The organism is Streptomyces sp. NPDC054883 (assembly GCF_053610645.1).
Window position 1 is genome coordinate 1 of sequence record NZ_JBSGYT010000031.1, and the last position, 55,806, is coordinate 55,806.

Sequence of the window (55,806 nt, forward strand, 5' to 3'; positions counted from 1 at the left end):
GCCCGGCCCCGTCCGTTCGGGGCCGGGCGGCCGTCTCGGATAGCCTGGGGCCAATATGAACCGTCTGACCACGCCTTTCGGCTCCTACGAGCTCACCCGCTTCCCCCAGGACCCGCGCGACCGGCTGCGCGCCTGGGACGCCGCCGACGAGTACCTCCTGCAGCACCTCGCCTCCGGGACCGGGGACCGCGGCCCGGTGGACCTCGGCGGCGGCCGGCAGATCACCGTGCTCGGCGACCGGTGGGGGGCGCTGACGACGGCCCTGGCCGCCCACCACCCGACGCAGATCACCGACTCCTCCCTGACCCGCTCGGCCACCATGGCCAACCTGGACCGGGCCGGTATCGGCACCGCCAAGGACACCGTGGCCCTGCTGACCACGCAGGACGAGCCGCCCGCGCGGATCGACGTCCTCCTGGTCCGGGTGCCCAAGAGCCTGGCGCTGCTGGAGGACCAGCTGCACCGGCTGGCGCCGCGGCTGCACGCGGACAGCGTCGTGGTGGGCGCCGGCATGGTCAAGGAGATCCACACCTCCACGCTGCGCCTCTTCGAGCGGATCCTGGGACCGACGAAGACCTCGCTGGCCGAGAAGAAGGCCCGGCTGATCTTCTGCACGCCCGGCGCCGCGACCGCACCCCCGGCGGCGAGCGCCCACGGCGCGTCCGGCGACCCCTGGCCGGTGACCTACACCGTCGACGCGGACGGCGGGTCGGGTGCCGGGCTGACCGTGGTCAACCATGCGGGCATCTTCTGCGCGGACCGGCTCGACGTCGGCACCCGCTTCTTCCTGCAGTCCATCCCGACCAATACGGACGGCGCCCGCGTCGTGGACCTGGGCTGCGGCAACGGCGTCGTCGGCACCGCCGTCGCGGTCGCCGACCCCCGGGCGGAGGTCGTCTTCACCGACGAGTCGTACCAGGCGATCGCCTCGGCGAAGGCCACCTTCCGCGCCAACGTCACCCGCGACCGCGACCGGGCCGACTTCCTCGTCGGCGACGGCGTCGCGATGCTGGACCCCGGCTCGGTGGATCTCGTCCTGTGCAATCCGCCGTTCCACTCCCACCAGGCCACCACGGACGCGACCGCGCTGCGGATGTTCGCCCAGTCCCGCAAGGTGCTGCGGCCGGGCGGCGAGCTGTGGGTCGTCGCCAACCGCCACATGGGCTACCACACCCACCTCAAGCGGCTCTTCGGCAACAGCGAAGTCACCGCGAGCGAACCCAAGTTCGTGGTGCTGCGGGCGGTCAAGCGGATGGAGCCGGAAGGGCGCCCGTAGGGCCCATGTGACCTGCCGGTACGTCCTACACTCGGCCGCGTGGGCAGCCAGGGGGAACATGACGGCCGGAGCGACGGCGGCGGGCGCTACCGCCGGGAGGACGTGGCGCGGGCGGCGGGCGTCAAGGTGCGCAACCTGCGCTACTACCAGGAGCGCGGGCTGCTGCCCCCGCCCCGCCGGGAGGGCCGGGTCGCCTGGTACTCCGACGACCACCTGACGCGGCTGCGGCTGATCAGCGACCTGCTGGGGCGCGGCTACTCCGTCAACGGCATCGCCGAACTGCTGAACGCGTGGGAGCAGGGCGGGGGCCTGTCTCAACTGCTGGGCCTGGAGCGGGCGATGACCGGCGACTGGGAGCAGGAGGAGCCGGTCACGATGACGACGGCCGAACTGCGCGACCTGTTCGGCCCGGCGGCGACCGCCGAGGACACCCGGCGGGCGGCGGAACTGGGTTACGTACGGGTCGAGGGCGACCGGGTCACGCACCGCAGCCGGCGGCTGCTGGAGGCGACGCTGGCGCTGGTGCGCCAGGGCGTGCCGCTCGCGGAGATCCTGGACGCGGGTGACTTCGTACAGGATCAGGCGACCGCGCTCGCCGACCGGTTCGTGGGGCTGTTCCGGCGGCACGTGATCGGTCCCGACGGGCTCGTCGGCCGGGACGGGGCCGAGCGGCTTTCGGCCACCCAGCTGGATCACATCTCCGAGGCGGCCGCGGCGCTGCGGCCGGTGGCGGGCGAGGTCGTGGCCGCGGAGTTCGCCCGCGCGATGGCCCGTCGGGTCGAGGCGGAGGTCGCGGAACTGCTGCGTACGGAGGCCGCGGAGCGGCGTACGGGGCAGTAGGACTCGGCCTAAAAGGTACGTTCGAGCAACCTTGCCAACCTCCATTGGCACTCTTACATTCAACTCGTCGGTAACAAAGGTGCACAGCCGAGATACAGGGACGATCTCATGGCAAGCTCACCGAACCCACCCGAACCACCCGGCACCGAAGACACCGCCGTCGAGGACGGCCGAAGGGGCAGCGGACGGGTCCGCTGGCGCCGGTTCGCCCTGCTGACCGTGCCCGCCGTGGCCGTGACCGCCGGCCTCGGAATCGCCCTCGCCCAGGGCGCGCTCGCCGCCTCCTTCGCCGTCTCCGGACAGCAGTTCAAGGTGTCGGCGAAGAGCCTGGAGGGCGAGGGCTTCGCCCAGTACGGCAGCGTCGACGTCAACGCCCGCCAAGACCTCATACCCGTGGCGGTGACCGCCATCAAGGAGGCCAGGCTCCACAGCCTCTGCCAGTCGGTGGTGACCACCCTCCCGCTCATCGGCGACATCTCGCTCAACCTCACCGCGGGCGGAAAGGACCCCGTCGAGGCCAGCAACCTGTTCGTCGACGCCACCCAGCTCTCCGGCGACGCGATGTTCAGCAACATCGAGATCGGCCGCGACGCCTCCACCCTCGACAAGGGACCGGCGGAAGCGGTGGGCATGCAGGACCTGTTCGCCCAGCAGGCCGACACGGTCGCCATCTCCGACCTGCACCAGACCGCCTGGGCCACCAACGCGGGCACCTTCAAACTCTCCGGGCTGAGCATGAACATCAGCAAGGGGAAGAAGGAATGCTTCTGAGCCGTCGCCGGCCGCCTTGGCGGTGGCGGCGCTGGCGGCGCGGCAGACCCTTCTGGGGCGGCCTGGCCGCCGTTGCAGCGGGAGCCTGGATCTGCGTCCTGCCGCTGGCACCGTTGAAGATCATGCTCCAGCAGGGGGTGGCGGGCATCCCGTCCGTACTGATGGGGATCGTCATGATCGTCCTCGGGCTCACTGCGTGGTTCGCCCCGCAGCAGCGCACCCTCGCCGGCGTCCTCACCACCCTGATCGCCACCGCCGCCCTGGTGCTGTCGAACCTCGGCGGCTTCCTGATCGGCACCCTGCTCGGCATCCTCGGCGGCGGCCTGATCTTCGCCTGGCAGCCGTACGCCGCCCCGCGCGCCCCGGACGCCACCGAGGCCGCGGACCCCACCGCTTCCCGGGACCCCATCCCCCTCCGGGACGCGGCAGCGGACCCCACCCGCTCCCCCACCCCGCACCACGATTCCCAAGGAGTACAGCCATGAGCCGTACGCGCACCGCGCTCGCCCTCGGGATGGCCGCCACCGCGGCCCTGACGGTGGCCTCCACCTCCGCGACCGCCGCGCCGTTACCGCTGGCCGGGTCGACCACCGTCACCCCGGCCGGGCACGCCTTCAAGGCCACCCTCAGCGGCAAGGCCACCCTCAAGGCCGGATCGGTCACCGTGACCTGTACGGTCTCCGTCTCCACCGGTACGGTGCCGGCCGCCCCCGGCAACCACAACGCGGCCGGACCGGTCTCCTCGCCGATCTCCGCCCCGACGTACAGCTCCTGCACGTCGAGCATGCCCGGCGTGACCCCGACCGTCACCACCAGCGGGGCCTGGTCGGTGTCCATGCAGAACGGCTCGCCGATCACGGCGACCATGACCGTGCCGACCGGCGGCCTGGTCGTCCACACCACCGGCCTGGCCACCTGTACGGTCACGGCCGCCCCGACGGGCGCGGCGAACGTCGCCGGCACCTGGGCCAACGGCGCCCCGTCCAGCCTGACCTTCACCAACGCCTCGGTGCCGGTCACGGTCACCGGCGGGTTCGGCTGCCCGACGAGCGCCACGTCGTCCACCTTCAACGCCGTCTACAAGATCGCCGACACCACCGACCCCGCGCAGCAGATCACCGTCGCACCCTGAACCCCCCGAACACCTTGAACCACTGAGCCCCGCGCACCAGGGGCCCGCCGGTCCCGGAGGACGTCCGGGACCGGCGGGCCTCCCGCTCGTCAGCCGGCCCGCGCCGGGGCGAACCGCCCGCGCCGGCAAATGCGTTGCGCGGCCGGCGCCGCCCGGGCGAAGCTGCTTGGCATGTCACAGAACCCCCCGACGTCACCGCACACCGCACCGCAGGACTGCAGCGCCGAGCCGCGCCCCCCGCGGGGCGTCGACGACCTCTTCTCGCACGGCCGCCTCACCGCCATTCCGCGCAAGGCGGCCCGGCGCGAGCAACTGCTCGCCCACCTCGCCGAAACCCTCTTCGCCCCCGGGCGGGAGTACACCGAACCCGAGGTGAACGACGCACTGCGCACCGTCCACGAGGACTGCTCGGCACTGCGGCGGTACCTGGTCACCTCGGGCCGTCTCACCCGTACCCGCGACGGCAGCAGCTACCGGCGGTCCACGACCACCCGGTAATGGGTCGTCAGCCGCCCGTCCTCGCCCAGCACGTGGAACGCGACGACCGGCGGCTCGTCGAGGTGGACGTGCTCGTCGGGGCCGCTCTGCGCCTCCCACGGGAGCCGCGTCGTGGACACCACACCCGGCGCCACCAGCAGCGGCCGGCCCGCGAACGTCGTCACGGCCCCGGTGTGCGCGTGGCCGCAGAGGAACGCCTTGAGGTGCGGGTGCCGCTGGGCGAGCGCCGCGAGGCGCTCCTCGCCGAACTGCCGGATGCCGTCCACGTACGGGATGTGCAGGGTGACGGGCGGGTGGTGGAAGGCGACCAGGACCGGCACCTCGCGCGGGGTGCCGGCCAGTACGCCCTCCAGCCACTCCAGCGTCGGCTCCGCCAGGAAGCCCTGGTGTTCGCCGGGCACGGAGGAGTCGCACACGGCCAGTACGAAGCCCTCCCCCCGCACCACCTGGTCCACCGGCTCCGCGGTGGGCTCCGGCTCTCCCAGCAGGCCCTGCCGGAAGGCGGCCCGCTCGTCGTGGTTGCCGGGGCAGATCACCACCGGGTGGCGCGAGCGCAGCACCTTGCGGGCCTCGTCGTACTCCTCGGGGGTGCCGTGATCGGCGATGTCACCGCTCACGAGCACCGCGTCGAGGTCGTACGGCAGGCCGTCGAGGTACTCCATCACGAGGCGGGCGCGGTCGGCGGCCCGCGCGTCGCCGTCGAAGTGGACATCGCTGAGGTGGGCGATCACTATCACGGACGGTGGCTCCTTCGGTCGTCGGTACGGCCATTCAACCGGCCCTCGCCGACTGCCTTCCAGGGCCAATCGATCACCGGCGGCCCCGGACCGCGCAGCCGTCAGCCGCGGTACGTCTCCAGCAGCCGCAACCAGACCTCGCTGACGGTCGGGAACGCCGGGACCGCGTGCCACAGCCTGCTGATCGGCACCTCCCCGGCGACGGCGATGGTGGCCGCGTGCAGGAGTTCCGCCGCCCCCGGACCGACGAAGGTGGCGCCGAGCAGCACCTCGCGGTCCAGGTCGACGACCATCCGGGCCCGGCCCGGGTACGGGTCGGCGTACAGGCCCGCACCCGAGACCTTGCCGAGGTCGTAGTCGACCGCGCGGACGCGGTGGCCCGCCCGCTGCGCCTCGGCCAGGGTCAGCCCGACGGCCGCGGCCTCGGGGTCGGTGAACACCGCCTGCGGGAGGGCGGCGGTATCGGCGGTCGCGGTGTGCGCGCCCCAGGGGCCGGTGTCGGCCGCCTCCCCGCCCGCCGCGCGGGCGGCGATGACGGCGCCGGCGATCCGGGCCTGGTACTTGCCCTGGTGGGTGAGCAGCGCCCGGTGGTTGACGTCACCGACGGCGTAGAGCCAGTCGTGGCCGGGGACCCGGCAGCTGTCGTCCACACCGATCCAGTCGCCCGGAACCAGGCCCAATGTGTCCAGGCCGATGTCGTCCGTGCGCGGGGCGCGGCCGGTCGCCATCAGCAGTTCGTCGCCCTCGACGGTCTCGCCGCCTTCCAGCACGACGGTGACGGGCCCGGTCGCCCCGTCCCGGACGACCGCCTCCACCGCGACGTCCGTACGGATCTCCGCGCCCGCCTCGCGCAGCGCCTCGGCGACCAGTTCCCCGGCGAACGGCTCCATGCGCGGCAGCAGCCCCGAGCCCCGTACGAGGACGGTGACGCGGGAGCCGAGGGCCTGCCAGGCGGTGGCCATCTCGGCGGCGACCACCGAGCCGCCGACGATCAGCAGCCGCCCCGGCGCCTGACGGGCCGATGTCGCCTCCCGACTGGTCCACGGGCGGGCCCCGGCGATCCCGGGGAGCTTCGGGATCACGGCCCGGGTGCCCGTCGCGATCACCACGGCATGGCGGGCGGTGAGGACGTGGTGTTCGCCCTCGGGGCTGGTGACGGCGACCTTGCGGACCCCGTAGAGCCGGCCGTGGCCCCGGTACACGTGGGCGCCGATGGAGTCCAGCCAGTCGATCTGGCCGTCGTCCTTCCAGTTCCCGGTCCAGTAGTCGCGGTGCGCGTACACCGCCTCCGCGTCGAGGGGGCCCCCGACGGCTCCCGCCAGACCGGGCACCCGGCGCGCGTCGGCCCGGGCCAGCACCGGGCGCAGCAGCGCCTTGCTCGGGATGCAGGCCCAGTACGAGCACTCCCCGCCCACCAGCTCGCTCTCCACCAAGGCCGTGGTGAGCCCGGCAGCCCGGGTCCGGTCCACGATGTTCTCGCCGGCCGGTCCCCCGCCGAGCACCACTACGTCGTACTCCACCGCTTCAGTCATGCGGCCAGTGTCGCCGTCCGGGGGCGGCGGCGGGTGACAGGCGGCCCTCGGCGTGCCGGAAGTGCCCTGGTCCGGGGCCGCGGGTCTATTCGCCGCCCGTTGCCTCGGGCCGGTCCGTCGGGGCGATCTTCGCCCGGACCTCGTCCATGTCCAGGGCGCGGGCCTGCGCGATGAGGTCGGTCAGCGCCGGCTCGGGGAGCGCGCCGGGCTGCGCGAAGATCGCCACCTGGTCCCGCACGATCATCAGCGTCGGGATCGAGGTGATCTCGAAGGCCGCGGCCAGTTCCTGCTGGGCCTCGGTGTCCACCTTCGCGAAGAGCAGATCCGGATTGGCCTCGGAAACCTTCTCGTAGACCGGCGCGAACTGCAGGCAGGGCCGGCACCAGCCGGCCCAGAAGTCGATCAGCACGAACGGGTTCTCGCTGACCGTCTGGTCGAAGTTCTCCTTGGTGAGCTCGACTGTCGCCACGGTGTCCAGACCTCCTGATAGCCGGTTGTCCTGCGTGAACGAACAATCCGCCCCGCGCATTCCGCACACACGGAGCTTCGCTAGAACGGGTGAGCGGGCGCCGTCGAGCGGACCGTGGTCCAGCGCAGTTCGGTGAAGGCGTCCAGGTTCGCTTCGCCACCGAAGCGGGCCCCCGTGCCCGACGCGCCGACCCCGCCGAAGGGGGCCACGGCCTCGTCGTTGACGGTCTGGTCGTTCACGTGGGCGATACCGGTCGGGATGCGGCCGGCCAGGTCGAGCCCGTGCGCCGCGTCGCGCGTGACGATCCCGAGGGAGAGCCCGTACGGGCCCGCCGAGGCCAGCGCCACCGCCTCGTCCTCCGTCGCGAAGGACCGTACGGGCGCCACCGGGCCGAAGACCTCTTCCGCGTAGGCCGGGCAGTCGTCCGATACCCCCGCCAGCACCGTCGGCCGGTAGAACAGGTCCCGGTGGGTGCCGCCCGCCACCACCTTGGCGCCCCGCTCCGCGCTCGCCTCGACCAGCGCGTGGACCCGCTCCACCTGGCCCCGGTCGATGAGCGGCCCCAGGTGCACCCGCTCGCGGTACGGGTCACCCACCGCCAGCGTCTCGGCACGCGCGGCGAGCCGCTCGACGTACTCGTCGTACAGCGAGGCGTGCACCAGGTGGCGCCCGGCCGTCATGCAGATCTGGCCCTGGTGGAAGAAGGAGCCCCAGGAGGCCTGCGCCACGGCGGCCCCGACATCGGCGTCCTCCAGTACGACGAGCGCCGAGTTGCCGCCCAACTCAAGGTGCGCTCGCTTGAGGTGACGGCCCGCCAGCTCGCCGACGGCCCGCCCGGCGGCGGTCGACCCGGTGAACGACACCACCCGTACGCGGGGATCGGCGACGAGCGCCGCCCCCGTCGCGGCCCCGCCCGGCAGGACGTGCAGCAACCCCGCCGGAAGTCCCGCCGCCGCGAACACCGCGGCCAGGGCGATGCCGCCGCAGACGGCGGTGCGCGGGTCGGGCTTGAGGAGCACCGCGTTGCCCAGTGCGAGGGCCGGGGCCACCGACCGGATCGACAGGATCAGCGGCGCGTTGAACGGGGCGATGACCCCGACCACGCCGGCCGGGACCCGGCGGGTGAAGGAGAGCCGGGGCGCCTCGCTGGGCAGGACCTGGCCGGCCGGACGCGAGGCCAGCGCCGCTGCCTCGTAGCACTCCTGAACGGCGACGTGCAGTTCGAAGTCCGCCTTGCCGGGTATCGAGCCCGACTCCCGCACCAGCCAGTCCCGCAGCTCGTCGGCGTGCGCCGTGAACAGGTCCCCGGCCCGGCGCAGCACGGCCGCCCGCTCCGGGTGGGTGGCCCGGGCCCAGTCGTGCTGCGCGGCCCGGGCCCGGACGGCGGCTTCGGCGACGTCCACCGGCCCGGCGAGGTCGAGGGTGGCGAGGGTACGGCCGGTCGCGGGTTCGACGACCGGGGCGGTGCCGCCGGTCAGGGTGGGTCCGTCCTGCCAGAGCGTCGGGTCGAGGAGCGGCATGGCGCGGGGCCTCCGGAGTCTGGGTGGGGGGCGGCAGCACGCGCCATCGTGCCAGACCCGGGGCGCCACTTCTGTTCAGTTATTGGGCAGTTGGGGCGTCAGCTTGACCGGAAACGATCGACGGGCGGCCTCGGCGCGCCGGTCAGCGCTCCAGGACCAGCGCGATGCCCTGCCCGACGCCGATGCACAGCGCCGCCATCCCCGTACCGGAGCCGGCCGCCGCGAGCTGGTGGGCGACCGAGCCCGCCAGCCGGGCCCCCGAAGCGCCGAGCGGGTGCCCGATGGCGATCGCCCCGCCGCGCGGGTTGACCACCGCCGGGTCCAGCTCCGGCCAGGCCGCCAGACAGCCCAACGCCTGCGCTGCGAAAGCCTCGTTGAGTTCCAGCACGGACAGGTCGGCCAGCCCCCGGCCGGCCTTGGCGAGCGCCCGCTGCACCGCCTCCACGGGGCCGAGCCCGAACAGCTGCGGCTCGATCCCCGTGACGGCGCTCGTACTGATCCGGGCCAGCGGCTCGCGGCCGGTGGCGGCCAGTCCCGCCTCGTCCGTCAGCAGCAGCGCCGCCGCCCCGTCGTTCAGCGGTGAGGCGTTGCCCGCGGTGACGGTGCCGGAGCCGTCCGTCCGGAACGCGGGCTTCAGCCGGGCCATCGCCTCCGGGGTGGAACCTTCCCGGATCGACTCGTCCCGTACGAGGTCGACGCCCGGGTACCGGACGACCTCGGGGTCGTAGAGCCCCTGCGCCCAGGCGGCCGCGGCCTTGCGGTGGCTCTCCAGCGCGAACAGGTCCTGGGCCTCGCGCGTGACGGCGTACTTGTCCGCGACGAGTTCGGCGCCCTCACCGAGCGAGCCCGTCCACTCCGCGGGCATCCGGGGGTTGGTCATCCGCCACCCCAGGGTGGTGGACCACATCTGCTGGTGGCCCGCCGGGAACGCGCGCTCCGGCTTCTGCACCACCCACGGCGCCCGGGACATCGACTCCACCCCGCCCGCGATGGCCACGGAGGCGTCGCCGAGCGCGATCGCGCGGGCGGCCTGGATCACCGCCTCAAGGCCGGACCCGCAGAGCCGGTTGACGGTGACCCCGGGGACGGACACGGGCAGCCCCGCGAGCAGGACCGCCATGCGCGCGACGTCCCGGTTGTCCTCGCCCGCCCCGTTGGCGTCCCCGAAGACGACGTCGTCGATGCGGGCCGGGTCGAGGTCGGGCGTACGGTCCACCAGCGCGCGCACCGTGTGGGCGGCCAGGTCGTCCGGGCGGACGCCGGCGAGCGCCCCGCCGAACTTGCCGATCGGGGTGCGGACGGCGTCGACGACGTAGACGTCGCGGACGGTGCGGATGCTCATGGGGTCTCTCCTGGGCGGATCCGTACGGGCGGTGCCGGGACGGCGCCGGTGTCGGCGCCGGCCTGCGGCGCCGGGCACGCCCGGATGGGGCGCGCCCGCAGTCTCCGTCCGCCGATCACCGCCTGTCAACGGTCGGTGGGCGCGGTGGGCGGCGCCAGGTGGGGCGGCGGGGCGGCGGGGCGGCGGGGCGGGGCCCGCTCAGGTCGACTCGCGCCGCACCGCCACGGCCGCCGGTTCCGGGCGGGGCCCGCTCAGGTCGACTCGCGCCGCACCGCCACGGCCGCCATCAGGTCGTGCCGCTCGGTGATCTCGGAGGGTTCCCGCACAGCGCGGTCCACCAGGGCGGCCAGGTGGTCGCCGGTGGGCAGCTCGATCTGCACGGTACTGAGCCGTGGCCGCAGCAGCCGCCCGACCAGCAGGTCGTCGGCGCCCATCACGGCCACGTCCTCGGGCACGCGCAGCCCGGCGTCCTGGAAGGCCCGCATCAGCAGCATCGCGTACTCGTCGTTGTAGGCGAAGGCCGCGTCCAGCCCGAGCGAGCGCCAGCGGGCCGCGAGCGCCGCGGCCGACTCCTCGGTGTAGGCCAGGGGCAACGGCTGCACCTCGGCGGACGTCACCGACCGGGCGCCGGCCAGCCGGGGCCCGGAGAACAGCTCCAGCCCCTCCTCCTGCGGGACGATCACCCCGATCCGGCGCCGGCCCCGCTCGACCAGGTGGGCGGCCGCCCGGGCGCCGACTTCCGCCTGGTCCATGACCAGCGCGTGCGCTCCCGGCACCCGGCCGGGCCCGAGAGTTATCACCGCGCGGGCACCGGCCCGCTTGAGGGTGGCGACGTTGCGTGCGGAGAGGGCGATCTCCCCGAGCGAGATCACCGCCACCGGCCGCAGCTCGGCCCAGGCGCGGGCGGCCTCGTCCCCGGAGAGGCCGAGGCTGCCGTACTGCACCACGGTGTAGTCGAGGCGGCGCAGGGCCCACTGGAGCTCGTTGAGGAAGGCGCTGTAGAGCGGCCCGACGGGGACGTTGGAGGTCGGCAGCAGGACGATCCGGGTGTGCCCGGCGCGCAGGCTGCGCGCGGCGGCGTGCGGGACGTAGCCCAGCTCCTCGGCGGCCTCGCGCACCTTGCGACGGGTGGGCTCGCTGATGCGGACGGCTTCCGCGTTGTTCAGTACGTACGAGACGGTCGCGCGCGACACGCCGGCGAGGCGCGCGACGTCGGCGCTGGTCGGCACGGGGGCAGCCGGACCGTTCGGTGACGGCGCGGCAGGTGAGGGCGCGCTCGGTGAGGGGGCGTTCGGCGAAGGGGGGTTCGGTGACTGAGACATTGCCCTGGCATCTTTCCAGACCGGTTGCGTCCGAGGGCTGGCGGATGGCCTGAAACGAATGCTACACAGTGCTTACACGATTCATTGACACGTGTAAGCACTGGTGTGACCAACCGTTGCACCGGCTGTCCCGCCCGTTCACGTGGGCCGACCCGCCGCACGTGTCGCACCGTGCCGTCGCCCTGTCGCGCTCAACCGCACCCCGCCCTCGCGACAGGGCGGCGCGCACCCCTCATCCGCTCGAACACCCCGCCCAGGAGGGCACCGTGGCCCTTTCCTCCCCCGGCACCGGCAACACCGTCGCCGCCCCCGACCCGTCGGCGCAACCCGCGGCGCGACGCGGCCTGCTGCCCCTGCTGCTCGTCGGCAACACCGCCATGTACTCGTTGTACATCGGCGTCGCCGGCCTCCTGCTCGCGCTCCAGGTCGAGGACATCGACCCGGCCCGCAAAGTCGCCGACTTCGGCCTGATCGCGGGGGTCTCGGCGGTCTTCGCCACGGTCTTCAACCCGGTCGCCGGCGCCCTGTCCGACCGCAGCGGACGACGCAATCCCTGGATCCTGGGCGGCGGACTCGCGGCGGTACCGGCGATGTTCCTGCTCGGCCTCGCGGACACCATTCTGCTGATCACCATCGCCTGGTGCCTGGGCCAGGCGGTCATGAACGTCTACCAGGCAGCCATCACCTCCGTGGTCCCCGACCGGGTGCCCGTGTCCGCCCGCGGCAAGGCCTCCGCGGCCGTGGGTCTCGGCCTGCCCTTCGGCTCGACCCTCGGCGCGCTGCTCGGCGCCGCCTTCTCCGACCACTACCGCACCGGGTACCTCGTGTTCGGCGCGATGGTGGCGGGCGCCGCGGTGCTGTTCACCGCCTGTACGCACGAGGAACGGCGGCCGGCCCCGGCCCCGCTGCCGGTCCGGGCGCAGGTCGCCGCGTTCGCGGGCGCGCTGCGGGACCACGACTTCCGGTGGGCGTTCATCGGGCGGGCGCTGCTGGTCCTGGGCTACTTCGCGGTGAGCGGCTACCAGCTCTACATCCTCCAGGACCACACCGTGCTGCCCGCGGGCGTGGAGCCGGAGGCGGCGGTCGCGCTGCTGATGCCGCTGACGAGCGTGGCGATGGTCGCCTCCACCGTGGTCGGCGGCTGGCTCTCCGACAAGTTCGACCGGCGCAAGCTCTTCGTGGGCGCCTCGGCTGTACTCTCAGCGCTGGCGTTGGTGCTCCCGGCGCTCTCCACGAGCTGGACGGCCATGCTCGCCTTCGCGGTGGTCAACGGGCTCGCGTTCGGCTGCTACATGGCGGTGGACACGGCGCTGGTGACGATGGTGCTGCCCGCGGCGGAGGACGCGGCCCGGGACATGGGCGTGCTCAACATCGCGAACGCCGGGCCGCAGATCGTCGCGCCGTTCGCCGCCTCGCTGATCGTGTCCGTGAGCGGCGGGTACACCGCGCTGTTCGTGGTCGCCGCGGTGCTGGCACTGGCGGGAGCGCTCGCGGTCCGGCCGATCCGGGCGGTGCGGTGACTGGCCCGTAGAGAACTCGGGGCCAAAGCTGTAGCCGAACCCGACGAGAAATCCGACGAGCGACCCGACGAGAAAGTAGCGCACCACCGTGAAACTGCACACCCGGACCTGGGGCGACGGCGACCGCACAGCCCTCCTGATCCACGGCATGATGGCCGACCACCGGACCTGGCGCCGGGTCGCTCCTGCCCTCGCCAACCTCGGCTACCGCGTCATCGCCGTGGACCTACGGGGCCACGGCGCGAGCGGGCGGGGCGAGTACAGCCCGCAGGCCTTCGCCGATGACGTGGCGGAAACCCTGCCCACCGGCGCCGACCTCGCGCTGGGTCACTCCCTCGGCGGCCTCACCCTGTCGCTGGCGGTGGAGCGGCTCAGGCCGAAGCGGGCCGTTTACTCCGATCCCGCCTGGTACTTGGCTTCGGCGGACGGCTTCGGCCCGGAGGTGTTCGCGCGGTTCAAGGCGAACGCGAGCAAGGAGCGGGTGTGGGAGATGAACCCGCGCTGGGAGGAGGCCGATGTGGAGATCGAGCTGGAGACCCTGGCGGCGTGGGACGACGCCACGGCCCTGTCCCTGGCGGCCCTTTCGGCCACCGACCTCCTCCCGGCCGGACCGGTCGTCCCGTCCCTCGTCCAGCTCGCCGACCCCAGCTTCCTGATCTCACCGGAACGCGCGACGATCCTCCGGGAACGGGGCTTCGAGGTCCGCTCGGTCCCGGGCGCGGGGCACACGATCCACCGGGACGACTTCGAGGCGTTCATGACGTCGCTGGAGGGGTGGATTTAGGGGGCGGGGGCGGGGCTTGGGGGGGCTGGGGGCGGGGTCCCCTTGGGCGGTGTGGGGGAGGTGCTGGGGGTTTCCCGTCAGTCCACTGTCCTTTCGTGTCGTGCCGGCCCGTCAAGGGCGCTCGCTGCGCTCGCGTCGCTTCGCGATGGCCTTCGGCCACCCTTGACTGTCCGTCCCGCCCCGAAAAGCCAAAGACCGCCGGGAAACCCCCGAAGAACGGCCGGGCCGTTCGGGTCCCAGGTGCAGGTTCCTCAGTGACCTCGATCCGAAGCTCCTGAACAGCCCCGCAAATGCAGCCTCATGTGGGCGTCTCCCAGCCCCGCCGGCGATTGAGGCGCGGGCTCTCGGGCGGAGCCCCAGGGAGCCCCGAGCGCAGCGAGGGGGCCCGGCCGCGGCGCCGCAGATCGCTACGCGCTCCTCCGAGACAGCGACTGCGGCCCGCCACGGGCTGGACATAAGCCGCCAATGATCGCTACACAGCTGACCTCATCTGGCGTCGACCAGCCCGGCATCGGCTGGGCATAGACCGCCACCGATCGCTACGCAGCTGACGTGCGCTGGCGTCGAACAGACCGGCACCGGCCGGGAAGCAAGGAGGCCTGCATACGGCTACGTCGTCGCCCCCGGGCCCTCGGCGGACATCACGACGGCCGCCAGATCCGTTCCGGCCCGCAGCAGCGCAACGGTCCGCCTGGCGATCTGGTCGAGCCGTCGGCTCAGGATGCGCCCTGTCTCCTCCGGGCCGCCGAGTTGGTGGAGGGAGCCCATGACCTCCCGGACCGCGGGAATGCCGTAACCGGCACCGCGGAGGGCCGCGACGATCCGGGCCGCCCTGATGGCGGGAACACCGTAGCGACGTGCTCGCAGTGACGTCACCCGCTCCGGGGTGACGAGCCCCTCCTCCTCCCAGTACCGGAGGGTTGAGGGTCGTAGGCTGAGGGCTGCGGCGAGCTCTGTGATCGTCATCGCGTCACTCTCCCGCTCGTGATCCGCGCCGTCCGCCTCGGCTTCGATGGCGCCCAACGCCTGTCGGGCGCGCAGCGCCTCGTCCCGCTCCCGGGCGAGCCGTACGTGTACCGCGTTGATGGCCGAGGCGGCCTCCGCGATCGGTCCCGTCCTCAACTCCACGAGCATCTGCCGGGCCACAACGGGGCCTACGGCCCCCGCGAGCCCCCGGTAGGCGCGCAGCGCCTGCACGTGGAGCGGCGTGTAGCACCGGTAGCCGTTGGCGGACCTGGTGGCAGGGGGGATGACTCCGAGCCGCTCCAGATCGCGCACCTGTTGCACGGAGTAATCCGACTCACGGGCGACATCGACGGTTCGCAGGAGCGCGTGCTCGGCCATCGGGAACCCCACATAAGCACTTGAAGGTGATGCTTGAACCATGAGTATGGAACACGTCATCGCGACGGTGCGAGGCTTCGCCGATGCACTCGTCGTCGTCCCGGAGCCGGGCGGCGATCTTCCCGAGGTGGCTTGGGGAGACGCCTTCTTCTACTACGCCCCTGACGGGCGGATGCCTCGGAACGTCCAGCCCTACGGGACCATCATCACCAAGAACTACCCGGACGACACCGCCTCCGACCTTGACCCGCCGGGCCGCTGGCGGGTGAACGTCCACGTCGGCCGTGCCGCGTTCCGGGAACTCACCGATGAGGGGCCGCACGACTTCGCAGCCTCCGACCGCGTGCTGCCGCACCCGGTGTACGGGGCGTTCGGGTGGGTCTGTGTCGTCAATCCCGGTCAACGGACGACCGAAACGCTTCTACGGCTCCTGCGCAGCGCGCATGACGCTGCGCATTGCAGGTTCGTGCGGCGGCACGCGCCGAAAGGCTGATCCGGCGGGTCCGGCGGTCGTACTGTCGAACCCGGTACGAGGAGGACTCCTGATGCGCAGCGTGACCTATTCGATGGGCGTCTCACTTGACGGCTACATCGTCGGGCCGGACGGCGGCTTCAACTGGACGGCGCCGGATGAGGAGATGTTTCGCTTCGTCACCGACGAGATCCGAGGCGTCGGTGTGCACCTGTTGGGACGTCGGCTCTACGAGACGATGCTGTACTGGGAGACCGCCGTCCAGGATCCGTCGCTCGACTTCTCCACGCTGGAGTTCGCCGCGGTCTGGAAGCAGCTCCCCAAAGTGGTGTTCTCCACCACGCTGTCGGCGGTACAGGGCAATGCCCGCCTGGCCTCCGGCGGCCTGGCGGAGGAGATCGAGCGTTTGCGAGCGGAGCCAGGGGAGGGCGACATCGCGATCGGCGGCGCGACTCTCGCCGCCGAGGCGGCAGCGTTGGGCCTGATCGACGAGTACCGGGCCAGGGTCCACCCGGTGCTGGTCGGCGGTGGCATTCCGTTCTTCCCCCGGCACGAGCGCCGGGTGGATCTCGAACTCGTCGAGAACCGCACCTTCCGTTCAAGAGTCGTCTACTTCCGCCACCGTGTGGTGCGGTAGGTGTATTTGCCCGCCCAGGAGCGGGCACATCTCCCAGCCCGTGGCGGGCCGCAGTCGCTGTCTCGGAGGAGCGCGTAGCGATCTGCGGCGCCGTGGGTGGGCCCCCTCGCTGCGCTCGGGGCTCCCTGGGGCTCCGCCCGAGACCCCGCGCCTCAATCGCCGGCGGGGCTGGGAGACGCCCCCACGAGGCTGCATTTGCGGGGCTGTTCAGGAGCTTCGGATCGAGGTCACTGAGGAACCCGCACCTGGGACCCGAACGGCCCGGCCGTTCTTCGGGGGTTTCCCGGCGGTCTTTGGCTTTTCGGGGCGGGACGGACAGTCAAGGGTTGAGCGCAGCGAAATCGCGAAGCGACGCGAGCGCAGCGAGCGCCCTTGACGGGCCGGCACGACACGAAAGGACAGTGGACTGACGGGAAACCCCCAGCACATACCCGACCCGCCCAAGGGGACACCGACACCCCACCGACCCCGCCCAAGGGGACCGCGCCCGAAGCCCCCGCCCCCTCACCGCTCGCGCAAGACCCTCGCCGTGCGTTCGTACCAGTCCCGGTTGGCGCGTTCGAAGTGCAGGCCGCGCAGGCAGGTCAGGTAGGGGCCGATGCGGTTGCCGTGGCGGAGGAACTGTTCCTCGGGGAGGTCGCCGCGCATCGTGCGCAGCAGGGTGTCGAACAGGTCGATCTTGGCTTCGGCGACGGCGATCCGTTCCGTGAGCTGGGCGACGAGCACCTCGGTGTCCACGTGGTCGGCGGCCTGGACCTTGACCAGCAGGTCGTCGCGGATGACGGACGGCTTGGTGGCGGCCGCCGTGAACCGTTCGAGTTCGCCGAGGCCGGCCTCGGTGACCTTGAACAGGCGCTTGTTGGGCCTGGTTTCCTGCACCACCTCCCGGCCGGTGATCAGGCCCTCGCGTTCGAGTTTGGCCAGTTCGGCGTAGAGCTGTTGCGGGAGCGCGTGCCAGAAGTTCGCCACGCCCATGTCGAAGGCCTTGGCCAGCTGGTATCCGCTCAGCTCCTCGTCGAGCAGGGCCGCCAGGACGGCGTGACGCAAAGCCATCGAGCCGTGTCCTTCCTCTGGTCAGGGATCCTCCTCCATGATAGTCAAGAAAATGACTAATCAAATTGAGGAGTGTGCGGCCATGACACCCATGACACCCACGTCACCCACGACCCCCACGACGCCCGAGACCACCGCCGACCGTTTCCGCTCCGCCGTCGACAGCCGGGACCTGACCGCCCTCGCCGAACTGTTCACCGAGGACGTACGGCTCTACAGCCCCGTGAAGTTCACGCCGTTCGAAGGCAGGCCGATGGTCCTCGGCCTGTTCGGCGTGCTCCTGCGCACCTTCGAGGACTTCCGCTACGTCGGGCAGCTCGTCGGCGCCGCCCAGACCAGCGCCGTCCCGACGCCCGAAGCCGACGCTCCCGCCACGGTGCTGGTGTTCCGGGCCACCGTCAACGGGAAGCAGATCCACGGCATCGATCTGCTGCACCTCGACGGGGACGAGCGGATCAAGGAGATCACCGTCATGGTCCGACCGCAGTCCGCCGTGCAGGCCCTCGGCGAGGCGGTGCTGGCCGGGCTCGTGGCCGACGGCCTGGCCCCGGCCCGGTAGGGGGCGCCCGGCAGCGGGCGCCGCGGCCGGTGTCCGGACCAGTAACCTCACCCGTATGACGGCACTTTCCCACCACAGCTCCGACCCCATCGAGCAACCCGGGCGCGGCGGGGCCACCGCCACCAGCGAGGCCGATCCGCATGCCATCGGGCCCGTGCGCACCGAGTACGCGCCCGACAAGGACGGCGATCCGGACCCGGGCGAGATCGTGTGGACCTGGGTCCCCTTCGAGGAGAACGACGGGCGCGGCAAGGACCGGCCCGTGCTGGTGGTCGCGCGGGAGGCGGGCCGGCGGACGTTGCTCGCGGTGCAGCTGTCCAGCAAGCGGCACGACCACGACCGGGAGTGGGTGCCGATCGGCATCGGGCCGTGGGACGGCGCGGGGCGGGAGTCCTGGGTGGATGTGGACCGGGTGTTGCGGGTGCACGAGTCGGGCATGCGCCGCGAGGCGTGTGCGCTGGACCGGGGACGGTTCCAGCTGGTGGTGAACCGGCTGCGGGAGCGCTACGGCTGGCAGTAGCCGGGCGGCCTTCCGCCTGAGGGCGTCAGCCGGTGCGGCGGCCCCCCCCCGGTCGGGGGGGGGCCCCCGCCCGCCGTCGGCTCCGGGGGGGGTCCGGGGCGCCGGGGGCGTGCGCGGCGGTGGCGGCGCCGTTGGGGGGGCGCGTTCGGGGGGGCCGTCGCGGGGCGGCCTCCCGCCTGGGGGGGTCCGCGGGTGGGGGGGCCCGGCCGGGGGGGGGGGGGGCCGCCGGCCGTCCGTCGGATCCGGGTGGGTTCCGGTCAGCCGGTGCAGTGCGCGACGTTGCCGGCGCAGTTGGTGGGCAGGTTGTGGATGACCTGGGTCTCCCTGAGCTCCACGAGCGCGTTCAGCCAGTTGTTGATGCCGCCGCCGTCCTCGGCCGCCCGGTTCTGCACGACGAGGCTGCGGATGAGGGTGAGCCGGGTGGTGGGCGCGCCCGCCTCCTGCTCGTTGTTGATGCCGCCGCCGTCCCGGCCGGCGGAGTTCATCTCGATCTTGACCCGCTCCAGGGTCGTGGTGGCTTCGTTGTTGATGGCGCCGCCGTCGCGGCCCGCCTTGTTCAGCTCGAAGACCGTCTCGCGGGCCTCCAGCGTCGAGCGGGGGTCGGTGTTGATGGCACCGCCTTCGAAGGCGGCCCAGTTCGCGACGAACCGGCTGTCGCTGATCGTGGTGTTGCCGTCGTTGTCGATGGCACCGCCGTCGTGTTCGTGCGCCTCGTTGTGCGAGAACACGCTGTGGTCCAGGACCCGGAGCGTGCCGTCGTTCTCGACGCCTCCGCCGTCGGTGTCCGCCGTGTTGCCGGCGACGGTGGTCTTCTTCAGGGTGACGGTGCCGCTGGTGTTGTTGTAGAGGGCACCGCCCTGGGTGACGATGGCGACATTGGTCAGGAACTTGCTGTTCACCGCGGTGACCCGACCGTTGTTGTCGTTGTAGATGCCGCCGCCGCTCGCCGCCTGGTTCCCGGAGACGGTGCTGTCGTCCAGCAGCAGCGTGCCTCCGTTGCGGATGCCACCGCCGTTCCCGGTGAGCAGCCGGCCCCCGTTGACGACGATGCCCCTCAGCGTCAGTTCACCGGTCGGGGCCACCTCCAGCAGCCGGAAGAGGGGAGCGATCGTTGCCGACCGGATGAGGCTGGAGTCCTTGCCCTTGATGGTGACCCTGCTGGTGATGGGCGGCAGCGCGTCGACACCGGTAGCGGCGGCCGTGAAGCGGTAGACGCAGCGGGGGGCCAGTGCGATCGTGGCGCCGTCGGGATTACTGTTCGCCTGCGTGACGGCGGCGATGAGTCCGGTCACGTCACCGCACCGCACGTTCAGGGTAAGGGGCTGGGCCACCGCCGGAACTGCCGCGATGCCCAGGCCCAGGCTTGCCACCACAGCGGATCCGGCGAGCACGAGACGCTTCTTCATTCGCTTGTCTTCCTCTCAGTACCCAGGCGGGGCCCCCGCGCCGTCGTCCTGCGTCCAGCCGTGGTGGAGTGGAGTGGGAGGGAAGTGAGGGGCGCCGTCATGACGTGACAGGGGTAGCCCATCGGCCCCGGTGTGTTCCCGTACCTGCGTACGGACCCTCCGGAAATTCATACGAATGGTGGCCGCCTCGCGCGTGCTCTACGAAAACGGCCGCGTGACCCGCGGCCGCCCCGCGGTCAGAACCCCGCGAAAGCCCGCTCGAAGGCCTCCTGCGGCCCTGCGGCGCGGTCCAGGATGCCGAACACCACCTGCTCGAAGACGCCCTCGAAGCGTCCGGCGAGCAGCCCCCGGAAGGCCTCTGCCACTTCGGCCGGGTCGTTGCGGAACACCCCGCACCCCCACGCGCCCAGCACCAGCCGCCGGTAGCGGTGCAGCGCGGCGACCTCCAGCACCCGCTCCGCACGCCGGGCGAGGGCGGCCGGGATCTCGGGCACGCGGTCCGGCTCCTGGCGGCGGATCGTGCCCGCGTTCGGCGCCGGGGAGGTGAGGAATCCGGCCCGGAAGGGGGCCTCCAGCAGTTCGCCCCGGTCGTCACGGAAAACGGGGACCCCGGGCGAGTGAATCACCCGGTCGGTGTAGAAGGTGCTGCGGCCGGCGCGGTGCACCTCGTAGTACTCGGGTGCCTCCAGCAGGGTGTCGTAGAGCGCCGAGGCGCGGCACAGCGCTTCCTCCTGGGCCTTGGCCCCGCGCAGATAGCCGCCGCCGGGATTGCGGGCCGAGGCGAAGTTGAGGACGGCGACGGCGGGCTCCCGGTCGGGATGCCGGGCGAGCCTGCGGGCCGCGGCCGTGCTGCTCTCCCCCGTGACCTCGACGGCGGTCCGAACGGATCCGGCCGCCGACACCTCGCCTGGAATGAGCGGGTTTGGTCCATATAGTCTGGTTCCTGCCTTGGCGTCCGCCAGGGCGGCGGCCAGGGAGATCTGCCGCCCGGAGCGCGTCCGGTAACCGCCGGCCGCCAAGATGACCGCGTTGTGCCGCGCGATATCACGCAATCTGCTGCTCACGCCGTGATCCTCCGGGGCAGGACTTCCTGCGGCAAGGGAATTTGCGCCGCGGTGACGGGTAGGCACGGGTGACATCCGAGCCGTCGACAGGTGACGGCCGACGACAGGAGATGAGGTTCCGGTCATGCACCAGGACTCACCCGCTCCGCCCTGCCAGCCCCCTCCCGACTCCCTCCTCTCGGAAGCCGCCGCCGAGGACCTGATCCACGGGATCTGCTTCAAGACCGGCCCGCCGCGCCTGGTCGGTGCCGAGCTCGAATGGCTGGTGGTGGACGCCGAGCGCCCTTGGGTGGCGCTGGACGCCGACCGGCTGACCGCGGCGCACGATGCGGCGGGCGCCCTGCCGCTGCGGTCCCGGTTCACCGTCGAGCCCGGCGGGCAGCTGGAGCTCAGCTCCGCCCCCGCCGATTCCCTCACCGGCTGTGTGGACGGGCTCCAGGCCGACCTCGCGGCCGTCCGCGGCGCCCTGCGGGAGCGGGGTCTGGCCCTGCGGGGGCTCGGCCGCGATCCGCGCAGGCCCTACCGCCGCCTCCTGGACAGCCCGCGGTACCGGGCGATGGAGAGCTACTTCGACCGTACGGGCCCGGCCGGGCGCGCCATGATGCGCGGCTCCGCCTCCGTGCAGGTCTGCGTGGACGCCGGGCTGGAGGAGCCGGGCCCGCTCGGGCACGGCCGGCGCTGGCGGCTGGCGCACCTGCTGGGCTCGGTGCTGGTCGCCGCGTTCGCCAACTCCCCGGCGGGCGAAGGGCCGTACGCCGGCTGGCGGTGCGCCCGGCAGGGGATCTGGAGCGACATCGACGCGCGGCGCGCGCTCGCCCCGCCGCTGGACGCCGAGCCGCGCGCCGCCTGGGCCCGGCACGCGCTGGACACCGAGGTGATGTGCGTGCGCTCCCCCGGGCCGTCCTGGCAGGTCCCGGGCGGGCTGACGTTCCGCGACTGGCTGCGCAGCGGGGGGCCCAGACGGCCCACCCGGGCGGATCTGGACTACCACCTGACGACGCTGTTCCCGCCGGTCCGGCCGCGCGGCCACTTGGAGCTGCGGATGATCGACGCGCAGCCGGGTGAGGACGGCTGGCTGGTTCCGGTGGCGGTCACGCACGCGCTGTTCGACGACCCCGAGGCCGCCGAGACGGCCTACCGGGCGGTGAAGGCGCTGGCCGACGCGTACGGGGGCCGGCGCGCGCCCCGCAATCCGCTGTGGCGGGCCGCCGCCCGGGCGGGGCTGGCCGATCCCGATCTGCGTGCGGCCGCCGTCGCCTGCTTCGCGGCGGCCGGGGAGGCACTGCCCCGGCTGGGCGCGAGTTCCCACGTACAGGACACGGTCGCCGCCTTCGCAGAGCGCTACGTACGGCGCGGCCGCTGTCCGGCCGACGATCAGGACCAGCGGCAGTCCGCCGGGAAGGAAACGCGATCGTGACCACCGAATCCCGCCCCGCCGTCACGCGCGAGCGGGCAGCCGCGGAGCTGACCGCCGCCCGGGCCCGGACCGCCGCGCTGACCGATGCCGTGACCGACGAGGACCTGACGGCGCAGCACTCCCCGCTGATGTCCCCGCTGGTCTGGGACCTCGCGCACATCGGGAACCAGGAGGAGCTCTGGCTGCTGCGCCACGTGGCCGGGCGCGACTCCATGCGTCCTGAGATCGACCCGCTCTACGACGCCTTCCGGCATCCGCGCTCGGAGCGGCCGAAGCTGCCGCTGCTGGGGCCGGAAGAGGCCCGCCGGTACGCGGCGGAGGTCCGGGGGCGGGTCTTCGACGTGCTGGAGCGCACTCCGCTGGAGGGCTCTGCGCTGCTGGACGGCGGTTTCGCCTTCGGCATGATCGCCCAGCACGAGCAGCAGCACGACGAGACGATGCTGATCACCCATCAGCTGCGGCGCGGTGCACCCGTGCTGACCGCCCCGGACCCGGACCGCCCGCAGGGGCCGCCGCCGCCCGCCGCGGAAGTCCTCGTACCCGGCGGACCGTTCACGATGGGCACCTCCGCGGAGCCCTGGTCCCTGGACAACGAACGGCCGGCGCACACCCGGGACGTCGCACCGTTCTGGATGGACACGGCTCCGGTCACCAACGCCGCCTACCAGGCGTTCATGGCGGACGGCGGCTACCGGGACCCCCGCTGGTGGGCCGCCGAAGGCTGGGCGCAGATCCGTGCGCACGGGATCGAGGCCCCGCTGTTCTGGCACCGGGAGGGCGGGATCTGGCTGCGCCGCCGCTTCGGTGTCACCGAGCCCGTGCCCGACGAGGAGCCCGTGCTGCACGTCAGCTGGTACGAGGCCGACGCCTACGCCCGCTGGGCGGGACGCCGGCTGCCCACCGAGGCGGAGTGGGAGAAGGCGGCCCGCCACGACCCCCGCTCCGGGCGCTCCACCCGCTACCCGTGGGGCGACGCCGACCCCACGCCGGCCCACGCCAACCTGGGTCAGCGCCACCTGCGCCCCGCCCCGGCGGGCAGCTATCCGGCCGGCGCCTCCCCGCTGGGGGTGCGCCAGCTGATCGGCGACGTGTGGGAGTGGACCGCGTCGGACTTCCTGCCGTACCCGGGTTTCCGGGCGTTCCCCTACCGGGAGTACTCGGAGGTGTTCTTCGGCCCGGAGCACAAGGTGCTGCGCGGCGGGTCCTTCGCAGTGGCCCCGGTGGCCTGCCGGGGCACGTTCCGCAACTGGGACCTGCCGGTGCGCCGGCAGATCTTCGCCGGCTTCCGGACCGCGCGCGGCGGTGGTGTCTGATGTGCCGTCACCTAGCCTACGTGGGGCCGCCGGTGTGTCTGGGCCGGCTGCTCAGCGAGCCCGAGTACTCGCTGGTCCGGCAGTCGTACGCGCCGCGCCGCCAGCGGTACGGCACCATCAACGCCGACGGCTTCGGGGTCGGCTGGTACGCGGAGGGCGACCCGGTGCCGGCCCGCTACCGGCGCTCGGGGCCGGTGTGGGGCGATCTGACCTTCGCCGACCTGGCCCGGGTGGTGCGCAGCGCGGCCGCGCTGGCCGCCGTACGGGACGCCACGCTGGCCGGGGCGGACGGAGAGGCCGCCGCCGCGCCGTTCGCGTCGGGCCCCTGGCTGTTCAGCCACAACGGGGCGGTGCGCGACTGGCCGGACTCGGCGGCCCCGTTGGCGGCCGGGCTGCCGCCGCACGAGCTGCTCCAACTGTCCGCGCGCACCGATTCGGCGCTGGTCTGGGCGCTGGTGCTGCGCCGCCTGCGGGAGGGGGACGACCTCGGCGAGGCCCTCGCGGGGCCGGTGCAGGAGCTGGCGGCCGCGTCCCCGGGCTCGCGGCTGAACCTGCTGCTGACGGACGGAACGGGCATCGCCGCGACCGCGTGGGGCGATTCCCTCTGGTACCTGTCCGATCCGGGGGCCGGGCGCACGGTCGTGGCGTCCGAGCCCTACGACGACGACAGCCGCTGGACCGAGGTAGCCGACCGGACCCTGCTGACCGCCACCCGTACCCGGGTCGACCTGACCCCGCTCAAGGAGAGCCTTTCGTGAGTGACTTCCAGTTGACCCGCACCCTTGACGAGCACTCCGCGGACACCGCGCTGCGGGCGGACGTGCGCAGCGGTCTGACCCGCTCGCCGAAGGAGCTGCCGCCCAAGTGGTTCTACGACGCCCGGGGCAGTGAGCTCTTCGAGGAGATCACCCGGCTGCCCGAGTACTATCCGACGCGCGCCGAGCGGGAGATCCTGCTGGGGCGGGCCCAGGAGATCGCGGCGGAGACCGGCGCGCGCACGCTGGTGGAGCTGGGTTCCGGCTCGTCGGAGAAGACGCGGCACCTCATCGAGGCGCTGCCCGCGCTCGAGACGTACATCCCGGTGGACGTCAGCGAGAGCGCCCTGAGGGGTGCGGCGCAGACGCTGCTGGCCGCGCACCCGCGGTTGCGGGTGCACGCGCTGCTGGCGGACTTCACCCGGCCGCTGCGCCTGCCGGAGTCGGCCGGTCCCCGGCTGGTGTTGTTCCTGGGCGGCACGGTGGGGAACCTGCGGCCGCCGGAGCGCGCCGCGTTCCTGGCGTCCGTACGGGCGATGCTGTCGCCGGGTGACGCGCTGCTGATGGGGACGGACCTGGTGAAGGACGAGGCGGTGCTGGTGGCCGCCTACGACGACGCCCAGGGGGTGACGGCGGAGTTCAACAAGAACGTACTGGCCGTGATCGACCGCGAGTTGGGTGCTGATTTCCACACCGCCGACTTCACGCACATGGCGGTGTGGAACCGGGAGCAGGAGTGGATCGAGATGCGGTTGCGGGCCCGGTCGGAGGCGCTGGTGAAGATCCGGGCCCTCGATCTGGTGGTGCCCTTCGAGGCGGGTGAGGAGATCCTGACGGAGATCTCCGCGAAGTTCCGTCAGGAGGGGGTACGGCGCGAGCTGGCGGCGGCCGGGCTGGAGCTCAGGCAGTGGTGGACGGATGAGGCGGGCCGTTTCGCACTGTCCCTGTCGGTGGCGAACGGCCTGGAGGGCTGAGCCGGTACGCCCGGCAGCGTCGGCTGCCGGGCGTCGCCGCGGACGGCTTGCTGGGCGGCCGCCGCGAGGCGCCGCCGGTCCGGGTGCCGGCCCGGCGGGATGCGCGGCAGCAGCCGCACTTCGGCCCGTATCCCGCGGGCGCGGGCGATCCGCCACAGGGAGGCGGTCAGCGGATCGTCCCCGACGAAGGCGGGCGCCCCGGCGAGGCCCCCGTCGGCCGCCAGCCGGTACGAGAGCCGTACCGGCTGTACGGGGATCCGCGCGTCCAGGGCCGCCTGGAAGGCGGCCCGCCGGAAGGGGCCCTGGGCGCGCCCGCACCAGGTCGAGCCTTCGGGGAAGACGGTGACGCGGTCCCCCGCCAGCAGGGACCGGGCGAGGGTGTCGACGGTGTCGGGCAGGGCCCTGATCCGGTCGCGTTCGATGAACAGGGTGCCGGCCCGGGCGGCGAGGCGGCCGAGTACGGGCCAGGCGCCGATCTCGCTCTTGGCCAGCATCCGGCAGGGCAGGACGGCGGCGACCAGCGGGATGTCCAGCCAGGAGATGTGGTTGGCGACGACCAGGCGGCCGCCGTCCGGCCCGGGACTGCCGTGCACGGTGATGCGTATCCCCAGGGACCCCAGGAGTGCGGTGGCCCAGGCCCGGACCAGGGCGTGGCGGGGGCGCTGCGGCAGCAGCCGGACCGGCGGCGCGGTCAGGACGGCGAGCAGCAGCAGGGCGGCGGCGCAGGCGAGCCGGGCCACCGCGTGCGGAACGCTCGCCGCCCGCCCCCCGTGGGCCGCGCAGGCCTCGGGGGTGCAGGGCGCGGTGGGCAGCCAGACGCTCATGCGCCCGGGGTGAGCGAGAGGAAGTGGTTGAGGTAGCGCGGGTTGGTGCGGCGCAGCGAGAGCAGGACGTACAGGTCGGCGCAGCCGAACCCGGCGTCGAGGGCGGGTTCACCGCACACCCAGGCGCCCAGGCGCAGGTAGCCGCGCAGCAGCGGGGGCAGTTCCGTGCGGTCGGGGAAGGCGATGCCTTGGGGGTTCCAGGGCAGGTGCGGGGTGACCCGGTACTCCTCGGGTGCGAGGTTGCGGGTCAGCACGTTGGCGCGGGTGGCGGCGGCCAGGACCCCGCCGTCGCCCAGCGGGATCGAGCAGCATCCGGCGAGCCAGTTGTGGCCGGAGCGGTCCATGTAGCGGGCGAGGCCGGCCCAGATGAGGGCGATGACGGCGCCGTTGCGGTGGTCGGGGTGGACGCAGGAGCGGCCGACTTCGACCAGGTCGGGACGGATCGGGGCCAGGGCCGTCAGGTCGAATTCGCTCTCGGAGTAGAGCCGGCCGGCGACGGCGGCGCGTTCGGGCGGCAGCAGCCGGTAGGTGCCCACGACCTGCTCGGTGTTCTCGTCCACCACCAGGAGGTGGTCGCAGTAGGCGTCGAAGGCGTCGGCGTCGATGCCCGGCTCGGGCCCGTCCAGGCGGGCGCCGAGCTCTCCGGCGAAGACGAGGTGACGCAGCCGCTGGGCGGCGCGTACCCCGTCCTCGTCGCGGGCGAGCCGGACGGCGTACCGGGGGGTGGTGGTGGGGGAGGCGAGGGGGGACGGGGACAGGGGGGCGATGGTCATGGCTGCTCCTGATCCGGGCACGGAGGCCGGGCCGGCAGGTTGGCGGCCTGGCTCCTTTACTTCTTCCGTGACCGGCTGGATTCGACATGACCGCTCAGCGGCGGCGGGATGTGCGGACGCTGAACTCGGTGCTCGGGCGGCGCCCCGGCGTGCGGAGGCCGGTGCTCAGTAGCCGGTGTTGAGGATCTTGCCGATGGCCTCGGACGCCGTCGTCGCCGCCCGCTTGGGGTCCTGGCCGGTGAGGACGGCCGTCATGAACGGCTTGATCGGGTTCTTGGCCTCGACCTCGGCCCAGCGCGCGGAGTTCGGGGTGGCCCGGCCCTGGGCGGCGCCGGGGGCCATGGCGGCGGCTCCCTCGTTGCCGTCGACGACGTGCGCGAGGGTGGTCTTGTTCGGCACGTAGCTCATGGTGGTGGCGAGTTCGGTCTGCCACTTCTCGCTGACCAGTGCGGTGATCACGTCGACGGCCCGGGCGCGCCGCCTGGTCCTCTCCGGGATGATCAGGTCGGAGCCGCCCGTGAAGACGGCTCCGGGCTTCTCGGAGGTCTTGCCGGGGACGGGGAAGAAGCCGAGCTTGCCCTTGAGCGCGGGGTTGGCCGCCTCGATCTCGCGGGCCTGGCCCGGCGGGGCGATGATCTGGGCGACCTGGCCCCGGGCGAAGACCTCGGACTGCGGGGGCGTCTCCTCGTCCGCGTCCTTGGGGCCGTTGCCGAGGCCCTGGAGCTGCTTGTAGAACTCCATGGCGGTCAGGGCCTTCTCGTCGTCGAGGGCGCCGGACCATTCGCCGCTGTTCTGCACGGCGAGGTCGCCGCCCTCGTCCCAGACGAACCCGGCGAGGACGTACCAGTTCTGGCCGGGGAGGTAGATGCCCTGCTGGCCGCCCTTGTCCCCCTTGTCGAGCTTCTGGGTGGCCGCGAGCCACTCCTGGCGGGTCCTGGGCGGCGTCTTGATGCCGGCGGCCGCGAAGAGGTCCTTGTGGTAGATGACCACGCGGTTGGCGGCGTACCAGGGGACCCCGTACTGGGCGCCGTTGACGGTGCCGGGATCGGACAGGCCCCGGAGCCAGTCCTTGCTGCCCCATGCGCGCAGTCCTTCGAGGGTCAGCTCGCGGAGGCCGCCGGTCTCCACGTACTGGGCGACCTGGGTGTTGCCGACCTCGATGACGTCGGCGTCCTCCTTGCTCGTGCCGTCGAGGACGGCGTTGACCTTGTCGACGATGCCCGTCCATTCCTGGATCCGGACGACGAGGTCGATGCCGGGGTGCTCCTTCTCGAAGTCGGCCGTGAACTTGGTGATGAAGTCGTCGGACGCGCTTCCCTTCATCAGCCACAGGGTCACCTTTTCGGGTCCCCCTGCGATCCGGCCGGCCCGGCGCAGCCGGAGAGGGCGGTCGCGGCGGCGAGGGCGGTGCACAGGGCGATGAAGCGCATCTTCACGGAAAGTCACCTTCTGGGGACGGATCTCAGATGGCTTGAAAATTGGCATGGACCAATGGGCTGGTCAAGGCCTTCCGCCTCGGGACTGTTCACGCAAAGTTCGCGGGAGCGGACTTACTGGGGCACCGTAGAACCAGCAACAGCGACCACTGTCGGGAGACGCCCATGTCCAACCACACGTACCGGGTGACCGAGATCGTCGGCACTTCCCACGAGGGCATCGATCACGCCATCCGCAACGGCATCGCGCGGGCGGGCGCGAAGCTGCGCAACCTGGACTGGTTCGAGGTCACGCAGGTGCGCGGGCACATCGAGAACGGCGAGGTCGCCCACTACCAGGTGGGCTTGAAGGTGGGCTTCCGGCTCGACGACGACGACTGACGGGCCGACGCGCCGTCCCCGGCGGGACCCCGGCGGCCGGCCGGGGCCCCGTCCGGCGGTACGTCAGGTACGGCCCTCGGCCTCCTGGGCGGCGGTGAGTTCCGGCGCGTCCGCCGCCCAGTCGGCGAGCACCACCCGGAAGCCCGCCTCACGCGCGGCCCGGCAGACGAGTTCGTCGTCGTCCACGAGCATCCGCACCTCCCGCGTCCGGGCGAGCCGGCCGAGCACCTCCAGCTTGGTCGCCCGGGCGGGGCGGCGGTCCCGGTCGCCCCGCATCCACAGCCGGCCCTCGGGCAGCCCGTGCCGGGTCAGCCACTCGACGGTGTCCGCGCGGCAGCGCTCCGGCCGGCCGGTCAGGTACACCACCTCGCAGTCGGCGGCGCTCTCCACCGCCAGGGCCACCCCGCGCGCGAGCGGCGGATCGGCCGGGGCCGCCCCGAAGAAGCCGTCCCAGTCGCGCGGGCGGCGCTCCAGGAAGTGCTGGCGGTGGTCGGTGTCGGACAGGGTGTTGTCGATGTCGAAGACGGCCAGGGGCCGGCGGTCGGCGCTCTCTCGGGGCATGGGGAAAGCCTAGAGGGCCTTCCGGAGCTACGGGAATCCTGCCGGCCGCCCGGTGTTGAGAGGTGTGTGATCCCGCGAATCTCCGTACTCGACCGGTCCCGCACGCGCCTGGGGCACCCCGCCCCGCAGGCCCTGCGGGACACCGTGGAACTCGCCCGCGAGGCGGAACGGCTCGGCTACCACCGCTTCTGGGTGTCCGAGCACCACAGCGTGCCGGGCGTCGCGGGCTCCGCGCCCACCGTGCTGGCCGCCGCCGTGGCCGCCGCCACCCGCAGGATCCGGGTCGGCACGGGCGGGGTGATGCTGCCCAACCACCAGCCGATGGTCGTCGCCGAGCAGTTCGGGGTGCTGGAGGCCCTGTTCCCCGGCCGCATCGACATGGGACTGGGCCGCTCGGTCGGGTTCACCGACGGGATCCGGCGGGCCCTGGGCCGCGACACCGGGGACGCGGACCGGTTCGAGGAACAGCTCGCCGAGCTGCTGGGCTGGCTCGACGGGACCCAGCGGGCGCACCCCGGGGTGCACGCCCGGCCGGCGGAGGGGTTGCGGATCCCGGCGTACGTGCTGGCCACCGGTGAGGGCGCCCGGATCGCGGCCCGGGCCGGACTGCCGGTGGTCCTGGGGGACCTGCGGGCCCGCGGCCGGCTCGCGCAGGCCGTGACGGCGTACCGGGAGGAGTTCCGGCCCTCCCCCTGGGGCGCGCGGCCGTACGTGGTGGTCTCCGGGTCTGTGGCGGTCGCGGCCACAGAGGAGGCCGCCCGGCGGATCCTGGTCCCGGAGGCGTGGTCCCTCGCGCACTCCCGCACCCGGGGGACCTTCCCGCCGCTGCGTCCGGCCGAGGAGATCGAGGCGCTGGAGATGACCCCGAAGGAACGCGAGCTGTACGAGGGCGCGCTGCAGGGGCACGTACACGGCACCGAGGAGCAGGTCGCGGCGGAGCTGACCGCCCTCGCCGGGGCGCTGGGCGCCGACGAGCTGCTGGTGACGACCTCCACGTACGACCGCACGGCCCTGCGGGACTCGCTGGCCCGGCTCGCCCGGCTCGCGGGCCTGCCCGGGGCCGGAGCGGGCGCGGGGGCGGACCCGGGCCCGATCGGTGGCACCCCCTAAACTGGGACGAATGCACCCGCCGACCGCTCCGCAGACCGACGCCCACGACCCCTACGTACGGGTGCGGGGGGCTCGGGAGCACAACCTCCGCGGCGTCGACGTGGACATCCCGCGCGACGCGCTCACCGTCTTCACGGGTGTCTCCGGCTCCGGCAAGAGCTCCCTCGCCTTCGGCACGCTCTACGCCGAGGCCCAGCGCCGGTACTTCGAGTCCGTGGCCCCGTACGCCCGGCGGCTGATCCACCAGATCGGCGCTCCCAAGGTGGACTCCGTCACGGGTCTGCCGCCCGCGGTCTCGCTGGAGCAGCGGCGCTCCTCGCCCGGCTCCCGCTCCTCCGTCGGCACGGTGACGATGCTGTCCAACTCGCTGCGGATGCTGTACTCCCGCGCGGGCAGCTATCCCCCGGGCGCGCAACGGCTCGACTCCGACTCCTTCTCCCCCAACACCGCCGCCGGGGCCTGCCCGTCCTGCCACGGGATCGGCCGCATCCACCGCACCAGCGAGGAACTCATGGTGCCGGATCCGGGCCGGTCGATCCGTCAGGGGGCGATCGCCGCTTGGCCGGGCGCCTGGCAGGGCAAGAACCTGCGGGACATCCTGGAGGCGCTCGGGCACGACGTGGACGCGCCCTGGCGGGAGCTGCCGGCGCAGGACCGCGAGTGGATCCTGTTCACCGAGGAGCAGCCGGTCGTCACCGTGCACCCGGTACGGGACGCCGACCGGATCCAGCGCCCGTACCAGGGCACGTACATGAGCGCCCACCGCTACGTGATGCGGACCTTCGCCGACAGCAAGAGCGCCACGCTGCGCGCCCGCGCCGAGAAGTTCCTCACGGACTCGCCGTGCCCGCGCTGCGGTGGCCGCAGGCTGCGGCCCGAGTCCCTCGCCGTGACCTTCGCGGGGCGGACGATCGCGGAGCTGGCGGCGCTGGCGCTGACCGCCCTGGACGAGGTACTGGCCTCGACGGCGCCGGCCGGGGAGGCGGCGCGGGTGCTCATCGAGGACCTGCGGGCCCGGATCGGGCCGGTCATCGAGCTCGGGCTCGGCTACCTGAGCCTGGACCGGAGCGCGCCGTCCTTGTCGGCGGGCGAGTTGCAAAGGCTCCGGCTGGCGACGCAGCTGCGGTCGGGGCTGTTCGGGGTGGTGTACGTACTGGACGAACCCTCGGCGGGGCTGCACCCGGCCGACACCGAGGCGCTGCTCGGCGTCCTGGACCGGCTCAAGGCGGCCGGGAACACGGTGTTCGTGGTGGAGCACGACCTGGAGGTGGTGCGGCACGCGGACTGGCTGGTGGACGTCGGGCCGCTGGCCGGGGAGCACGGCGGGCAGGTGCTGCACAGCGGGCCGCCGGGCGCGCTGGCCGAGGTGGCGCGGTCGGCGACGGCCCGGCACCTGTTCGCAACGGGTGAGCCGGACCCGGTCCGGGCGCCGCGCACCGCGACGGGGGCGGTCCGGCTCAGCGGGATCGAGCGGCACAACCTGCGCGGTGTGGACGCGCGGTTCCCGCTCGGCGTGTTCACGGCCGTCACCGGCGTGTCCGGGTCCGGGAAGTCCACGCTGGTCGGCCAGGCGCTGGCCGGGGAGGTCGGGGAGCGGCTCGCGGACCCGCGGTTCCCGGTACGGCGGCTGGTGGAGGTGGACCAGAAACCGATCGGCCGCACCCCGCGCTCCAACCTGGCCACCTACACGGGGCTGTTCGACGTGGTGCGCAGGCTGTTCACCGCGTCGCCGCAGGCGCGCGAGCGGGGCTGGAAGGCGGGCCGGTTCTCCTTCAACGTGCCGGGCGGCCGCTGCGAGACCTGCCAGGGCGAGGGCTTCGTCTCGGTGGAACTGCTGTTCCTGCCCAGTACGTACGCCCCCTGCCCGGAGTGCGGCGGCGCGCGCTACAACTCCGAGACGCTGGAGGTGCGGTACGAGGGACTGGACATCTCGGAGGTGCTGGCCCTGACGGTGGAGTCGGCGTCGGCGTTCTTCGCGGGGGTCCCGGCGGCGGTGCGCAGCCTGCGAGCGCTGCAGGACATCGGGCTGGGCTACCTGCGGCTGGGGCAGCCGGCCACGGAGCTGTCTGGCGGCGAGGCGCAGCGGATCAAGCTGGCGACGGAGCTGCAGCGGCTGCGCCGGGACCACACGCTGTACCTGCTGGACGAGCCGACGACGGGACTGCACCCGGCCGATGTGCGGGTGCTGCTGAGGCAGTTGCACGGCCTGGTGGACGCCGGGCACTCGGTGGTGGTCGTGGAGCACGACATGGAGGTGGTGGCGGGCGCGGACTGGGTCATCGACCTGGGCCCGGGCGGCGGGGCGGACGGCGGCCGCGTGGTCGCGGCGGGAACCCCGGCCGAGGTGGCCCGCACCCCCGGCAGCGTCACGGCACGCTACTTGGCGCGGGCCCTGGGCTGAGCGGTCGCGGTGCCCGCCGGCTGCGACGGGCAGGTCTCAGGCGACAGGCGCAGGTTTCAGGCGATCTGCCACTGCTGGTAGACCGGGTCCTGGGGCGGCTGCTGGGTGACCGGTGCGCCGTCGGCGCCGGATGCGGTGGTCAGCAACAGCGCGCTCTTCCTGTTGGCCACCGAGTAGCCGCCGGCGCCGAGGGCGGTGATCTGCCAGCGCTGGCTGTCGCCGCCGGTGCAGGCCGCCTGGACGACGGCCGCGCCCGGGGCCGTCGCGCCGCCGGAGACGTCCGCGCACAGCTTGGAGGCTCCGTTGACGAGGGTGTAGCCGCCGTCGCCCGTCGGGTTCAGCTGCCACTGCTGGTTGGCGCCGCCGTGCGGGGCCCAGGTGATGAGCTGGGTGCCGGAGGCGCCGGAGCTGCCCGGGTCGTCCAGGGCCTGGCCGGCCGCCGTGAGCGTGCGGACTCCGCCCAGGGGGTCCCCGTACACCTCGAACTCGTAGAGGGAGTAGCCGTACGCCGTCCCGCGCTGGGTGCCGTACACGCGGACGTAGCGGCCGGAGCCCGCCAGACCGGTCAGGTCCTGGACCGCGCCCGCGCCGGTGCCGGTGGAGTAGACGGTGCGCCAGGTGGCGGCGTCGTCGGAGAGCTGGACCTGGAAGGACTTCCCGTAGGCCGTCTCCCAGCGCAGCACCACGCGGTCGACGCGGCGGACGGAACCGAGGTCGACCCGGAGCCACTGCGGGTCGCCGTAGGCGCTGGACCAGCGGGTCACGGGATCACCATCGGTGGCCGAGGCCGCGGGGAAGTCCGCCGTCTCGGTACTGGAGGCGGCGGTCGGGCGGCCCAGGGCCAGGTTGCCCGGCTGCGCGAGGCCCGGCCAGGCCGGGTTGTGGCCCACGGCGGCCGCGATGGGGGTGAAGGCGGCGTACGTGGCCACCGGCTTCGGTGAACCCCAGGTCTGCTGGGCCAGTGCGCGCAGCGGGTACATGATGCCCGCGGCGATCTGGTCCTCGCTCTCGGCGGCGGGGTTGTCGCACCAGACGTGCAGGAGCGAGCCCGGGTTCCGCGCGGCGTCGGAGAGGGCGTTGCCGCCTTCGAAGCGGTCCGCGGTCCAGGCCTCGTACATCCACTTGGTGTCCGGTTTGGCGCCGCCGAGTACGTAATAGGTCGGCGTCCAGGACTCGTTGGCGACGGTGTGCCCGGCGGCGGCCAGCTGCTGCGGGGTGAGGCCGTAGGTGTACCAGTACTCGACGACGATGCCGGGGTCGGGGCTGAGCGTTCCGTCGCCGGACTTGATTCCGTCGTTCCACATGCGGGTGGTCTTGCCGCCGGCCCGGACCAGGGCGTCGGCCCAGTTGACGAACCCGTAGTAGGTGTCCTTGGCGGTGGCGTTCGCGCCGTAGTGGGCGCGGGCGTAGGCGAGGAGCTGCGGGTACTTGCCGTAGTCGGTGACGTATTCGTCCGCGCCGATGTGCCAGTACGGCCCCGGGAAGAGGGGGAGGTACTCGTTGACCAGGTCCTTGATCAGCGTGTACGAGGCGGGGAGCGAGAGGTCGATGAAGTCGGGGCTCAGCACGCCGGCGCTGCTCTTGAGCCTGAGTTCGGGGTGCACGGCCAGCAGCGCGTTCATGTGCCCGGGCGTGTCTATTTCCGGGACGATGGTCACGTGGTAGGCGCGGCCGAGGGCGACGAGGCCGGCGATGTCCTGCTTGGTGTAGTGGTCGGTGGAGACGATCTCCGGGTGCGTGGAGCTCTCCAGGCGGAAGCCGAAGGTGTCGGAGAGGTGGAAGTGGAAGGTGTTGAGCTTGAGGTAGGCCAGTTCCTTGATGTGCTGCTTCAGCCAGTCGACGGTGAAGAACTTCCGTCCCTGGTCGACCATGAGTCCGCGCTCCGCCTTGGCGGGCCAGTCGACCGCCGTGCCGGCGGGCACCGACGCGGACTGGTGCAGCAGCTGCAGGATGCTGCGGGTGCCGTTGAAGGCGCCGGTGTCGGTGGCCGCCTGGACGGTGAGGGAGGCGGCGACGGTCATCCGGTAGCCCTCCGCGGGCAGCGCGGGGTCCCCGAGGGTGAGCCGGATGTCCCCGGTGGCGGCGGAGCCGGTGACGACGGCCACGCTGCGCCCGGCCAACGCGCCCAGGTCGGCCGCGAAGGTGGCCGCCTCGTCGGAGAGCTGGGCGGTGTAGGCGGGGTCGACGGCGATGCGGGTGGCGGCGGTGAAGGTGTACGCACCGGTGCCGGCGGTCCATTGCCGCAGCGCCGGTACGGTCTGCGGCGGGGCTGCGGCGGCCGCTTGTGCGGCGTCGGCGCGTACGCCCGGCAAGGCCAGTGCGAACAGCGCGCAGACGGCGGCGATCAGGAACCTGAGCAGACGCATGGCTGCCTCCAGCCGGCTGTGGCCGCGGAGCGGAAGGGGGCACAAGTGCAGCCCAGTGACGAGCACATGTCAATAGATGCTCGGAACCCGGCCCGATCGAGCACGGTCGCGCAGTCTGACGCCCCCGCTCGGACCGGACTCAGGCGTCACCGGACAGCAGGTGCTGCGGAAGTTCGCGGAAGCTCCACTGGCCCTGGTGGCGGCTGAACACCCAGACGAGGTCGTGCCGGTCGGGCCAGGCGGCGGGAACCCCCAGGACCCGGTGGGCGCCGAGGGCGCGGACCAGGCGGGGGATGCCGGGGTACTCCCAGCAGACCAGTACGGGCATCGGCGCGGCCAGCACCGCCCGGGCCAGGGCGGCCTCGGCGCCGACGGCGAAACCGGCCCGGACCGGCAGGTGCAGGCCCGACGCCAGTGGCTCGACCGTCTGCTTGCAGCGGGCGGCCGCGGACGGGCCGCCGCCGGTCGCGAAGACCGTCGCGGGGCGGGGCAGCGGGGCCCGGGCCGCCGGGGGGAACAGCCGCGGGAGCTCCTCGGCGCGGCGCTCGCCCCGGCCGGCCAGGGAGCCGGGGTGTTCGGTGCCGTCCTCGTCCTCGCCGGTGTCCCCGGGGGGCGGCTGCTCCCCGTGCCGGATGACCATGACGAGGGCGTCCTTGGGGAGGGCCTGCGGGCCGGGGACCGGACGTGCGGGCTCCGGGGTGCAGCCGGCCACCGCCAGCGGTGCGAGGGCGGCGGCCAGCACGGCTCGGCGGCGCGGTCCGGACCCGGCGGGGGCATGTGCCATGGGCCCACTGTCCCGCACGGCTCCGGCCGGGCCCGGCCGCGGCGCGGCGAACGGCCCGCACGAGCCCCCGGTCGGCGGAGCGGGTCCCTCGTCCCGGGGCCCGGCGGACGGCCCTCACGCCTTGCGGACCGCCCGTAGCCACTCCTTGTTCATCGCGGCGATCGACGGCAGCGGGATGCCCTTGGGGCAGGCCGTGGCGCATTCGCCGGTGAGGGTGCAGCCGCCGAAGCCCTCGTCGTCCATCCGGGCCACCATGTCCAGGACCCGGGTCTCGCGCTCGGGCGAACCCTGCGGCAGCACGTTCAGGTGGTTGACCTTGGCGGAGGTGAACAGCATCGCGGAACCGTTGGGGCAGGCCGCCACGCAGGCGCCGCAGCCGATGCACTCGGCATGTTCGAAGGCGTAGTCGGCGTCGGCCTTGGGCACGGCGTTGGCGTGCGCCTCCGGGGCGGAGCCCGTGGGGGCGGTGATGTAGCCGCCGGCCTGGATGATCCGGTCGAAGGCGCTCCGGTCGACGACGAGGTCCTTGACGACCGGGAAGGCCGAGGCCCGCCACGGCTCGATGTCGATGGTGTCGCCGTCGGCGAACGCCCGCATGTGGAGCTGGCAGGTGGTGGTCCGCTCGGGGCCGTGGGCGTCGCCGTTGATGACGAGGCTGCACGCGCCGCAGATGCCTTCGCGGCAGTCGTGGTCGAAGGCGACCGGGTCCTCACCGCGCAGGATGAGGTCCTCGTTGAGGGTGTCGAGCATCTCCAGGAAGGACATGTCCTTCGAGATGCCGTCGACCTCGTAGGAGGCCATGGCGCCGGGGGCGCCGGCGTTGCGCTGGCGCCAGACGCGCAGGGTGAGCTTCATGCGTAGCTCCGCTGGGTGGGGTGGACGTACTCGAAGACGAGGTCTTCCTTGTGCAGGACGGGCGCGGCGCCCGTGCCCTGGTACTGCCAGGCCGCCGCGTAGCCGAACTCCTCGTCGCGGCGGGCGGCTTCGCCGTCGGGGGTCTGGGACTCCTCCCGGAAGTGGCCGCCGCAGGACTCGGCCCGGTGGAGCGCGTCGAGGCACATCAGCTCGGCGAGCTCCAGGTAGTCCACGATGCGGTTGGCCTTCTCCAGCGACTGGTTGAACTCCGCGCCGCTGCCGGGGACCTTGATCCGCCGCCAGAACTCCTCCCGGATCTCCGGGATGCGGGCGAGAGCCTTGCGCAGTCCGGCGTCGGTGCGCGCCATTCCGCAGTACTCCCACATGAGTTCGCCGATCTCGCGGTGGAAGGAGTCGGGGGTCCGGTCGCCGTCCACGGCGAGCAGCTTCGCGAGGGTGTCGCGGGTCTCGCGGACGGCGGCCGCCGCCTCGGGGTGGCCGTCGTCCACGGTGTCGGGGTGCGGGTTGCGGGCCAGGTAGTCGTTGATGGTGGAGGGCAGTACGAAGTAGCCGTCGGCGAGGCCCTGCATGAGCGCGGAGGCACCGAGGCGGTTGGCGCCGTGATCGGAGAAGTTGGCCTCGCCGATCGCGAACAGGCCCGGGACGGTGGTCTGGAGGTCGTAGTCGACCCAGAGGCCGCCCATCGTGTAGTGGACCGCCGGATAGATCCGCATGGGGACTTCGTACGGGTTCTCCGCGGTGATCCGCTCGTACATGTCGAAGAGGTTGCCGTACTTCTCGGCGACCTTGTCCTTGCCCATGCGGCGGATGGCGTCGGCGAAGTCCAGGTAGACGCCCTGGCCGCCCGGGCCGACGCCGCGGCCCTCGTCGCAGACGTTCTTCGCGGCGCGGGACGCGATGTCGCGGGGCACGAGGTTGCCGAAGGAGGGGTAGATCCGCTCCAGGTAGTAGTCGCGCTCCGCTTCGGGGATCTGCGCGGCGGGGCGGTTGTCGCCCTGGGCCTTGGGGACCCAGATCCGGCCGTCGTTGCGCAGTGACTCGCTCATCAGCGTCAGCTTGGACTGGTGGTCGCCGGTGCGCGGGATGCAGGTGGGGTGGATCTGGGTGAAGCAGGGGTTCGCGAAGTAGGCGCCGCGCCGGTGCGCCCGCCAGACGGCGGTCGCGTTGGAGTTCATGGCGTTGGTGGAGAGGTAGAAGACGTTTCCGTAACCGCCGCTCGCCAGGACGACGGCGTCGGCGTAGTACGTGCTGATCTCCCCGGTGATCAGGTCGCGGGCGACGATGCCGCGGGCCACTCCGTCGACCGTGATCAGGTCGAGCATCTCGGTGCGGGCGTGCATCTCGACGTTGCCCGCGGCGATCTGCCGGGACAGCGCCTGGTACGCACCGAGGAGCAGCTGCTGGCCCGTCTGGCCGCGGGCGTAGAAGGTGCGGGAGACCTGGACGCCGCCGAAGGAGCGGGTGTCGAGGAGGCCGCCGTACTCGCGGGCGAAGGGGACGCCCTGGGCCACGCACTGGTCGATGATCTCGACGGAGATCTGGGCGAGGCGGTGGACGTTGGACTCGCGGGCCCGGAAGTCGCCGCCCTTGACGGTGTCGTAGAAGAGCCGGTGTACGGAGTCGCCGTCGTTGCGGTAGTTCTTGGCCGCATTGATGCCTCCCTGGGCGGCGATGGAGTGGGCGCGGCGCGGGGAGTCGGAGTAGCAGAACTGGACGACGTGGTAACCCTGTTCGGCGAGGGTCGCGCCGGCCGCGCCGCCGGCCAGGCCGGTGCCGACGACGATGACGGTGTGCTTGCGGCGGTTGGCCGGGTTGACCAGCCTGGCCTCGAAGCGGCGGCGGTCCCAGCGCTCGGCGACGGGGCCGGCGGGGGCCTTGGTGTCGGCGATCGGCTCGCCGGTGGTGTAGGCGGCGTAGTCGCTGTTGTCGGTGCTGCTCATCTCAGCTCACCACTCCGGTCATGACGGCGACGGGCACGGACACGAAGCCCGCGAAGAGGACGAGGGCCAGAGCGCCGGACAGGAACCTGAGGGACCGCTCGCGCCGGGCGTTGCCGGCGCCGAGGGTCTGGGCGGCGCTCCAGAAGCCGTGGCGCACGTGCAGGCCGAGCGCCGCCATGGCCACGATGTAGATCGTGTTGCCGTACCAGGTGGAGAAGGTGGCGAGGACGTTCTGGTAGGGGTGGCCGGCCCAGGCGCGCTCGTTGACGGTGAGGGTGGTGAGGTCGAGGAGGTGCCAGACGATGAACAGGGCGAGGATGACGCCGCCCCAGCGCATCGTGCGGGTGGCGTAGCTCGCGCGGCGCCGCTTGTGCGCGTACCGGACGGGGCGCGCCCCGATGTCGCGGCGGCTGAGCTGGTAGGCGCAGACCGCGTGCGCGACGACGGCGGCGACCAGCACAAGGCGGACGGTCCACAGGGCCCACTCGTGGTGCAGGAAAGGAGATCCCAGGGTGCGCAGCCAGTGCGCGTAGCCGTTGAACTCCGCCGGCCCGAAGAAGATCTTCAGGTTGCCGAGCATGTGGACGACGAGGTAGCCGAGCATGATCAAGCCGGAGACGGCCATCACGGACTTCTTGCCGACGGTGGAGTCCCAGAGCGTTCGCGTGGTGGACGGCCGTCGATCCGTCCGCGGTGCCAGAGCCATGGGACGACGGTAGGGACCGAAGTCCTGAAAGGTCCAAGACATGATGGAGCTGCACTCGATAGGTGCCGCCTATGCAAGGCGCTACGCTGGGGTGATGCAGTTCCAGCAGCTCCTGTATTTCGTGGCGGTCGCCGAGACCCGGCACTTCACCCGGGCGGCGGAGCGGGTCCATGTGGCCCAGCCGTCGCTGTCGCAGCAGATCAAGGCACTGGAGCGGGAGCTGGGGGCCGAGCTGTTCAGCCGGGCGCGGGGCAACATCGCCCTCACGGACGCGGGAGAGGCGCTGCTGCCGCTGGCCCGGCGGATCCTGGCGGACGCGGACACGGCGCGGTTGGAGGTGCAGGAGCTGGCGCAGCTGCGGCGCGGGCGGGTGCGGCTGGGGGCCACGCCGAGCGTGTGCACGGGGTTGCTGCCGGACGTGCTGCGCGCTTTCCACGCCGCGCACCCGGGGATCGAGCTGCTGATCGAGGAGAGCGGCTCGCTGGACCTCGTACGGGAACTCGCGCGCGGAGTGCTGGACCTGGCGTTGATCGCGCTGCCGCTCCCGCCGTCGGCGCCGGCGCTGACGACGGTGGAGCTGCTGACCGAGGACCTGGTGGTGGTGTCGTCGGCGGACCGGCCGGCGCCGGGCGGGGGCGGGCCGCTGACCATCGCCGCACTGCGGGACGAGCCGATGGTGATGTTCCGGCACGGCTACGACCTGCGGGACCTGACCGTGGCGGCCTGCCGGTCGGCGGGCTTCGAGCCGGTGTTCACGGTGGAGGGCGGCGAGATGGACGCGGTCCTCGGGTTCGTCCGGGCGGGGCTGGGCATCGCGGTGGTCCCGGCGATGGTCGTCGACCACGGCGGGCCGGGGCTGCGCGCCACCGCGCTCGCCGGTTCCCCGTTGCGCCGCACGATCGCCCTGGCCCACCGCACGGACGTCGCTCCCCCGCGTGCGGCCCGCGAGCTCAAGCGCATGCTGCTGTCCTGACCCGCGCCGCCCCATGCCGCCCGCACCGCCCGGCGCGCGGCGCGGCGCAGGTCAGGACCGGCGTCTCGGGAGGGCGTGGTCGAGGCCGTCGGCCAGCATCGCGAAGGCCTGACCGGCGTCGGCGACGGCGGTGGGGTAGGCCTCGTCGGCGCTCTGCCCGGCGGCGAGGCGGCGCCAGTTCTCGCGGCCCAGCTCATGACGGACGGTCACCAGGTGCTGCGCCGCCAGTCGCGCGGCGAGCGGCCCCACCTGCTCCGCCTCCAGCACCGTGGCGAGCAGGTCCACCTCGCGGGCCGTGTAGTGGCTCAGCCGGGACTCCAGGCTGGCGGTCGCGTAGAGCAGGCCCTGGAAGGCGAGCACGTTGGGATGGTCGCAGAGGCCGGTGATGGGGTCCCGCTCGGCGAGCGCCGCGAGGAAGTGCGCCCGCAGCGCCCCGACGGGACTCACCCCGCTCTCGCGGTCGCGCACGACACGGGCGGCCTCGTCCTGGTGGTCGGCGAACCGGTCCAGCACCAGGTCTTCCTTGGTCGGGAAGTAGCGGAACAGGGTGGGTTTGGAGACCTCCGCCGCGGCGGCGACGTCAGCCACCGATACGGCGTCGAAGCCCCGCTCCAGGAACAGTTCGAGCGCCGTGGCCGCCAGTTGGTGGCGCGTGCGCAGCTTCTTGCTCTCGCGCAGACCTGCCGCGCGCGGACCCGTGGTCTTTTCCATGCTCCGAGCGTACCACGAAATTCTTACTCGGTAATTTTTGTAACCCGGTTGCCTTTTTGCTCGGGAGCGGCTTTCCTTGGAGCAACGACGAGGAGAGGACTTCCGATGACCGACGTACTGATCGCGGGCTCCGGCCCCACCGGACTCACCCTGGCGTGCGACCTCGCGCTGCGCGGCGTCGCCGTCCGGGTCATTGAGCAACGCACCGCACCGCACCGGGAGTCCCGGGGCAAGGGGCTGCTGTCGAGCAGCCTGGAGGTCTTCGAAACCCTCGGTGTGGCCGGGGCCGTGAGCGCCATCGGCAACGGGGAGCTGGTCCTGCGCAAGTACTTCGACGGGAAGCCGGTCACGGACACCGCCGTGGACGACGGGGGCTTGCTGATCGGGCAATGGCAGACCGAGCAGATCCTGCGCGACCGGCTCGCCGAACTCGGCGGGCACGTCGAGTACGGGTCCCGGCTCGTCGCCGTCGCCCAGGATGCGGGCGGCGTCCGAGCGGAGCTCGCGGACGGCAGCGTGGTACCGGCCGGCTACCTCGCGGGGTGCGACGGCGGGCGCAGCGCCACCCGCGGCCTGCTCGGCATCCCCTTCGAGGGCAGTACGCGGGAAGAGCCCGCGATGGTGCTCGGGGACGTGCGGGCGCCGGGGCTCAGCCGGGACTTCTGGCACCAGTGGTTCACCTCGGAGGGCGGCGGGATACTCCTCTGCCCCATGCCGGGAACGGACAGCTTCCAGTTGCAGGCCGCACCCGAGGTGGACGAACAGGGCCGGCAGCTGCCGCCCTCGCTGGAGAGCTTCCAGCGGATCTTCGACCGGTGCGCCCGGATGCCGGGGATCCGGCTCGCCGATCCCACCTGGCTCTCCAGCTGGCGGGTCAACGTCCGCGTGGCCGCCCGGATGCGGGAGGGACGGGCCTTCCTCGCCGGGGACGCGGCGCACGTCCATCCCATAGCCGGCGGTCTGGGCATGAACACCGGCATCCAGGACGCCGCCGCCCTCGCCCGGACACTGGCCGGCGCCCTCGCCGCCCCGGCCCGGCAGGAGGTACTCGGCGCGTACGAGGCGGAGCGGCTGCCGGTGGCCGCGGCGGTCGCGGCCGACACCGCGCGGCGCTACGACCGGGTCGTGGAAGCCGTCCGCACACCCGGCCGGGGGACGGAGGCGGGCATGGCCTGACCCCCGCCGCACCGTGCTCCGTCACACCACGCGCCATCGCACGCCTCCATCACGCCTCGCCGCGGCTCCGTACCGGCCCCGGCACGGGCCGTCAGGAAGGCGTGGGGACGGCGTCCGAGAGGGACAGCGCGTAGATCCGGTCGGGAGAGCCGGGGCGGGCGTAGTACCAGCCCTGGGCGGTGTCGCAGCCGAGCTCTCGGAGCTGGGCCGCCTGGACGCCGGTCTCCACGCCCTCGACGGTGACCGCGAGTTCGAGGCTGTGGGCCAGCGCCACGATGCCCTGCACGATCTTCAGATCGACCGGGTTGGCCGGCTGCTGCTGCATCCCCTGCGTGAAGGAGCGGTCCAGCTTGAGCACGCTGACCGGCAGGCGGCGCAGGTTGGCCAGGTTGGAGTAGCCGGTGCCGAAGTCGTCCAGGGCGATGTCCACGCCGAGGGCGGCCAGTCGGCGCAGCGGTTCGAGGAGTTCGTCGTCGGCACCGATCAGCGCGGACTCGGTGACCTCCAGGCACAGCGCGCCCGGGGCCAGACCGGAGGCCTCCAGCACGCGGACCGTGTCGGCGACCAGCCCGGGGTGGTGCAACTGGGTCGGCGAGAGGTTGACGTTGATGCGGAGGGAGGAGCCGCCGTGCTGGCGCTGCCAGTTGCGGGCCTGGCGCACGGACTCTTCGAGGACCCAGCGGCCGAGCGGCACGATCAGTCCCGTCCGCTCGGCGAGCGGGATGAAGCGGTCCGGGCCCAGCACCCCGTACTGCGGGTGCGACCAGCGCACCAGCGCCTCGGCCCCGTGCACGCTGCCGTCGTGCATGTGCACGAGCGGCTGGTACTCGATGAAGAACTCGCCGCGTTCCAGGGCCGCGGGCAGGGCGTTGGTCAGGCCGTGCCGGGTGATGGCACGGGCGTCGGCCTCCTCGTCGGCGAACTCGAACCGGTTGCCGCCCGCCGCCTTGGCCCGGTACATGGTGATGTCGGCGCTGCGCAGCACCTCCGCCGGGGTCCGCTCGCCCGCCGGGCCCTCGACGATGCCGATGCTGCCCCGGACCGTCAGCTCCCGGCCCTCCAGCCGGATCGGGGTGGACAGCGCGGAGAGCACCCGGACTGCCAGCTCGGTGACCTTCTCCGCGGTTTCGGCGCCGGTGGTCAGCGCCACGAACTCGTCGCCGCCGAGCCGCGCGACGACCTCGCCCGGTCCCGTCGCGCAGCTCTGGAGCCGGTCGGCCACCTCCACCAGCAGCCGGTCGCCCGCCGAGTGGCCCAGGCTGTCGTTGACCGCCTTGAACCCGTCGAGATCGAGGTAGCACAGGCCGAAGCGGGGGCCGCCGGCCCCGCTGAGGGCCTTCTCCAGCCGCTCGAAGAACAGCGTCCGGTTGGGCAGGCCGGTCAGGGCGTCGTGGGTGGCCTCGTAGCGCAGCCGCAGGTTCAGCAGCCTGCGTTCGGTGGTGTCTTCCATCAGGGCCAGCTGGTACTGCGGTCTGCCTTCGGCGTCCCGCAGCAGCGACACCGTCAGGTTGGTCCAGAGCACGGTCCCGTCGTTGCGGTAGTAGGGCTTCTCCACCCGGTAGTGCTCGCGCTCACCGCGCACCAGTTCCCCGTACATCCGCCAGACGTGCGGGGTGTCGTCCGGGTGGCCCCATTCGCTGACGTTGCGGCTGCGGACGTGCCCTTCGAGGCCGCCGAACATCTGCAGCAGCGTGTCGTTGACCTCCAGGACGTTGCCTTCGAGGTCGGCGATGCCGATGCCGATGGCCGCCCCCTCGAAGACCGCCCGGAAGCGCTCCTCGCTCGCGTGCAGCGCCTGCTGCGCGTCGGCGCGGGCGGTCAGCGCGGAACGGGCGATGGCCTCCTGCTCCTTGAGGGTGCGCTCGCGCAGGGCCCGGGCGAAACCGGCCGCGATGCCGTGCTGGAGCCGCGCGCAGCGGGACCGGTACTCCTCGGTGCTCTCAGCCCCGGCGCCGTCCGGGCCGCAGTACAGCACCAGGTACGACTCGACGACCCCCAGGGTTCCCGCGAGGGCCTCGGGGTCGGTGCAGTGCACGGCGACGAGTTCGGTGCCCACCCGCTGGGCGGGCGAGGCGTCGAAGGGCCGGGCGCGCAGCGCCTCGGTGAGCGTGCGGGTCAGCGGGACCAGGTGCCGTTCGAACTCGGGGCGGGTCAGCGAGGTCGCCGTGACGGGGAAGATGGCCCGGCCCCAGATGGTCGCGAAGCGCGCGATCCGGTCCTCCAGCCCGCTGTGCTGCTCGCGCACGGCCGCCCGGCCCGCATGCGGGCCGGGCGGCGCGTCGCAGACCGACGGGTCCTTCGGCGGCGTCACGGGCCCGGTGGGCTCCGGTGGCCGGGCCGGGCTCGGGCTGACGGGCGGTGGGGTCGGGGCCGGGAGTCTCACGCCTTGCGTCCCACGCCGGCGAAGCCCGAGAAGGCGAACGGGTCCTCCGGCGTCTCACCGTCCGCCGGGGCTTCGGTGAGGTCCGGGCGCCAGTCCGGCATCGACACCAGGCCGGGTTCGAGCAGTTCGAACCCGTCGAAGAAACGGGTGATCTCCTCGCGCGTGCGCATCACCAGGGGGTTGCGGATGTCCCGGTACACGCCGACGGCCCCGACCGCGACCTCCTCGGCGAGCGGGATGCCTTCGTAGGAGGCGTGGGTGAGGATCAGCATGCTGCCGGGGGCGAGCGCGTCGCGCAGCTCGGCGACTGCGGCGTACGGGTCGTCGGTGTCCTCCAGGAAGTGCAGGACGGCGACGAGCAGCAGGGCGACGGGACGGCTCGGGTCCAGCAGCCGGGCGACGTCGGGGGCGCCCAGGATGTCCTGCGGCTTGCGCAGGTCGGCGGCGACGACGCCGGTGCGGTCGTCACCGGCGAGGACGGCCTGGCTGTGCGCGACGGCGACGGGGTCGTGGTCGACGTAGACGACGCGGGCTTCGGGGGTCGCCTGGCGGGCGACCTCGTGGACGTTGCCGAAGGTCGGGATGCCGGAACCGATGTCGAGGAACTGGGTGATGCCCTGGTCGACGGCATGACGGACCGCACGGCGCATGAACGCCCGGTTGGCCTGCATGATCTTGGGGAGCCCCGGCAGGAATTCCATGGCGCGACGGGCTGCCTGGCGGTCGACTTCGAAGTTGTGCGAGCCGCCCAGGTAGTAATCGTAGATGCGGGACACGCTCGGCACCGATATGTCGATGCCTGGCGGGGCCCAGGCGGGGCGCTCCATCGGGGTCTCCAAGCCGTAGTCGTGCCGTGGTCCGGTCCGGGGTCGGTCAGGAACCGGACTCCTGTCCGAGCCGAATGTACTGATCATTGGCCAACGGAGCGAGCAAAAGCGGAAATTGGCGATCCGTTCTTGGTCACACACCTAACCCGGACGCGGGTCCCTTCGTACCATCTGACAGAAACCGACAAATACCTTTTGGGAATTGACTGGACCGCCATGGACAGCGGTCAAAAAGTGGCTCAAACCACTATGGTTCGAACTCCGCCCGTTCAGGCGAACCCGAACCGACCGCCGCGTGCGCGGGCGCGCCGGGGCCCATGCTCCCCGGGTGAACAGAGCATGTGCCCGGCGCCTGCTGGCGGTACCGGTCCTGGTGTGGGCGGCGATGTCCGCCACACCGGCCGTGGCCGATAGCCGCGCCCACGCGTCGATCGGCTCCGGCGACGGCACGGCAACCGCCGGGGTGTCCGCGGCCGCCCCCAGCCGCCGGGCCCCGGCCACCCGGGGTGGCGGACATCACGGAGAAGGGCCCGAAGACGGATCCCCCGACGGCCACGGCAACGGACCGGGCCACACCGACGGCCAGGGAACCGGCCACGGAGACGGACACGGACACGGACACGGCCACGGAGACGGACACGGCTGGGGCCACCACCACGGCGGGCACCACTGCCCGCCACCGCCTCCGCCGCCCTGCCCCCCCAAGCCGACTCCCACTCCCACTCCCACCCCGACGCCCACGCCGCCTCCCCCTTCCCCCACACCCACGCCACCGCCCCCCAAGCCCGCTCCGCCTCCGCCTCCCGCGCCGCCCAAGCCCGCGCCGCCGCCACCGCCCGTGGCCGCCCCGCCGGCCGCCCCGCGCCCGCCGAAACCGGCCCCCGCCCCCGAGCCGGAACCCACTCCCACGCTGACGGCGACTCCCCCGCCCGCCCCCAAGCCGGTGGCCCGACCCTCGTACCACGCTCCGTCCCGCAAACCGGCCGAACACCACATCTCGCCGGTCACCTTCACGCTCATGACGGCGGCCCCCGCGGTGCTCGCGATCGTCGCGCTGCGCCCTCGCTAAGACCTCCCCCTCGTTAGGAGTCATCGTGTCGGAATGGCTCGTCCTGTCCCTGGCGATGGCCGCGGCCTGCGCCGTGGTCCTGAGCATCGCCTTCTTCAACCAGCGCCGGATCGGCGAGGACGACGATCCCAGCGAGACCCCGGACGTCATCGAATACATGACGATGATGATCGGGGTGATCTACGCGATCGTCCTGGGCCTGGCGATCGCCGGCGTCTGGGAGGGCCGCGGGGCCGCCCAGGAGTACGTCCGCCAGGAGTCCCAGGCCCTGCACGAGATCAGCGTCCGCTCGGAGGTCTATCCGGCGGAGGTCCGCAAGATGATCCGCGCCGATGTCGACGCGTACGTGACGTACGTGGTGGACACGGAGTGGAAGGAGATGGCCGACCACGGCAAGCTCACCGACCGCAGCGGCCAACTGCTGGAACGCATCCGCCGGGACGTCACGGACTACGAGCCGAAGACCGACCACGAGGGGCAGGCCTACCAGCCGCTGGTCGACCAGGTCGCGGCGGTGGACGACGCCCGCAACGCCCGCGGCCAGAGCGCCCAGGCCACCATGCCCGGGGTCGTGTGGTTCGGACTGGTCGTGGGGGCGCTCGTGACGGTGGGCCTGATCTTCACGCTCCAGATCCGGCGCTCGTTCCGCGAACTGCTGCTGGCCGGACTGTTCAGCGCGCTGATCGCCTTCCTGCTCTTCCTGATCTGGGACTTCGACGCCCCCTTCGGCCGGGGCATCGCGGCCACCGCCGAACCCTTCTTCGCCCAGTTCCCGCACCTCGGGCTGGAGGACTGAGCGCGGGAGGCCCCCCACGGACCGTCCGACGGCGTCCGGCCCGCCACCGCCTATCCCGGCAAACCGGGGACGGGCCTCCCGTCCCCGGTTCGGCCCATCGATATGACCCGTTCGCCCGTTCCTGATCGCGGGCCCCGGAGCCCGCGCCTAGCGTGACGGACATCGAGGCGCACGTCCCTCCACGTGCGGAAACCATTCCGCGGCTGCTCCTCGGGGATCCGGAGAATCACTCATGGGTGCGATACGCAGCTCCGCCGCAGTCCTGCTGAGCGCCGCCGCCACGGGCGTCGTTCTCGCGCTCGGCCCGGCGGGCACCAGTGCCGCAGTCGCGGCCGAAGCCCAGCCCGTCACCTCGTTCGCCTTCGCCATCACCCCGTCGACGGTCGCCCCCGGCGGCCAGGTGGTGCTCTCGGTCAGCGGCTGCAACGCCGCGTTCGCCACCTCCTCCTCAGGCGTCTTCGACACCGTGAGCATCGCGCGCGGCCAGACCGCCCGGGTCACGGTCGACCGGGACGCCCGGCCCGGGGCGCTCTATTCCGTCACCTTCACCTGCAACGGGGAGACCGGCTCGGCGGACTTGACCATCGCCGGCGGCACGACCCGGCCCACCACGAGTTCCACCGTCGGGCCCCCGCGCCGCCTCCCGTCCCCGCCCACCGCGCCCGCCGCACCCACCACGCCCATCGCGCCCGTCTCCAGCGGCGCCACCCTCGGCGTGCGGGGCGGCCTTGGCGGCAGCGTGGCCGGGGTGGACCTGCTGGAACTGGGCATCGGCGCCGGCTTCGTACTGGCCGCCGTGGCCGGCACGGGGTACGCACTGCGCCGCCGCTCCACCCGTGGCCACTGACCGCGGCCGGTCCCCCGCCGGGCCGTGCCGGGGACCGCACGCGCCCCGAGCCCTCGTCAGGACTCGGGGCGACCGCGGTGCCGGGCGGACCGGGGAGGTCGGCCGGTCAGGCCCGGCTACCGATCGGGCGGCGACGGCGCATCACGTGGATGCCCGCGCCGAGGGCCGCCGTACCGACGAGACCGGAGCCGATGGCTGTCTCGGTGGCGGACGGGCCGAAGGAGCCGCCGAGACCGCCCTGGGCGCCGTTGCCGTCGAGGATCGTGAAGCGGTGCGTGGCGACGAGGCTGCTGTCGTTGCACCTGACGGACAGCGTCTGGTGGCCGGGCGAGGCGTGGTTGAAGATGCGTACGGTCGCGAATCCGATGGAGCCGGCCGACAGTCTCGTCTCGGGAAAGTTGCCGTGCGACCAGACCGTGCCGCCGTGGGTGCATCCGGCGGCGCTGACCTGCATCGTCGAGCCCTGGTGCACGGAGTAGGGGTTGACGGTGACGTTGCTGGGCCCGGTGCCGCCGCCCAGCGGCGGGCCGCCCGCCGGGTTCGCCGAGGCGAGGGGTGCGCCGAGGACGACGGCGGCGCAGGCCGCCGCGGTCACGGTGAGTGCGCGCAAAACACGCATGGTGGAACCTCCAGCGGGAAGCGCCCCGGAGCGGTCGCCCGGGATGATCGACGAGAACGCCTCCCATCACGAACCCTCGGGGCGGCTCGCAACCAGCGCATTTCCGGCTTTGGGCCGCCCGGTTGAGCGACACGCCGGGCACTCCGCAGCGTTTCTGACGGATCCGCAGGTCACGACCCGTCAGGCATTTATGTGACGATTACCTGGATGGGCGCACCCCTTCCGGCCCCGCCACCCGTTCGCCCGCCCCCGATCGCCGTCCCGGCCGTGCACCCTTAGCGTGCGTGAAGAAGGGCGTACCGGGGAGGGACTGGAACGCGGGTCGGGACCCCCGCGTCGGGAAGGGAGAGCCATGACCGAGGACGAGGGCGAGCAGCGGCGGAGGAGGCGCTCTCCGTGGGGACCACTCGCACTGGTCCTGCTCACCGGCCTCGCCATGATGCGCAACGGCGTGAACCTGAACGACGGGCCGCCGCAGCCCGCCGCAGCCGCGGCCGTCGCGGTACGGCCCGACCAGGCGGCCGTGGCGCCGCCCGCGACGCCGCCGGACCTGGAGGTGTTGGAGCACTCGTCGGTGCAGCGCATCCGGATCCCCGCGATCAAGGTGGACGCGCCGGTGATGACGGTCGGGCTGGACGCGCAGGGCTTCATCGACGCGCCGCCCCCGCAGGACCCGAACCTGGCCGGCTGGTACCTCAACGGCATCTCCCCGGGCCAGCAGGGTTCGGCGGTGATCGTGGGGCACGTGGACAACGCGCAGGGCCCGGCGGTCTTCTACGGCCTGGGTTCCCTCAACAAGGGCCAGCACATCGAGGTGGAGCGGTACGACGGGCGCACGGCGGTGTTCGAGGTGTACGGCGTGGAGGTGTTCTCCAAGGAGACCTTCCCCGGAGCCCGGGTGTACGGGGACACCGGTCACCCGGAACTCCGCGTGATCACCTGCGGCGGCGGCTACTCGAAGGGCCGGGGCTACGACGGCAACGTGGTCGTGTTCGCCCGGATGGTGGAGGCCCGCTGAGGCCCCCGGGGACGCCCCCGGGGACGCCGCCGCGGCGGCCTCAGCGCGGCCGCGCCGAGGGGAGGGTCGGCAGCGTCATCCGGTAGCCCCTGGCGAGCAGCCGGGGCAGGTACGTACCGAGCGCCTCGACGCTCTGCGAGCGGTCGCCGCCGGCGTCGTGGGACAGCACGATCACCCCGGGCGCGGCGCCTCCCAGCACGCGGGAGACGATCGTGGAGGTGCCCGGTTCCGTCCAGTCGAGGGTGTCCACGGTCCAGGCGAGGGGTTCCATGCCCAGTTCGGCGCCGATCTCGAAGGCGGCCCGGTTCCAGGCCCCGTAGGGCGCCCGGAACCACTGGGGTGCGGCGCCGGCCGCCTGTTCCACGACGTCGCTGGTGCGCCCGATCTCGGCGGCCAGGTCGGGGCGGGTGAGGGTGGGGATGAGCGGGTGGGTCCAGGTGTGGTTGCCGATGACGTGGCCCTCGGCGGCCATCCGGCGCAGCAGGTCGCGGTTGTCGGTGGCCATCTCCCCGCAGACGAAGAACACCGCGCGGACCCCGTGCCGGGAGAGGGTGTCGAGGATCCCCGGGGTGTAGCGGGGGTCGGGGCCGTCGTCGAAGGTGAGGACCATCTGGCCGGACCGGCTGGCTTCGGCGGGCAGTTCCAGGATGGGCCGGGTGCGGACGGCGGGCTTCACCGCGGGCGGCCGGGCCGGGGCCCCGGCCGTCATCGGCGTGAGCCGGTAGCTGTCGGGCGGAAGCCCCTTGGCGCGCAGGGCGGGGGCTCCGGGCGCCCCGCGGCCGGCCGTGCCCGCGCCGCCCGGTCCGGGCGCCGGGCCGGCCCCGGCGCCGCCGGCGGCCGGGGTGTCGCTTTCGCCACCGGTGATCAGCGAGGCGGCCGCCGCGACTCCGAGGAAGGCGGCGGTGCGCAGGAGCACGCGTCGCCCTACTGTCGGCTCGTCATTTTTCATTCTCAACTGGTATCAACCACTGCCGCGATGACACCGGGAGGCGCGAAGGCACCCGCTGCCCGTCACCCGCCCGGACCAGCCCGAAGGCCGTCCGGCCGCGCGATGGGTTCCCGGCGGCCCCGCGTGGGGTCCGGTCAGCCGCGGCGGACGAGCGGGAACGGAAGCGTCTCGCGGATCGTCAGCCCCGTGAGGAACATGACGAGCCGGTCCACGCCGATGCCGAGCCCCCCGGTCGGCGGCATCGCGTACTCCAGCGCGTCCAGGAAGTCGTTGTCGAGTTCCATCGCCTCGGGGTCGCCGCCCGCCGCCAGCAGCGACTGCTCGGTCAGCCGGCGCCGCTGCTCGACGGGGTCGGTGAGTTCCGAGTAGGCGGTGCCGAGCTCGGTGCCGAAGGCGACCAGGTCCCAGCGTTCCGCCAGCCGGGGGTCCTCGCGGTGCTGGCGGGTCAGCGGAGAGACGTCGGTCGGGAAGTCCTTGTAGAAGGTGGGCAGCCCGGTCTTCTCCTCCACCAGCCGTTCGTACATCTCCAGGACCACGTCGCCGCGGGTGTCGTCGGGCGCGTGGGGGACCCCGGCCCGGTCGCACAGCCGGCGCAGCGTCCGCTCGTCGGTGTCGGCGCCGACCTCCTCGCCCAGGGCGTCGCCGATGGCCCCGTACACCGTCTTGACCGGCCAGCACCCGGAGATGTCGTGGACGACGAGCTTTCCGTCGGCGTCGGCCTTGTGGGCGATGGGCGAGCCGAAGGCCGCGGTGGCCGCCCCCTGGATCAGCTCGCGCGTCAGGTCGAGCATGACGTCGTAGTCCGCGAACGCCTGGTAGGCCTCCAGCATGGTGAACTCGGGGTTGTGCTTGTGGGAGACGCCCTCGTTGCGGAAGGTCCGGCCCATCTCGAAGACCTTCTCCATGCCGCCGACGCACAGCCGTTTCAGGTACAGCTCGGGGGCGATGCGCAGGTACAGGTCGAGGTCGTAGGCGTTGATGTGGGTGCGGAAGGGACGGGCGTTGGCCCCGCCGTGGATCTGCTGGAGCATCGGGGTCTCGACCTCCAGGTAGCCGCGGTCCAGCAGTCCCTGGCGCAGGGCCTGCACGGCGCTGGAGCGGGCCCGTACGATGTCGCGCGCGCCCGGGCTGGCGACCAGGTCGAGGTAGCGGCGCCGGACCCGCGCCTCGGGGTCGGCGAGGCCCTTGCGCTTGTCGGGCAGGGGGCGCAGGCACTTGCCGGTCAGCTGCCAGGAGTGGACGACGACGGACAGCCGGCCGGTCTTGCTGGCGCCGACCTCGCCCGTGGCCACGACGTGGTCGCCGAAGTCGACCTGTGAGGTGAAGGACTCCAGTACCCCGGGGCCCGCCTCGTCGCGGGTGAGCATCAGCTGGGTGTCGCCGGTCCAGTCCCGCAGTACGGCGAACACGACGCCGCCGAGGTCCCGTACGACCATCACCCGGCCCGCGAGGGTGACCTGTTCCCCGGTACGGGTGCCGGGGAGGTGGCCGGAGTGGAGCTCCTCGAGGCGGGCGACGGTGTGGGTGCGCTGTGGGATGCCGACCGGGTAGGGGTCGGTGCCGGCCGCCCGGATCCGGTCCAGTTTGGCGTGCCGCACCCGGACCTGCTCGGGCAGCCGCTCGGCCGCCGCCCGCTCGCCGGCCTCTCCCGCCAGGTCCAGGCCGAGGGAGTCGATGGAGGGCAGGCCCTCGGTGGTGGCGGGCGCGGTGAGGCCCTTGGGGTGGGCGTTGCCCCACAGCTTGCGCATGCTCGGTACGGACACGAAGCCCTCGGCGATGCCGGAGGCGAGGCTGACCCGGGCGAGGGAGCCGGCGTCCTGGTAGCAGAGGAACCGCGGGTACCACTCGGGGCCGTACTTGACGTTCGAGCGGTACAGCGCCTCCAGCTGCCACCAGCGGGAGAAGAACAGCAGCAGCCTGCGCCACAGCCTGAGGACCGGCCCGGCGCCGATCCGGCCGCCCTCCTCGAAGGCGGAGCGGAAGACGGCGAAGTTGAGGGAGATCCGGCGCACGCCCAGCCCGGGGGCGGCGGCGCAGAGCTGGGCGACCATGAACTCCATGACGCCGTTGGGGGCGGTGCGGTCGCGGCGCATCAGGTCGAGGGAGATGCCGTCCTTGCCCCAGGGCACGAAGGACAGCAGGGCGATCAGCCGGCGCTCGGCGTCGAAGGCCTCGACGAGGAGGCAGTCGCCGTCGGCGGGGTCGCCGAGCCGGTCCAGGGCCATGGAGAAGCCGCGCTCTGTCTCGGTGTCGCGCCAGGTGTCGGCCCGCTCGACGATGGTGTGCATCTCCTCCTCGGAGAGGGCGGAGTGGCGGCGGATGACCGTGGTGGCGCCGGTGCGCCGGACCCGGTTGACGGCTTGCCGGGTGACGCGCATGTCGCGGCCGTCGAGGTCGAAGTGGGCGACGTGCAGGATCGCCTCGTCGCCGAGCTGGAGCGCGCCGAGTCCGGAGCGGGCGTACGCGGTCGCGCCGTCTTCGGAGGCGCCCATGACGGCGGGCTGCCAGCCGTAGCGGCGGGCCATGGCCAGCCAGGCGTTGATGGCGGGGGTCCAGGCGGCGGGGTCGCCGACCGGGTCGCCGCTGGCCAGGCAGACGCCGGCCTCGACCCGGTAGGTGACGGCGGCCTTGCCGTTGGGGGCGAACACGACGGCCTTGTCACGCCGGGTCGCGAAGTAGCCGAGGGAGTCGCTGCGCCCGTACGCGCCGAGGAGGGCGCGGATGCGGGGTTCCTCGTCCCCGTGCAGGGCGGCGGTCAGCCGCTGGGACCGGAAGAGGGTCGCGGCGGCGTTCAGCAGGGCGATCGCGCCGAAGAGGCCGAGCACGAAGGACAGCGGGCGCGGCGGGCGGCCGTCGAAGCGGCGGTCGGAGAAGAGGCCGCCGAAGACTTCCTTGGCGGCCCAGTCGAGCCACTGGTCCTTGGGCAGGGTCCCGGGGAACAGGGCCACCAGGCCCCATCCGGCGAGGACGGCGAGGAGCAGACCCAGGCCGAGGACGAGCAGGGCCCGCCAGAAGGCGCCGGGCCGGGAGGCTGCGTAGAACTCGCTGCGGGCGGCGAGCAGGAGGGCGAGGGCGGCGGCCGCGAGGGCCAGGGAGACGCCGCCGACCCAGTACTCGTCGTCCGCGATGAACAGGACGTCGACCAGGATCAGCAAGGCCAGATAGGTGACGACGATCCACCACGCGACCTTCTTGCGGGCGCCGAGGGCGGCGGCGAGCAGGAAGAGGAAGACGGCGTAGGCGAGGTTCGCGCTGACGGGGATGACGAAGTCGTCGAGGAAGCGCACGATGTGGCGCAGCAGACGGCGCAGCACCGGGGAGAGGGACAGGAGGGCGCACAGCAGCCCGAGCGTTCCGAAGAACGCCCCGAACGCGTCGGGGACCCGGTTCAGGAAGCGGCTGCGGGTCCCGCGGGTCTGCTCCGCGGCGGCACTCATGGTTCGCACTGTAGGGAGGGCCGGGCCGGTCCGCGCGCCGACGGGATAATCTCGGGGGCGTGACGGAGCACGTGGGTACGGGATTCGAACGCGGTACGGACGGTCCGAAGGTGATCCTGGCCGGGATCGACGGTTCGGACTCCTCGCTGCGGGCCGCGGCGTACGCGGCGGGGCTGGCCAGGCGGCAGAACGCGCTGCTGGCGCTGGTGTACGTGCAGCCGGTGATGGCGGCCGGGGCCTCGTTGGGGGCGCCGGTGTCGGACACGACCGGTGAGATCGCGGAGGGCCTCGTCGCGGAGATCCGTGCTGCCGCCGAGCGCCTGAGGGGCATCTTCGAGGTGCGCTGGCAGTTCCACACCTTCCGTGGCGATCCCTATGCCGGTCTGGTGCGTGCGGCGGAGGAGCTCAAGGCGGACGCGGTGGTGGTCGGGACGTCGGAGCAAGCCGGGCACCGCATCGTCGGCTCGGTGGCGGTCAGGCTGGTCAAGGCGGGCCGCTGGCCCGTCACCGTGGTGCCGTAACGGGCGGGGGCCGTTGCGGGGACGGGGGCCGTTGCGGGGACGGGGGCCTACTTGCCCATCGTGAGGCCGTCCTTCGCGGCGCCGCGGCTGAGGACGGCTTCGCTGATGGCGTCCTGGGCGGTTTCCCAGTCGTCCTGGCCGGGCTGCTTGGCGAGGGCAGCGGGGAGGTTGACGACCCGCCAGGGTGACTCGTCGGTCATCTGGGGGACGAACTCGGCCTTGGTGACCTGCCAGCGCTGTCCCGCGGCGGCCGGCGGGGCGAAGGTGAAGCGGCCGATGGAACCGTAGTTGCCGCGCGGGTCCCGTGCGCCGCTGTAGTTGAACATCTCGCCCGCCACCTGGTCGCCCATGCCGTAGATGATCCAGGTCCCGTTGACCTTCTCGTACGGCTGCGGAATGTGGGCGTGGGTGCCCAGGATCAGGTCGATGTCGGGTCGCCCGGCGGTCTGCGAGGCGGTCAGGGCCTTGCCCAGCGACAGCTGGGTCCCGTCCGGTTCGGTCTGCCACTCGGTGCCCCAGTGCACGCTGACCAGGACCACGTCCGCGCCCGCCTGACGGGCGGCCCGCGCATCCGCGATGATCTTCTCCTGCTTCATCAGGCTGACGGCCCAGGGCTGGCCCTCGGGCATCGGGTAGCCGTTCGTGTCGTAGGTGTAGGCGAGGTGCGCCACCTTCGCGGAGCCGGCCCGGTACACGGTGGCCGTGGCCGCTTCGGCCGCCGTCCGGGCCGAACCGGCGTGCTTCAGTCCGGCCTTGTCGAACTTGTCGAGCGTGCGCCGCACGCCGTCGGCGCCGTCGTCCAGGGTGTGGTTGGAGGCGGTGGAGCAGCCGTCGTAACCGGCCGCCTTGAGCCCGTCGGCGATCTCCGGCGGCGACTTGAAGGCCGGGTAGCCGGTGTACGGGCCGCCGTCCTCACCGTAGATGGTCTCCATGTGGCACAGGGCGAGGTCCGCGGCGGAGACCACCGGTCTGACGCCGGCGAACATCGGGCGGAAGTCGTAGCCGTCGCCCTCGGCGTCGGCGGCGCCCTGCCGGATGATCGAGGTGTGCGGCAGGACGTCGCCG

Annotated in this window: 50 protein-coding genes and 1 pseudogene (1 of these 51 only partly in view); 25 read left to right on the plus strand and 26 right to left on the minus strand. The window is 72.9% G+C overall.

Annotated features, from left to right (window positions below):
- The first annotated feature begins 55 nt into the window (after window positions 1–55).
- From ACWGH1_RS22335 to ACWGH1_RS22360, 6 genes are all read left to right on the plus strand, one after another.
- Complete coding sequence (locus ACWGH1_RS22335) at window positions 56–1,276, plus strand: methyltransferase (protein ID WP_453356521.1); 1,221 nt, start codon at window positions 56–58, stop codon at window positions 1,274–1,276.
- A gap of 39 nt (window positions 1,277–1,315) precedes the next feature.
- Entirely contained in the window at window positions 1,316–2,116 is an 801-nt protein-coding gene (locus ACWGH1_RS22340; RefSeq protein WP_453356522.1) for a MerR family transcriptional regulator, read from the plus strand.
- A 108-nt stretch (window positions 2,117–2,224) separates the two neighbouring features.
- The gene (locus tag ACWGH1_RS22345) at window positions 2,225–2,887 is read left to right on the plus strand and encodes a DUF6230 family protein (RefSeq protein WP_453356523.1); all 663 of its coding nucleotides are present in this window, start codon (window positions 2,225–2,227) and stop codon (window positions 2,885–2,887) included.
- A complete protein-coding gene (locus tag ACWGH1_RS22350) occupies window positions 2,878–3,372 on the plus strand; it encodes a DUF6114 domain-containing protein (RefSeq protein WP_453356524.1) in 495 nt (164 codons plus the stop codon). The genes ACWGH1_RS22345 and ACWGH1_RS22350 overlap by 10 nt, the downstream gene beginning before the upstream one ends.
- Window positions 3,369–4,019 (plus strand): hypothetical protein, encoded by a 651-nt coding sequence (locus tag ACWGH1_RS22355; protein ID WP_453356525.1) that lies wholly within the window; start codon window positions 3,369–3,371, stop codon window positions 4,017–4,019. The genes ACWGH1_RS22350 and ACWGH1_RS22355 overlap by 4 nt, the downstream gene beginning before the upstream one ends.
- Before the next feature lie 171 nt (window positions 4,020–4,190).
- Window positions 4,191–4,517 carry a DUF2087 domain-containing protein gene (locus ACWGH1_RS22360; RefSeq protein ID WP_453357446.1) on the plus strand — a complete coding sequence of 109 codons (327 nt, stop codon included), beginning with the start codon at window positions 4,191–4,193 and terminating at the stop codon, window positions 4,515–4,517.
- Here ACWGH1_RS22360 and ACWGH1_RS22365 read toward each other — a convergent pair.
- From ACWGH1_RS22365 to ACWGH1_RS22390, 6 genes are all read right to left on the minus strand, one after another.
- Window positions 4,490–5,254, minus strand: coding sequence for a metallophosphoesterase (locus ACWGH1_RS22365; RefSeq protein ID WP_453357445.1), 765 nt, complete (start codon window positions 5,252–5,254; stop codon window positions 4,490–4,492). The genes ACWGH1_RS22360 and ACWGH1_RS22365 overlap by 28 nt on opposite strands.
- 101 nt (window positions 5,255–5,355) lie before the next feature.
- Window positions 5,356–6,786, minus strand: coding sequence for a dihydrolipoyl dehydrogenase family protein (locus ACWGH1_RS22370; protein WP_453408951.1), 1,431 nt, complete (start codon window positions 6,784–6,786; stop codon window positions 5,356–5,358).
- An 85-nt stretch (window positions 6,787–6,871) separates the two neighbouring features.
- Complete coding sequence (locus ACWGH1_RS22375) at window positions 6,872–7,255, minus strand: thioredoxin family protein (RefSeq protein ID WP_453356644.1); 384 nt, start codon at window positions 7,253–7,255, stop codon at window positions 6,872–6,874.
- Window positions 7,256–7,335: 80 nt separating this feature from the next.
- Window positions 7,336–8,775 (minus strand): benzaldehyde dehydrogenase, encoded by a 1,440-nt coding sequence (locus ACWGH1_RS22380; RefSeq protein WP_453408952.1) that lies wholly within the window; start codon window positions 8,773–8,775, stop codon window positions 7,336–7,338.
- A gap of 142 nt (window positions 8,776–8,917) precedes the next feature.
- A complete protein-coding gene (locus ACWGH1_RS22385; RefSeq protein WP_453356642.1) occupies window positions 8,918–10,117 on the minus strand; it encodes a thiolase family protein in 1,200 nt (399 codons plus the stop codon).
- A gap of 251 nt (window positions 10,118–10,368) precedes the next feature.
- Window positions 10,369–11,439 (minus strand): LacI family DNA-binding transcriptional regulator, encoded by a 1,071-nt coding sequence (locus ACWGH1_RS22390; protein WP_453408953.1) that lies wholly within the window; start codon window positions 11,437–11,439, stop codon window positions 10,369–10,371.
- Window positions 11,440–11,705: 266 nt separating this feature from the next.
- On the opposite strand from ACWGH1_RS22390, the gene ACWGH1_RS22395 reads away from it, so the two are divergent.
- Window positions 11,706–12,959, plus strand: coding sequence for an MFS transporter (locus ACWGH1_RS22395; RefSeq protein WP_453357077.1), 1,254 nt, complete (start codon window positions 11,706–11,708; stop codon window positions 12,957–12,959).
- A gap of 88 nt (window positions 12,960–13,047) precedes the next feature.
- Window positions 13,048–13,743 carry an alpha/beta fold hydrolase gene (locus ACWGH1_RS22400; RefSeq protein WP_453408954.1) on the plus strand — a complete coding sequence of 232 codons (696 nt, stop codon included), beginning with the start codon at window positions 13,048–13,050 and terminating at the stop codon, window positions 13,741–13,743.
- Between the two features lie 609 nt (window positions 13,744–14,352).
- Here the strand turns inward: ACWGH1_RS22400 and ACWGH1_RS22405 are convergent.
- Window positions 14,353–15,087, minus strand: coding sequence for a MerR family transcriptional regulator (locus tag ACWGH1_RS22405; RefSeq protein WP_453356472.1), 735 nt, complete (start codon window positions 15,085–15,087; stop codon window positions 14,353–14,355).
- A gap of 46 nt (window positions 15,088–15,133) precedes the next feature.
- Between ACWGH1_RS22405 and ACWGH1_RS22410 the strand changes: the two genes are divergently transcribed.
- Entirely contained in the window at window positions 15,134–15,580 is a 447-nt protein-coding gene (locus tag ACWGH1_RS22410; protein ID WP_453356473.1) for a DUF6194 family protein, read from the plus strand.
- Window positions 15,581–15,632: 52 nt separating this feature from the next.
- Window positions 15,633–16,196: a dihydrofolate reductase family protein gene (locus tag ACWGH1_RS22415; RefSeq protein ID WP_453356474.1), complete on the plus strand. Its 564-nt coding sequence runs from the start codon at window positions 15,633–15,635 to the stop codon at window positions 16,194–16,196.
- A gap of 504 nt (window positions 16,197–16,700) precedes the next feature.
- Here the strand turns inward: ACWGH1_RS22415 and ACWGH1_RS22420 are convergent.
- Entirely contained in the window at window positions 16,701–17,249 is a 549-nt protein-coding gene (locus tag ACWGH1_RS22420; protein WP_453356471.1) for a PadR family transcriptional regulator, read from the minus strand.
- A gap of 82 nt (window positions 17,250–17,331) precedes the next feature.
- On the opposite strand from ACWGH1_RS22420, the gene ACWGH1_RS22425 reads away from it, so the two are divergent.
- Entirely contained in the window at window positions 17,332–17,808 is a 477-nt protein-coding gene (locus ACWGH1_RS22425; protein WP_453356470.1) for a nuclear transport factor 2 family protein, read from the plus strand.
- A 55-nt stretch (window positions 17,809–17,863) separates the two neighbouring features.
- Window positions 17,864–18,328, plus strand: a complete 465-nt coding sequence (locus ACWGH1_RS22430; protein WP_453356469.1) for a type II toxin-antitoxin system PemK/MazF family toxin — start codon at window positions 17,864–17,866, stop codon at window positions 18,326–18,328.
- Between the two features lie 257 nt (window positions 18,329–18,585).
- On the opposite strand, the gene ACWGH1_RS22435 is transcribed toward ACWGH1_RS22430, so the two are convergent.
- Window positions 18,586–19,734, minus strand: a complete 1,149-nt coding sequence (locus ACWGH1_RS22435; RefSeq protein WP_453355195.1) for a hypothetical protein — start codon at window positions 19,732–19,734, stop codon at window positions 18,586–18,588.
- A 236-nt stretch (window positions 19,735–19,970) separates the two neighbouring features.
- Window positions 19,971–20,798, minus strand: a complete 828-nt coding sequence (locus ACWGH1_RS22440; protein WP_453355194.1) for a TIGR02452 family protein — start codon at window positions 20,796–20,798, stop codon at window positions 19,971–19,973.
- A 124-nt stretch (window positions 20,799–20,922) separates the two neighbouring features.
- On the opposite strand from ACWGH1_RS22440, the gene egtA reads away from it, so the two are divergent.
- Genes egtA through egtD form a run of 4 tightly spaced genes read left to right on the plus strand, consistent with a single transcriptional unit; the run spans window position 20,923 to window position 25,257 of the window.
- A complete protein-coding gene (gene egtA, locus ACWGH1_RS22445; RefSeq protein ID WP_453355193.1) occupies window positions 20,923–22,215 on the plus strand; it encodes an ergothioneine biosynthesis glutamate--cysteine ligase EgtA in 1,293 nt (430 codons plus the stop codon).
- The gene (egtB, locus tag ACWGH1_RS22450) at window positions 22,212–23,528 is read left to right on the plus strand and encodes an ergothioneine biosynthesis protein EgtB (protein ID WP_453355192.1); all 1,317 of its coding nucleotides are present in this window, start codon (window positions 22,212–22,214) and stop codon (window positions 23,526–23,528) included. The genes egtA and egtB overlap by 4 nt, the downstream gene beginning before the upstream one ends.
- Window positions 23,528–24,286, plus strand: coding sequence for an ergothioneine biosynthesis protein EgtC (egtC, locus tag ACWGH1_RS22455; RefSeq protein ID WP_453355191.1), 759 nt, complete (start codon window positions 23,528–23,530; stop codon window positions 24,284–24,286). The genes egtB and egtC overlap by 1 nt, the downstream gene beginning before the upstream one ends.
- Window positions 24,283–25,257 carry an L-histidine N(alpha)-methyltransferase gene (gene egtD, locus ACWGH1_RS22460; protein WP_453355190.1) on the plus strand — a complete coding sequence of 325 codons (975 nt, stop codon included), beginning with the start codon at window positions 24,283–24,285 and terminating at the stop codon, window positions 25,255–25,257. The genes egtC and egtD overlap by 4 nt, the downstream gene beginning before the upstream one ends.
- Here the strand turns inward: egtD and ACWGH1_RS22465 are convergent.
- The 3 genes and pseudogenes from ACWGH1_RS22465 to ACWGH1_RS22475 form a co-directional block, all read right to left on the minus strand.
- Entirely contained in the window at window positions 25,140–26,081 is a 942-nt protein-coding gene (locus ACWGH1_RS22465) for a lysophospholipid acyltransferase family protein (protein WP_453408955.1), read from the minus strand. The genes egtD and ACWGH1_RS22465 overlap by 118 nt on opposite strands.
- A complete protein-coding gene (locus ACWGH1_RS22470) occupies window positions 26,078–26,854 on the minus strand; it encodes a GNAT family N-acetyltransferase (protein WP_453408956.1) in 777 nt (258 codons plus the stop codon). Before ACWGH1_RS22470 ends, ACWGH1_RS22465 begins: the two co-directional genes overlap by 4 nt.
- 165 nt (window positions 26,855–27,019) lie before the next feature.
- Window positions 27,020–28,290, minus strand: a pseudogene (locus tag ACWGH1_RS22475) (extracellular solute-binding protein).
- Window positions 28,291–28,455: 165 nt separating this feature from the next.
- On the opposite strand from ACWGH1_RS22475, the gene ACWGH1_RS22480 reads away from it, so the two are divergent.
- Window positions 28,456–28,671 (plus strand): dodecin, encoded by a 216-nt coding sequence (locus ACWGH1_RS22480; RefSeq protein ID WP_453357532.1) that lies wholly within the window; start codon window positions 28,456–28,458, stop codon window positions 28,669–28,671.
- Window positions 28,672–28,734: 63 nt separating this feature from the next.
- On the opposite strand, the gene ACWGH1_RS22485 is transcribed toward ACWGH1_RS22480, so the two are convergent.
- Window positions 28,735–29,232, minus strand: coding sequence for a phosphatase domain-containing protein (locus ACWGH1_RS22485; RefSeq protein WP_453352583.1), 498 nt, complete (start codon window positions 29,230–29,232; stop codon window positions 28,735–28,737).
- Between the two features lie 66 nt (window positions 29,233–29,298).
- On the opposite strand from ACWGH1_RS22485, the gene ACWGH1_RS22490 reads away from it, so the two are divergent.
- Both ACWGH1_RS22490 and ACWGH1_RS22495 read left to right on the plus strand, forming a co-directional pair.
- Window positions 29,299–30,342, plus strand: coding sequence for an MsnO8 family LLM class oxidoreductase (locus tag ACWGH1_RS22490; protein ID WP_453352584.1), 1,044 nt, complete (start codon window positions 29,299–29,301; stop codon window positions 30,340–30,342).
- Between the two features lie 10 nt (window positions 30,343–30,352).
- Entirely contained in the window at window positions 30,353–32,743 is a 2,391-nt protein-coding gene (locus ACWGH1_RS22495) for an ABC transporter (protein ID WP_453352585.1), read from the plus strand.
- A 56-nt stretch (window positions 32,744–32,799) separates the two neighbouring features.
- Here ACWGH1_RS22495 and ACWGH1_RS22500 read toward each other — a convergent pair whose 3' ends face one another.
- The 5 genes from ACWGH1_RS22500 to ACWGH1_RS22520 form a co-directional block, all read right to left on the minus strand.
- Window positions 32,800–35,109, minus strand: a complete 2,310-nt coding sequence (locus ACWGH1_RS22500) for a family 20 glycosylhydrolase (RefSeq protein ID WP_453352586.1) — start codon at window positions 35,107–35,109, stop codon at window positions 32,800–32,802.
- A gap of 139 nt (window positions 35,110–35,248) precedes the next feature.
- Window positions 35,249–35,893, minus strand: a complete 645-nt coding sequence (locus ACWGH1_RS22505) for a hypothetical protein (protein WP_453352587.1) — start codon at window positions 35,891–35,893, stop codon at window positions 35,249–35,251.
- A gap of 114 nt (window positions 35,894–36,007) precedes the next feature.
- Entirely contained in the window at window positions 36,008–36,748 is a 741-nt protein-coding gene (locus ACWGH1_RS22510; RefSeq protein WP_453352588.1) for a succinate dehydrogenase/fumarate reductase iron-sulfur subunit, read from the minus strand.
- On the minus strand, window positions 36,745–38,709 hold the full coding sequence (locus tag ACWGH1_RS22515; protein ID WP_453352589.1) for a fumarate reductase/succinate dehydrogenase flavoprotein subunit: 1,965 nt from the start codon (window positions 38,707–38,709) through the stop codon (window positions 36,745–36,747). Before ACWGH1_RS22515 ends, ACWGH1_RS22510 begins: the two co-directional genes overlap by 4 nt.
- A 1-nt stretch (window position 38,710) precedes the next feature.
- Window positions 38,711–39,415 carry a succinate dehydrogenase cytochrome b subunit gene (locus tag ACWGH1_RS22520; RefSeq protein WP_453352590.1) on the minus strand — a complete coding sequence of 235 codons (705 nt, stop codon included), beginning with the start codon at window positions 39,413–39,415 and terminating at the stop codon, window positions 38,711–38,713.
- 94 nt (window positions 39,416–39,509) lie between these two features.
- Here ACWGH1_RS22520 and ACWGH1_RS22525 point away from each other — a divergent pair, with 94 nt between their 5' ends.
- The gene (locus ACWGH1_RS22525; RefSeq protein WP_453352591.1) at window positions 39,510–40,388 is read left to right on the plus strand and encodes a LysR family transcriptional regulator; all 879 of its coding nucleotides are present in this window, start codon (window positions 39,510–39,512) and stop codon (window positions 40,386–40,388) included.
- A gap of 51 nt (window positions 40,389–40,439) precedes the next feature.
- Here ACWGH1_RS22525 and ACWGH1_RS22530 read toward each other — a convergent pair whose 3' ends face one another.
- Complete coding sequence (locus ACWGH1_RS22530) at window positions 40,440–41,099, minus strand: TetR/AcrR family transcriptional regulator (RefSeq protein WP_453352592.1); 660 nt, start codon at window positions 41,097–41,099, stop codon at window positions 40,440–40,442.
- Window positions 41,100–41,204: 105 nt separating this feature from the next.
- Here ACWGH1_RS22530 and ACWGH1_RS22535 point away from each other — a divergent pair, with 105 nt between their 5' ends.
- Entirely contained in the window at window positions 41,205–42,275 is a 1,071-nt protein-coding gene (locus ACWGH1_RS22535) for an FAD-dependent monooxygenase (RefSeq protein WP_453352593.1), read from the plus strand.
- 91 nt (window positions 42,276–42,366) lie between these two features.
- Here ACWGH1_RS22535 and ACWGH1_RS22540 read toward each other — a convergent pair whose 3' ends face one another.
- Together ACWGH1_RS22540 and ACWGH1_RS22545 are read right to left on the minus strand one after the other, a co-directional pair.
- Window positions 42,367–44,520 carry a putative bifunctional diguanylate cyclase/phosphodiesterase gene (locus tag ACWGH1_RS22540; protein ID WP_453352594.1) on the minus strand — a complete coding sequence of 718 codons (2,154 nt, stop codon included), beginning with the start codon at window positions 44,518–44,520 and terminating at the stop codon, window positions 42,367–42,369.
- Window positions 44,521–44,654: 134 nt separating this feature from the next.
- On the minus strand, window positions 44,655–45,485 hold the full coding sequence (locus tag ACWGH1_RS22545; protein WP_453355860.1) for an SAM-dependent methyltransferase: 831 nt from the start codon (window positions 45,483–45,485) through the stop codon (window positions 44,655–44,657).
- Window positions 45,486–46,579: 1,094 nt separating this feature from the next.
- On the opposite strand from ACWGH1_RS22545, the gene ACWGH1_RS22550 reads away from it, so the two are divergent.
- Window positions 46,580–47,350 (plus strand): bestrophin-like domain, encoded by a 771-nt coding sequence (locus tag ACWGH1_RS22550; protein WP_453355859.1) that lies wholly within the window; start codon window positions 46,580–46,582, stop codon window positions 47,348–47,350.
- 232 nt (window positions 47,351–47,582) lie between these two features.
- The gene (locus tag ACWGH1_RS22555; RefSeq protein ID WP_453355858.1) at window positions 47,583–48,197 is read left to right on the plus strand and encodes a hypothetical protein; all 615 of its coding nucleotides are present in this window, start codon (window positions 47,583–47,585) and stop codon (window positions 48,195–48,197) included.
- A 106-nt stretch (window positions 48,198–48,303) separates the two neighbouring features.
- On the opposite strand, the gene ACWGH1_RS22560 is transcribed toward ACWGH1_RS22555, so the two are convergent.
- A complete protein-coding gene (locus ACWGH1_RS22560) occupies window positions 48,304–48,816 on the minus strand; it encodes a hypothetical protein (RefSeq protein ID WP_453355857.1) in 513 nt (170 codons plus the stop codon).
- A 352-nt stretch (window positions 48,817–49,168) separates the two neighbouring features.
- Between ACWGH1_RS22560 and ACWGH1_RS22565 the strand changes: the two genes are divergently transcribed.
- Window positions 49,169–49,834: a class F sortase gene (locus ACWGH1_RS22565; protein WP_190184879.1), complete on the plus strand. Its 666-nt coding sequence runs from the start codon at window positions 49,169–49,171 to the stop codon at window positions 49,832–49,834.
- A gap of 40 nt (window positions 49,835–49,874) precedes the next feature.
- On the opposite strand, the gene ACWGH1_RS22570 is transcribed toward ACWGH1_RS22565, so the two are convergent.
- Window positions 49,875–50,783 (minus strand): polysaccharide deacetylase family protein, encoded by a 909-nt coding sequence (locus tag ACWGH1_RS22570; protein WP_453408957.1) that lies wholly within the window; start codon window positions 50,781–50,783, stop codon window positions 49,875–49,877.
- A 134-nt stretch (window positions 50,784–50,917) separates the two neighbouring features.
- On the minus strand, window positions 50,918–54,220 hold the full coding sequence (gene lysX, locus ACWGH1_RS22575) for a bifunctional lysylphosphatidylglycerol synthetase/lysine--tRNA ligase LysX (protein ID WP_453353110.1): 3,303 nt from the start codon (window positions 54,218–54,220) through the stop codon (window positions 50,918–50,920).
- A gap of 59 nt (window positions 54,221–54,279) precedes the next feature.
- Here lysX and ACWGH1_RS22580 point away from each other — a divergent pair, with 59 nt between their 5' ends.
- Window positions 54,280–54,741: a universal stress protein gene (locus ACWGH1_RS22580; protein ID WP_453353109.1), complete on the plus strand. Its 462-nt coding sequence runs from the start codon at window positions 54,280–54,282 to the stop codon at window positions 54,739–54,741.
- Window positions 54,742–54,788: 47 nt separating this feature from the next.
- On the opposite strand, the gene ACWGH1_RS22585 is transcribed toward ACWGH1_RS22580, so the two are convergent.
- Window positions 54,789–55,806 carry the 3' portion of a CapA family protein gene (locus ACWGH1_RS22585; protein ID WP_453353108.1) on the minus strand. It continues 188 nt past the right edge of the window, so the window shows 1,018 of its 1,206 coding nt (coding positions 189–1,206); its start codon lies off the right edge, out of view — the gene reads right to left on this strand; it ends in the stop codon at window positions 54,789–54,791.

Coding starts and splice junctions, on each gene's coding strand:
- ACWGH1_RS22335 (WP_453356521.1), top strand. CDS start 56: ATGAACCGTCTGACCACGCCTTTCGGCTCCTACGAGCTCACCCGCTTC.
- ACWGH1_RS22345 (WP_453356523.1), top strand. CDS start 2,225: ATGGCAAGCTCACCGAACCCACCCGAACCACCCGGCACCGAAGACACC.
- ACWGH1_RS22350 (WP_453356524.1), top strand. CDS start 2,878: ATGCTTCTGAGCCGTCGCCGGCCGCCTTGGCGGTGGCGGCGCTGGCGG.
- ACWGH1_RS22355 (WP_453356525.1), top strand. CDS start 3,369: ATGAGCCGTACGCGCACCGCGCTCGCCCTCGGGATGGCCGCCACCGCG.
- ACWGH1_RS22360 (WP_453357446.1), top strand. CDS start 4,191: ATGTCACAGAACCCCCCGACGTCACCGCACACCGCACCGCAGGACTGC.
- ACWGH1_RS22370 (WP_453408951.1), bottom strand. CDS start 6,786: ATGACTGAAGCGGTGGAGTACGACGTAGTGGTGCTCGGCGGGGGACCG.
- ACWGH1_RS22380 (WP_453408952.1), bottom strand. CDS start 8,775: ATGCCGCTCCTCGACCCGACGCTCTGGCAGGACGGACCCACCCTGACC.
- ACWGH1_RS22385 (WP_453356642.1), bottom strand. CDS start 10,117: ATGAGCATCCGCACCGTCCGCGACGTCTACGTCGTCGACGCCGTCCGC.
- ACWGH1_RS22390 (WP_453408953.1), bottom strand. CDS start 11,439: ATGTCTCAGTCACCGAACCCCCCTTCGCCGAACGCCCCCTCACCGAGC.
- ACWGH1_RS22405 (WP_453356472.1), bottom strand. CDS start 15,087: ATGGCCGAGCACGCGCTCCTGCGAACCGTCGATGTCGCCCGTGAGTCG.
- ACWGH1_RS22410 (WP_453356473.1), top strand. CDS start 15,134: ATGGAACACGTCATCGCGACGGTGCGAGGCTTCGCCGATGCACTCGTC.
- ACWGH1_RS22415 (WP_453356474.1), top strand. CDS start 15,633: ATGCGCAGCGTGACCTATTCGATGGGCGTCTCACTTGACGGCTACATC.
- ACWGH1_RS22420 (WP_453356471.1), bottom strand. CDS start 17,249: ATGGCTTTGCGTCACGCCGTCCTGGCGGCCCTGCTCGACGAGGAGCTG.
- ACWGH1_RS22425 (WP_453356470.1), top strand. CDS start 17,332: ATGACACCCATGACACCCACGTCACCCACGACCCCCACGACGCCCGAG.
- ACWGH1_RS22430 (WP_453356469.1), top strand. CDS start 17,864: ATGACGGCACTTTCCCACCACAGCTCCGACCCCATCGAGCAACCCGGG.
- ACWGH1_RS22435 (WP_453355195.1), bottom strand. CDS start 19,734: ATGAAGAAGCGTCTCGTGCTCGCCGGATCCGCTGTGGTGGCAAGCCTG.
- egtA (WP_453355193.1), top strand. CDS start 20,923: ATGCACCAGGACTCACCCGCTCCGCCCTGCCAGCCCCCTCCCGACTCC.
- egtC (WP_453355191.1), top strand. CDS start 23,528: ATGTGCCGTCACCTAGCCTACGTGGGGCCGCCGGTGTGTCTGGGCCGG.
- ACWGH1_RS22465 (WP_453408955.1), bottom strand. CDS start 26,081: ATGAGCGTCTGGCTGCCCACCGCGCCCTGCACCCCCGAGGCCTGCGCG.
- ACWGH1_RS22470 (WP_453408956.1), bottom strand. CDS start 26,854: ATGACCATCGCCCCCCTGTCCCCGTCCCCCCTCGCCTCCCCCACCACC.
- ACWGH1_RS22480 (WP_453357532.1), top strand. CDS start 28,456: ATGTCCAACCACACGTACCGGGTGACCGAGATCGTCGGCACTTCCCAC.
- ACWGH1_RS22485 (WP_453352583.1), bottom strand. CDS start 29,232: ATGCCCCGAGAGAGCGCCGACCGCCGGCCCCTGGCCGTCTTCGACATC.
- ACWGH1_RS22495 (WP_453352585.1), top strand. CDS start 30,353: ATGCACCCGCCGACCGCTCCGCAGACCGACGCCCACGACCCCTACGTA.
- ACWGH1_RS22500 (WP_453352586.1), bottom strand. CDS start 35,109: ATGCGTCTGCTCAGGTTCCTGATCGCCGCCGTCTGCGCGCTGTTCGCA.
- ACWGH1_RS22505 (WP_453352587.1), bottom strand. CDS start 35,893: ATGGCACATGCCCCCGCCGGGTCCGGACCGCGCCGCCGAGCCGTGCTG.
- ACWGH1_RS22510 (WP_453352588.1), bottom strand. CDS start 36,748: ATGAAGCTCACCCTGCGCGTCTGGCGCCAGCGCAACGCCGGCGCCCCC.
- ACWGH1_RS22515 (WP_453352589.1), bottom strand. CDS start 38,709: ATGAGCAGCACCGACAACAGCGACTACGCCGCCTACACCACCGGCGAG.
- ACWGH1_RS22520 (WP_453352590.1), bottom strand. CDS start 39,415: ATGGCTCTGGCACCGCGGACGGATCGACGGCCGTCCACCACGCGAACG.
- ACWGH1_RS22525 (WP_453352591.1), top strand. CDS start 39,510: ATGCAGTTCCAGCAGCTCCTGTATTTCGTGGCGGTCGCCGAGACCCGG.
- ACWGH1_RS22530 (WP_453352592.1), bottom strand. CDS start 41,099: ATGGAAAAGACCACGGGTCCGCGCGCGGCAGGTCTGCGCGAGAGCAAG.
- ACWGH1_RS22535 (WP_453352593.1), top strand. CDS start 41,205: ATGACCGACGTACTGATCGCGGGCTCCGGCCCCACCGGACTCACCCTG.
- ACWGH1_RS22545 (WP_453355860.1), bottom strand. CDS start 45,485: ATGGAGCGCCCCGCCTGGGCCCCGCCAGGCATCGACATATCGGTGCCG.
- ACWGH1_RS22555 (WP_453355858.1), top strand. CDS start 47,583: ATGGGTGCGATACGCAGCTCCGCCGCAGTCCTGCTGAGCGCCGCCGCC.
- ACWGH1_RS22560 (WP_453355857.1), bottom strand. CDS start 48,816: ATGCGTGTTTTGCGCGCACTCACCGTGACCGCGGCGGCCTGCGCCGCC.
- ACWGH1_RS22565 (WP_190184879.1), top strand. CDS start 49,169: ATGACCGAGGACGAGGGCGAGCAGCGGCGGAGGAGGCGCTCTCCGTGG.
- ACWGH1_RS22570 (WP_453408957.1), bottom strand. CDS start 50,783: ATGAAAAATGACGAGCCGACAGTAGGGCGACGCGTGCTCCTGCGCACC.
- lysX (WP_453353110.1), bottom strand. CDS start 54,220: ATGAGTGCCGCCGCGGAGCAGACCCGCGGGACCCGCAGCCGCTTCCTG.